The organism is Streptomyces argenteolus, from assembly GCF_042902585.1.
Classification (GTDB): Bacteria; Actinomycetota; Actinomycetes; order Streptomycetales; family Streptomycetaceae; genus Streptomyces; species Streptomyces argenteolus.
In genome coordinates this window covers 470575-517783 of sequence record NZ_JBIBEG010000005.1, presented here as the reverse complement: position 1 = coordinate 517783, position 47209 = coordinate 470575, and the positions used below count along the sequence as shown (strand labels likewise).

General features: G+C 71.3%; 37 protein-coding genes, 8 tRNA genes and 1 other RNA gene. 20 read left to right on the top strand and 26 right to left on the bottom strand.

What is annotated here, in order from left to right; genetic code table 11:
- From ACFY8O_RS21150 to ACFY8O_RS21130, 5 genes are all read right to left on the bottom strand, one after another.
- Positions 1-2028 (bottom strand): DEAD/DEAH box helicase (locus ACFY8O_RS21150; protein WP_387904485.1); only part of this gene is annotated, 2028 nt, incomplete at its 3' end.
- 209 nt (positions 2029-2237) lie between these two features.
- The gene (locus tag ACFY8O_RS21145; protein WP_387904482.1) at positions 2238-2801 is read right to left on the bottom strand and encodes a hypothetical protein; all 564 of its coding nucleotides are present in this window, start codon (positions 2799-2801) and stop codon (positions 2238-2240) included.
- Positions 2802-2919: 118 nt separating this feature from the next.
- Positions 2920-3303: a fluoride efflux transporter FluC gene (locus ACFY8O_RS21140; protein WP_387904479.1), complete on the bottom strand. Its 384-nt coding sequence runs from the start codon at positions 3301-3303 to the stop codon at positions 2920-2922.
- 142 nt (positions 3304-3445) lie between these two features.
- Positions 3446-3868 carry a fluoride efflux transporter FluC gene (locus ACFY8O_RS21135; RefSeq protein WP_387904478.1) on the bottom strand — a complete coding sequence of 141 codons (423 nt, stop codon included), beginning with the start codon at positions 3866-3868 and terminating at the stop codon, positions 3446-3448.
- 29 nt (positions 3869-3897) lie between these two features.
- A complete protein-coding gene (locus tag ACFY8O_RS21130; protein ID WP_015578045.1) occupies positions 3898-4251 on the bottom strand; it encodes a metallopeptidase family protein in 354 nt (117 codons plus the stop codon).
- A gap of 124 nt (positions 4252-4375) precedes the next feature.
- Here ACFY8O_RS21130 and ACFY8O_RS21125 point away from each other — a divergent pair, with 124 nt between their 5' ends.
- From ACFY8O_RS21125 to ACFY8O_RS21110, 4 genes are all read left to right on the top strand, one after another.
- Positions 4376-5911: a metallophosphoesterase family protein gene (locus ACFY8O_RS21125; protein WP_145807668.1), complete on the top strand. Its 1536-nt coding sequence runs from the start codon at positions 4376-4378 to the stop codon at positions 5909-5911.
- Positions 5912-5991: 80 nt separating this feature from the next.
- A tRNA-Glu gene (locus ACFY8O_RS21120) sits at positions 5992-6064 on the top strand.
- A 39-nt stretch (positions 6065-6103) separates the two neighbouring features.
- Positions 6104-6178: transfer RNA gene (locus ACFY8O_RS21115), tRNA-Asp, on the top strand.
- Between the two features lie 22 nt (positions 6179-6200).
- Positions 6201-6277, top strand: a tRNA-Phe gene (locus tag ACFY8O_RS21110).
- Between the two features lie 38 nt (positions 6278-6315).
- Here ACFY8O_RS21110 and ACFY8O_RS21105 read toward each other — a convergent pair.
- Both ACFY8O_RS21105 and ACFY8O_RS21100 read right to left on the bottom strand, forming a co-directional pair.
- On the bottom strand, positions 6316-7161 hold the full coding sequence (locus ACFY8O_RS21105) for a cytochrome c biogenesis CcdA family protein (RefSeq protein ID WP_387904474.1): 846 nt from the start codon (positions 7159-7161) through the stop codon (positions 6316-6318).
- Positions 7158-7919: a DsbA family protein gene (locus ACFY8O_RS21100; protein ID WP_387904472.1), complete on the bottom strand. Its 762-nt coding sequence runs from the start codon at positions 7917-7919 to the stop codon at positions 7158-7160. Before ACFY8O_RS21100 ends, ACFY8O_RS21105 begins: the two co-directional genes overlap by 4 nt.
- Positions 7920-8189: 270 nt before the next feature.
- On the opposite strand from ACFY8O_RS21100, the gene hrpA reads away from it, so the two are divergent.
- From hrpA to ACFY8O_RS21085, 3 genes are all read left to right on the top strand, one after another.
- Positions 8190-12122 (top strand): ATP-dependent RNA helicase HrpA, encoded by a 3933-nt coding sequence (gene hrpA / locus ACFY8O_RS21095; protein WP_387904469.1) that lies wholly within the window; start codon positions 8190-8192, stop codon positions 12120-12122.
- Between the two features lie 116 nt (positions 12123-12238).
- Positions 12239-12313 (top strand) — tRNA-Asp (locus ACFY8O_RS21090).
- Between the two features lie 140 nt (positions 12314-12453).
- Positions 12454-12813, top strand: a complete 360-nt coding sequence (locus ACFY8O_RS21085) for a DUF6274 family protein (protein ID WP_387904467.1) — start codon at positions 12454-12456, stop codon at positions 12811-12813.
- 603 nt (positions 12814-13416) lie between these two features.
- Here ACFY8O_RS21085 and bldC read toward each other — a convergent pair.
- Complete coding sequence (gene bldC, locus ACFY8O_RS21080; RefSeq protein WP_003949541.1) at positions 13417-13623, bottom strand: developmental transcriptional regulator BldC; 207 nt, start codon at positions 13621-13623, stop codon at positions 13417-13419.
- A 659-nt stretch (positions 13624-14282) separates the two neighbouring features.
- Positions 14283-15128 (bottom strand): hypothetical protein, encoded by an 846-nt coding sequence (locus tag ACFY8O_RS21075; protein WP_145807676.1) that lies wholly within the window; start codon positions 15126-15128, stop codon positions 14283-14285.
- A gap of 176 nt (positions 15129-15304) precedes the next feature.
- Between ACFY8O_RS21075 and ACFY8O_RS21070 the strand changes: the two genes are divergently transcribed.
- Positions 15305-16402, top strand: coding sequence for a Leu/Phe/Val dehydrogenase (locus tag ACFY8O_RS21070; protein WP_387904465.1), 1098 nt, complete (start codon positions 15305-15307; stop codon positions 16400-16402).
- A gap of 345 nt (positions 16403-16747) precedes the next feature.
- Entirely contained in the window at positions 16748-17005 is a 258-nt protein-coding gene (locus tag ACFY8O_RS21065; RefSeq protein ID WP_014155056.1) for a DUF3073 domain-containing protein, read from the top strand.
- A gap of 217 nt (positions 17006-17222) precedes the next feature.
- Here ACFY8O_RS21065 and purM read toward each other — a convergent pair whose 3' ends face one another.
- Positions 17223-18296 (bottom strand): phosphoribosylformylglycinamidine cyclo-ligase, encoded by a 1074-nt coding sequence (gene purM, locus ACFY8O_RS21060; protein ID WP_145807680.1) that lies wholly within the window; start codon positions 18294-18296, stop codon positions 17223-17225.
- A 57-nt stretch (positions 18297-18353) separates the two neighbouring features.
- Positions 18354-19880, bottom strand: a complete 1527-nt coding sequence (gene purF / locus ACFY8O_RS21055) for an amidophosphoribosyltransferase (protein WP_145807681.1) — start codon at positions 19878-19880, stop codon at positions 18354-18356.
- A 982-nt stretch (positions 19881-20862) separates the two neighbouring features.
- Here purF and ACFY8O_RS21050 point away from each other — a divergent pair.
- The gene (locus ACFY8O_RS21050; RefSeq protein ID WP_387904582.1) at positions 20863-20955 is read left to right on the top strand and encodes a putative leader peptide; all 93 of its coding nucleotides are present in this window, start codon (positions 20863-20865) and stop codon (positions 20953-20955) included.
- Positions 20956-21270: 315 nt separating this feature from the next.
- The gene (locus ACFY8O_RS21045; RefSeq protein ID WP_387904463.1) at positions 21271-22725 is read left to right on the top strand and encodes a sulfatase family protein; all 1455 of its coding nucleotides are present in this window, start codon (positions 21271-21273) and stop codon (positions 22723-22725) included.
- A gap of 46 nt (positions 22726-22771) precedes the next feature.
- Here ACFY8O_RS21045 and ACFY8O_RS21040 read toward each other — a convergent pair whose 3' ends face one another.
- The 8 genes from ACFY8O_RS21040 to purS all read right to left on the bottom strand — a co-directional run bounded on the left by ACFY8O_RS21040 (position 22772) and on the right by purS (position 30546).
- Positions 22772-23599 carry an META domain-containing protein gene (locus ACFY8O_RS21040; protein ID WP_387904461.1) on the bottom strand — a complete coding sequence of 276 codons (828 nt, stop codon included), beginning with the start codon at positions 23597-23599 and terminating at the stop codon, positions 22772-22774.
- Between the two features lie 37 nt (positions 23600-23636).
- Positions 23637-24434, bottom strand: a complete 798-nt coding sequence (locus tag ACFY8O_RS21035; RefSeq protein ID WP_387904460.1) for a maleylpyruvate isomerase family mycothiol-dependent enzyme — start codon at positions 24432-24434, stop codon at positions 23637-23639.
- A 108-nt stretch (positions 24435-24542) separates the two neighbouring features.
- Positions 24543-25841, bottom strand: a complete 1299-nt coding sequence (locus ACFY8O_RS21030) for a hypothetical protein (RefSeq protein ID WP_387904457.1) — start codon at positions 25839-25841, stop codon at positions 24543-24545.
- 39 nt (positions 25842-25880) lie between these two features.
- Positions 25881-26708, bottom strand: coding sequence for a M23 family metallopeptidase (locus ACFY8O_RS21025; protein ID WP_387904454.1), 828 nt, complete (start codon positions 26706-26708; stop codon positions 25881-25883).
- 32 nt (positions 26709-26740) lie between these two features.
- A complete protein-coding gene (locus ACFY8O_RS21020) occupies positions 26741-27265 on the bottom strand; it encodes an ArsR/SmtB family transcription factor (protein WP_387904451.1) in 525 nt (174 codons plus the stop codon).
- 106 nt (positions 27266-27371) lie between these two features.
- A complete protein-coding gene (gene purL / locus ACFY8O_RS21015; RefSeq protein ID WP_145807692.1) occupies positions 27372-29621 on the bottom strand; it encodes a phosphoribosylformylglycinamidine synthase subunit PurL in 2250 nt (749 codons plus the stop codon).
- Complete coding sequence (gene purQ / locus ACFY8O_RS21010) at positions 29618-30298, bottom strand: phosphoribosylformylglycinamidine synthase subunit PurQ (RefSeq protein WP_145807694.1); 681 nt, start codon at positions 30296-30298, stop codon at positions 29618-29620. The genes purL and purQ overlap by 4 nt, the downstream gene beginning before the upstream one ends.
- Positions 30295-30546, bottom strand: a complete 252-nt coding sequence (purS, locus tag ACFY8O_RS21005) for a phosphoribosylformylglycinamidine synthase subunit PurS (RefSeq protein WP_145807697.1) — start codon at positions 30544-30546, stop codon at positions 30295-30297. The genes purQ and purS overlap by 4 nt, the downstream gene beginning before the upstream one ends.
- Before the next feature lie 386 nt (positions 30547-30932).
- On the opposite strand from purS, the gene ACFY8O_RS21000 reads away from it, so the two are divergent.
- The 8 genes from ACFY8O_RS21000 (at position 30933) to ACFY8O_RS20965 (ending at position 35734) form a co-directional block, all read left to right on the top strand.
- On the top strand, positions 30933-31268 hold the full coding sequence (locus ACFY8O_RS21000) for a histone-like nucleoid-structuring protein Lsr2 (protein ID WP_387904444.1): 336 nt from the start codon (positions 30933-30935) through the stop codon (positions 31266-31268).
- Between the two features lie 153 nt (positions 31269-31421).
- Positions 31422-31493: transfer RNA gene (locus tag ACFY8O_RS20995), tRNA-Gly, on the top strand.
- 79 nt (positions 31494-31572) lie between these two features.
- A tRNA-Gly gene (locus ACFY8O_RS20990) sits at positions 31573-31645 on the top strand.
- A gap of 130 nt (positions 31646-31775) precedes the next feature.
- A complete protein-coding gene (locus ACFY8O_RS20985) occupies positions 31776-32738 on the top strand; it encodes an ABC transporter ATP-binding protein (protein ID WP_387904442.1) in 963 nt (320 codons plus the stop codon).
- Between the two features lie 44 nt (positions 32739-32782).
- Positions 32783-33553: an ABC transporter permease gene (locus ACFY8O_RS20980; protein ID WP_387904579.1), complete on the top strand. Its 771-nt coding sequence runs from the start codon at positions 32783-32785 to the stop codon at positions 33551-33553.
- A gap of 86 nt (positions 33554-33639) precedes the next feature.
- Positions 33640-35016, top strand: coding sequence for a sensor histidine kinase (locus ACFY8O_RS20975; RefSeq protein ID WP_387904440.1), 1377 nt, complete (start codon positions 33640-33642; stop codon positions 35014-35016).
- Positions 35013-35636: a response regulator gene (locus ACFY8O_RS20970; protein WP_145807705.1), complete on the top strand. Its 624-nt coding sequence runs from the start codon at positions 35013-35015 to the stop codon at positions 35634-35636. Before ACFY8O_RS20975 ends, ACFY8O_RS20970 begins: the two co-directional genes overlap by 4 nt.
- A 22-nt stretch (positions 35637-35658) precedes the next feature.
- Positions 35659-35734 (top strand) — tRNA-Gly (locus tag ACFY8O_RS20965).
- A 40-nt stretch (positions 35735-35774) separates the two neighbouring features.
- On the opposite strand, the gene ACFY8O_RS20960 is transcribed toward ACFY8O_RS20965, so the two are convergent.
- The 6 genes from ACFY8O_RS20960 to ffs form a co-directional block, all read right to left on the bottom strand.
- Positions 35775-36701 carry a phosphoribosylaminoimidazolesuccinocarboxamide synthase gene (locus ACFY8O_RS20960; protein WP_145807706.1) on the bottom strand — a complete coding sequence of 309 codons (927 nt, stop codon included), beginning with the start codon at positions 36699-36701 and terminating at the stop codon, positions 35775-35777.
- A gap of 235 nt (positions 36702-36936) precedes the next feature.
- A complete protein-coding gene (locus tag ACFY8O_RS20955; protein ID WP_387904437.1) occupies positions 36937-38400 on the bottom strand; it encodes a N,N-dimethylformamidase beta subunit family domain-containing protein in 1464 nt (487 codons plus the stop codon).
- A 483-nt stretch (positions 38401-38883) separates the two neighbouring features.
- On the bottom strand, positions 38884-40617 hold the full coding sequence (locus ACFY8O_RS20950) for a hypothetical protein (RefSeq protein ID WP_387904434.1): 1734 nt from the start codon (positions 40615-40617) through the stop codon (positions 38884-38886).
- A gap of 323 nt (positions 40618-40940) precedes the next feature.
- Positions 40941-42194 (bottom strand): phosphoribosylamine--glycine ligase, encoded by a 1254-nt coding sequence (purD, locus tag ACFY8O_RS20945; RefSeq protein WP_387904431.1) that lies wholly within the window; start codon positions 42192-42194, stop codon positions 40941-40943.
- 254 nt (positions 42195-42448) lie between these two features.
- Positions 42449-44653: a DNA polymerase III subunit gamma and tau gene (locus ACFY8O_RS20940; protein ID WP_387904428.1), complete on the bottom strand. Its 2205-nt coding sequence runs from the start codon at positions 44651-44653 to the stop codon at positions 42449-42451.
- 111 nt (positions 44654-44764) lie between these two features.
- Positions 44765-44859, bottom strand: an RNA gene (gene ffs / locus ACFY8O_RS20935) — signal recognition particle sRNA small type.
- A 132-nt stretch (positions 44860-44991) separates the two neighbouring features.
- On the opposite strand from ffs, the gene ACFY8O_RS20930 reads away from it, so the two are divergent.
- A tRNA-Ser gene (locus tag ACFY8O_RS20930) sits at positions 44992-45079 on the top strand.
- A gap of 896 nt (positions 45080-45975) precedes the next feature.
- Here the strand turns inward: ACFY8O_RS20930 and ACFY8O_RS20925 are convergent.
- On the bottom strand, positions 45976-47209 hold a 1234-nt coding region (locus ACFY8O_RS20925), incomplete at its 5' end, for a tachylectin-related carbohydrate-binding protein (protein WP_387904425.1).

Sequence of the window (47209 nt, the reverse complement as noted above, 5' to 3'; positions counted from 1 at the left end):
ACGGTCACGGTTGAACGCCGGGCGGTCGTTGTCACGACGCTCGAAGGAACGGCCACCGCGGTCGTCCCGACGGTCGCCGCCACCGGAGCGGAAGCCGCCCGAGGGGCGCTCGTCACGACGGTCACGGTTGAACGCCGGGCGGTCGTTGTCACGACGCTCGAAGGAACGGCCACCGCGGTCGTCCCGACGGTCGCCGCCACCGGAGCGGAAGCCACCGGAGGGACGGTCGTTGCTGCCGCGGAAGGACGGCCGGTCGTTGCTGCCCCGGTAGCCGGAGCCACCCGAGGGACGGCCACTGCGCTCGCCGACGCGGTCGTTGCCGCCGCGGTAGCCACCACGGTCGTCACGGCGGTCGCCACGGTCGTCACGACGGCCGAAGTTGCCCCGGTCGTCACGACGGTCGTCGCGCGCGGCCGGCTGCTCGGGGACGGACGCGGCGGCGACGAGCGCCGCCTCGGCCTCGGCGGCGACCTCGGCCACCGCCGCCTCCGGGTCGTCGCCCCGCTCGCGGGCGGCACGGGCGACCAGGCGGTCGGCCTCCTCGCGCAGCTCGACGGCACGGCGCTGCACGCGCTCCAGCTGCTTGGTGAGGTCTGCGGCCTCGCGCTCGGCCTGCTTGGCCGCGTTGTTCGCGGAGTCGGCCTGGACCTCGGTCAGCGACCGGGCACCGGTGATCTCGGCGACCTCGGGCTCGAAGACGCCCGCACCCTGCACGATGTGACGCGAGGCGTCGACGCCCGCGTCCTCCATGAGGCGGAAGATCTGACGGCGCTGGTGCGGGAGCGCCAGCGAGACGACCACACCGGACTTGCCGGCGCGGGCGGTACGGCCCGAACGGTGCAGGTAGTCCTTGTGGTCACCGGCCGGGTCCACGTTCAGCACGAGGTCGATGCCGTCGACGTGGATGCCGCGGGCGGCGACGTCGGTGGCGACCAGGGCGTTGACGTAGCCCTTCTTGAAGTCCTCGAGCACGCGGGTACGGGCGCCCTGCGTCATACCGCCGTGCAGCGCGTCGGCCTTCACACCGGACTCGATGAGCTGCTCGGCGATGCGGTCGGCACCCAGCTGGGTACGGACGAAGATGATCGTGCGGCCCTTGCGGGCGGCGATCGCGGCCGTGACGGGCGCCTTGTCCTTCGGCTTCACGACGAGGACGTGGTGCGACATGGTCGAGACGTTGCCCTGGGCACTGTCGACCTCGTGGGTGACCGGGTTGCTCAGGTAGCGCTTGACGAGCGTGCCGATCTCGTTCTCCATCGTGGCGGAGAAGAGCATGCGCTGGCCGCCGCCGGGGATCTGGTCGAGCAGCTCGGTGACCTCGGGCAGGAAGCCCAGGTCCGACATCTGGTCGGCCTCGTCGAGGACCGCGACCTGGACGTTCTCCAGGGAGCAGGCGCCACGGTTGATGATGTCGCGCAGGCGGCCCGGGGTGGCGACGAGGACGTCGACACCGCGCTCCAGCGCGTAGATCTGGTTGCCCATGGACGTACCGCCGCAGACGACCTTCATCTTCAGGCCGAGCACGTCGCCGTAGGGCTGAAGCGCGTCCGCGACCTGCATCGCGAGCTCACGGGTCGGCGTGAGGATGATCGCGCGGGGCTTCTTCTTCTCGGTGTGGCCACCGGCCAGGGAGGCCAGGGTGGGCAGACCGAAGGAGAGGGTCTTGCCGGAGCCGGTGCGGCCACGGCCCAGGATGTCCTTGCCGGCCAGGGCGTCCGGGATGGTCGCGGCCTGGATCGGGAAGGGGGAGGTGACACCGTTCTGCGCGAGCTTGCGGACGATGCCCTCGGGCAGGCCGAGCTCGGCGAAGGTGATGCCCGGCTCGGCGTCCGGGACGTCCTCGGCGACCGCGTCCTCGGAGACCGCGTCCTCGGCGGCGTCCTCGATCACGTCGGCGACGGTGACGGCGGCCTCGGCGGCAGGAGCCTGCGCGACCACGGCCTCGGCGGCCACGACCGCCTCGTTGTTCTCGACGTCGTTCTCGACGTTCTCGGGCATGAGGGTGCGGTCAGAACTGGAAATTGACATGCGAAATGCGAAACCTTCCGGAGTCTCGGCACGCGCCCGTAACTCCGTGATTCGCAATTTCGACCGCCTCAATGCGGTCCAGCCACGGCAAGGGAGAGTACGCGCCACACGGCGCTCTTCTGTGTCGGCGCCGGGCAATGGGATCAAACGATCTATAACCATACGCACCCTCCCCCGCTTCGCGCAAACCGGCTGGTCCGAGGCCCCTCTCACACCGGCGCGACCTGCGGCGACGCCCGCGGGGTGGGCCACACCTCCACCCGCCCCGGCGCACCCATGGCGTCGGTACGGAACTGCGCGGCCGGCGAGGCAGAGGGCTGCTCCGGCGGGGGCGAGGGCTCCGGCTCGGGTGAGGGCGGCGGCGGCTCCGGGGTGGCCTGCGGGGGCGGAGGCTCACCGGGGCCCGGCGCGCTGGGTTCCGGGAGGGGGAGGTGGCCGCCCGGCGTCGGCTCCTGGGTGCCCGGGCCGACGGGCTCGGGCAGGGCCTTGCCGGGGCCGGCCGAGGGCGCGGCGCCCGAGGCCCTGGAGCCCGGCCCACGGGGGGCACCCCGGTCGGACTGCGCCCCGGCGCCCCGCCCTCCGGAGCCGCCGGATCGGCCGGTGCCGGACACGGTCTCGCCTCCGGGCCGCTCGGCGGAGACCCCCTTCTCGCCCGCGGGGCGGGAGGGAGCCGGCTCCCCGGCGTCGCCGCCGACGCTCATACAGCCTGTGGACGCGGCGATCGTCAGGGCGGTGACGGCTGCCCAGCGGACGCGGACGGACATCTGGCGCACGGGGTGCACCTCCGGGACGGAGAGGGACGGCGGGAGGGGGAGCGATGTGTTCAACTCCCCTGCACCCGCCGGGGACACGCCCTGACACAACACCCGCACACCCGTGGGCTCCGCCGCCTCACCCCGCAAAGGCCCCGAAACCGCCCACGAGTTCGGCCCCCAGGAACACCGCCCCGAGCCCCACCAGCAGCGAGGCCAGCACATTGGCGCCCGCGAGGAAGCCCCGGCCCGCCTCGGCCAGCCGGAGCGTCTCGTACGAGAACGTCGAGTACGTCGTCAGGGCCCCGCAGAGGCCCGTTCCCAGCAGGGCGTACACAGGTGTGGACACCGCCGCCCCGCTCAGCAGCCCGAGCAGCAGACTGCCCGCCGCGTTCACGGTGAAGGTCCCCCAGGGGAAGACGTACGGCAGTCCCGCCCCGTGCCGCGCCTGGACGGCACGGTCGGTCAGATAGCGCAGCGGGGCGCCGACCGCACCCCCGAGAACGATCAGCAGCCAGTTCACCCTGACCTCCGCCGGCGATCCGAGGGCACCGGGCCGGCCGCCCTCGCGCGACGATCGGACGGCACCGGGCCGGCCGCCCCCACGGACCGGCCGGGAGCCTTCCCTCGGACCGCCCTCACGGGCCGGCGCGCCGGCATCCGGTTCACGCCGCCCTCCCCGGCCGGTCCACCAGCGCCCGCGTCAGCACGGTCGCCACCCAGACGGCGCCGAGCGCCGCCACCGCCGTCCCCGCCATGTAGGCCACGGCGGTCCCCACCTCCTGACGCACCAGCAGGTGCGAGGCGTCGGCGGCGTACGTCGAGAAGGTGGTGAACCCACCGAGCACCCCGACCCCGAGGAAGGGCCGCACCAGCGGACGGGTGACGACCCCGCGCTCCACGGTCAGCACCATCAGCACGCCGATGAGCGCACAGCCGACCACGTTGACGACGAACACCGTCCAGGGGAAACCCCCCTCGGCCGCGGGCCAGGCGAGGGTGGCCGCGTACCGCGCCGTCGCACCCAGCGCGCCGCCCGCGGCGATCACCGCCAGGACCGTCCGCGTGCGGGCGTGCGGTACGGGCACGGACGGGTCGGGCTCCTGCGCGGGGCGGCTCACCCGTACCCCAGCTCGTGCAGCCGTTCGTCGTCGATGCCGAAGTGGTGGGCGATCTCGTGGACCACGGTGATCTCCGTCTCGGCGACCACGTCCTCCCGGGTCTCGCACATCCGCAGCGTCGGCCCCCGGTAGATGGTGATCCGGTCCGGCAGCACCCCCGCGTACCACTCACCGCGCTCGGTGAGCGGAGTGCCCTCGTAGAGCCCGAGCAGTTCCCTGTCCTCCGGGTCCTCCGGCTCCTCCTCCACGAACACCGCGACGTTGTCCATCAGCCGCATCAGCTCAGGCGGGACACGGTCAAGAGCCAGGCTCACCAGCTCTTCGAACTCCTCGCGCGTCATCTCCAGCACTCCGCCATTGTCACGTACGCACGCCTCCGACGGGCGGGCCCCGCCGGTCCCCGCGCCCACTCGCCCGGCCCACCTCCGCCGACCCACCCGCATGTCTGCCGCCCGAACGGGGCATACGCGCCCAATGGCACGCCCGTTCCACGCCGCAGCCGTCCGACTCCGCCGTCTCCGCCGTCCCCGCTCCCGCTCCGCCGCACCGGCCGGCGGGCTCGTCCCCGCCCCGCACCCCTGGAAGCGCGCGTTCGGCCTGCTGGCCGTGGTCGTCCTGGGTGCCTGGCTGGGGCTGCTGGTCGTCGGCAGCGTCCGTACGCCCGTGGGCCCCATGGACACCACCATGACCCTGCGGCCCTCGCTGAGCGGCGGGACCAAGATCAACGTGTCGCCCCTCGGCGCCCTGGAGCTGGACTCCCACCACGCCCCCGTCCGTCTCGACGTGGACGTCGACCAGCTGGACCCGGAGCGCTCGCAGGCCCTGGTCAAACACCCCGAACGCCTCTCCGGGCTTCAGGACGAGGTGACCGGTGACGTCGCCTCCGGCACCCGCGAGCTGGCCGTGCGCTCCTGCGTGGCCGTGGTCTCGGGCGCCACGGCCCTCGGCCTGGTGGTCTACCGCAGGCCGCGTCGCGCCCTGGCCGCCGGCGGGCTCGCGCTGGCACTGCTGGCGGCCTCGGGGCTCAGCGCCTACGCCACCTGGAACCCGAAGTCCGTGCTCGAACCCAAATTCTCCGGCCTGCTCTCCAGCGCTCCCTCGGTCGTCGGCGACGCCCGCTCGATCGTGACGGAGTTCGACGTCTACCAGCAGGAGCTGGCCCGGCTCGTCACCAACGTCACCAAGCTGTACGACGCCACCTCCACGCTCCCCGTCTACCAGCCGGACCCGGCGACCATCCGGGTCCTGCACGTCTCCGACATCCATCTCAACCCGGCCGCCTGGCACATCATCGGCTCGCTCGTCGAGCAGTACGAGATCGACGTGATCATCGACTCCGGCGACACCATGGACCACGGCACGGCGGCGGAGAACGGGTTCCTGGACCCCGTGAGCGATCTGGGAGCGCCCTATGTGTGGGTGAGGGGCAACCACGACTCCAAGGAGACCCAGGCCTATCTGAAGAAGACCAGGAACGCGCACGTCCTGGACGAGGGCGGTGCGGTGGACGTGGCCGGGCTGCGGATCGCGGGTACGGGGGACCCGCAGTTCACGCCCGACCGCTCACGGCCCACGGGCGGCAAGGCGTCCGAGCAGTTCGCGGGCATGCGTCTGGCCTCGGCGCTGCGCGACCAGAAGAGGGCCGGTACCCCCGTGGACATCGCGGTGGCGCACGACCCGAACGCGGCACGGGAGACCGACGGAACGGTTCCCCTGGTCCTGGCGGGCCATGTGCACCACCGGGTCAACGAGCTGATGCCCCTGGGCACGCGGTTGAAGGTCGAGGGCTCCACCGGCGGCGGCGGCCTGCGCGCGGTGCAGAACGACAAGCCCGAGAAGGTGCGCGCCTCGGTGCTCTACCTGGACCGCACCACCCGGCATCTTCAGGCCTGGGACGAGATCACCCTCGGCGGTCTCGGCCTGACGACGGCCGAGGTCAGCCGCCATCTGCCGGAGGAGAACCTGAAGACCCCGTCACCCTCGCCGAGCGTCCCGACGCCCTCCCCGTAAACCGTTTTGGCGATACCTCCCCGCATCCCATATGCTTCTCACGTCCCCGACGCGCTGGAAAGCGCGCAGGTGGGCCCTTAGCCCTCATCGTCTAGTGGCCCAGGACGCCGCCCTTTCAAGGCGGTAGCACGGGTTCGAATCCCGTTGGGGGCACGCTTTACCGTGTGCGAGACTTGTCTCGCACATTAGCTAGGTCCTGTGGAGCAGTTTGGAGTGCTCGCCACCCTGTCAAGGTGGAGGCCGCGGGTTCAAATCCCGTCAGGACCGCTGCAGCCCTTGTGAGCTGCGTGGCTGGGTAGCTCAGTTGGTACGAGCGATCGCCTGAAAAGCGATAGGTCGCCGGTTCGATCCCGGCCCCAGCCACCACCCGAAGGCCCCGTCCACCGGACGGGGCCTTCGCCGTGTCACGCCCCTTCGCCCTCCTCGGCCGCCGCGCGACGCCGCCGGGCCCGCAGCCCCAGGGCGGACAGGGACACGAGCACCAGGGAACCCAGCAGCACCGCGTCCGGCACCCGCTCCCCCAGCCCCTGGGCCCACCGCTCGACGGCGAACGAGTCGTCCGTGTCCAGCAGTCCGGGCAGCGCGGTCGTCCCGTCGTACACGAGGAAGACCGTGCCGAGACCGATGAAGAAGAAGCCCGACAGCAGCGAGGTGCTGTGCAGCCGGAACGGGCCCAGGCGCAAGGGCCGCCCGCGCAGCCAGGCCCGGCGCCCGAGGTCGAAGCGTTCCCAGAGCAGGGCGAGCACGAACAGCGGAACGGCCATGCCCAGGGCGTAGGCGGCCAGCAGCAGCCCTCCGTAGACGGGGCTGCCGCTGACGGCCGCCACGGTGAGGACGCTGCCGAGAATCGGACCCGCGCAGAAGCCGGCCAGCCCGTAGACGGCTCCCAGGGCGTAGACGGAGAACGCGGTCGTGGGGCGGATCCGGCCGCCGGCGGCGGCGATCCGGCGGGAGGCGAAACCGAGGCCGAGGATCTGCGCGAGGCCGAGCGCGACGATCAGCCAGCCCGCACCGAGCACGACCGCGTCCCGGTGGCCGAGCAGGAGCCGCCCCGCGTAGGAGCCCGCGGCGCCGAGCGGGACGAGGGTGGTGGCGAGACCGGCGTAGAAGATGCCCGTACGGGCCAGCAGCCGTGCGGCGGAGTCGACCGAGTACGCGAAGAAGGCGGGGAGCAGCAGGGCGCTGCACGGACTGACCAGGGCGAGCAGACCGCCGAGCAGGGCGGCGAAGTAGCCGATGCCCGGGGTCACTTCGCGGGCTCCCCGGCACTGCCGACGTTCGCGGCCTCCGCCGCCGCCGATTCGATGGCCTGGACGAAGACGGCCGTCGGCTGGGCGCCGGCGAGGGGACGGCCGTTGACCAGGAAGGACGGCGTGGAGCTGGCGCCGATGCCGTAGGCCTGCTCGCGGTCCGCGCCGACCGCCTCCGCCGCCCGGGTGCTTTCGGTGTCCCGGGCGAAGCGGTCGAGGTCCTTCACGCCCGCCTGCCGGGCGAGCGCCCTCAGCCGGGCCTTGCCGAAGCCCTTCTCCTTGGCGCCCTCGGCGTAGGCGGCCCGGTGGAAGGCCCAGAAGCGGTCCTGCTGCCCGGCCGCCCAGGAGGCTCGTGCGGCCGCTTCGGACGCCTCGCCGAAGATCGGGAAGTTGCGCCATTCGATGCGCAGGGTGCCGTCCTCCACGTACCTCTTGATCAGTTCGGGTTCGGTGTCCCTGGCGAACTTCCCGCAGTAGCCGCACTGGAAGTCGGCGTACTCGATGAGGACGACGGGGGCGTCGGTGCGGCCCTGGGCGAGTTTGTCGTCCGCGTCACGCCGGGCGAGTGCCGCCAGTTCCCGGTACAGGTCCGCGTCCGGGCCGCCGGTCGTGGCGGTGACGGGGGTGCCGGAGGCCGGGCTGTCGGGTGCGGTCGCCCGGTAGGAGACGAAGCCGAGGAGCCCGGCGGCGATCACGACCGCCAGGCCGAGGAGGACGGGCTTCGTCGCGGAGGACGAGGAACGGGTGGGCGTGGGCATGCGGCGCTCCGTGCGAATGCGGGGGACGGGCGGGGAGAGGCGTGAGGTCCGCCTGCGCCCTCGGCACGGAGAGCTCGGCGGCGTCGGGTATGCCCCGGTGCATGGGACCGCCTTGCGTGGGAAACGAGTGATCGGCTGCCCGGAATAGTACGTGCTGTGACGTCGCCTGCCCGCTCCGTGACCGGGCCTGGCGGGCCGTCCGCGGAAGTGGCAGGGCCGGGTGAAATGCGTTCGCCACTCCTCACGCCCGGGTGAGATCCTGGGGTCCGTATGTCTACTTCCTTCGCCGATCTCCAGTCCCAGCTCGGGCAGCTCTCGCTCCGCGACGCGCACCGGCTCGGCCGCCGACTCGAGGGTGCCCGCCGCATCCGCAAGCCCGAGGCCCGCCAGTCCGTGCTGGACGAGATCTCCGCCGAGGCCGGAAAGGCATCCGAGCGGCTCGCCGGCCGCGCAGCGCGGATGCCCGCACTCTCGTACCCGGAGCAGCTTCCGGTCAGCCAGAAGAAGGACGAGATCCTGGAGGCGATACGCGACCACCAGGTCGTGATCGTCGCGGGCGAGACCGGCTCCGGCAAGACCACGCAGATCCCGAAGATCTGCATGGAGCTCGGACGCGGGGTCCGGGGCATGATCGGGCACACCCAGCCCCGGAGGATCGCCGCGCGGACGGTCGCCGAGCGCGTCGCGGACGAGCTGAAGACCCCGCTGGGCGAGGCGGTCGGCTGGAAGGTGCGCTTCACCGACCAGGTGAACCCGGACGCGACCTTCGTGAAGCTGATGACGGACGGCATCCTGCTGGCCGAGATCCAGACGGACCGCGAGCTCCTCGCGTACGACACGATCATCATCGACGAGGCGCACGAACGGTCGCTGAACATCGACTTCCTGCTGGGCTATCTGGCCCGGCTGCTGCCCAAGCGCCCTGACCTGAAGGTCGTGATCACCTCCGCGACCATCGACCCGGAGCGCTTCGCCAGACACTTCGGCGAGGCGCCGATCGTCGAGGTCAGCGGCAGGACCTATCCGGTCGAGGTCCGCTACCGCCCCCTCCTGGAGGAGGATTCGGAGGACTCCGACCGGGACCAGATCACCGCGATCTGCGACGCGGTGGACGAGCTGTCGGGCGAGGCCCCCGGCGACGTCCTGGTCTTCCTGTCCGGGGAGCGGGAGATCCGCGACACGGCGGACGCCCTGAGCAAGCGCAACCTCCGGCACACCGAGGTGCTCCCCCTCTACGCACGCCTTTCGCACGCCGAGCAGCACCGTGTGTTCCAGCGCCACACCGGTCGCCGGATCGTGCTGGCGACGAACGTCGCGGAGACCTCGCTGACCGTCCCCGGCATCAAGTACGTGATCGACCCGGGCAACGCCCGCATCTCCCGCTACAGCCACCGCACCAAGGTCCAGCGGCTGCCGATCGAGCGGATCTCCCAGGCCAGCGCCAACCAGCGCAAGGGCCGCTGCGGCCGTACGTCGGACGGTATCTGCATCCGGCTGTACTCCGAGGACGACTTCCTGACCCGTCCGGAGTTCACCGACCCCGAGATCCTGCGCACCAACCTCGCCTCCGTCATCCTCCAGATGACCGCGGCCGGACTCGGCGACATCGAGAAGTTCCCCTTCATCGACCCGCCGGACCACCGCAACATCCGCGACGGCGTCCAGCTGCTCCAGGAGCTCGGCGCGCTCGACCCGGCGGAGAAGGACCCGAAGAAGAGGCTGACGCCGCTGGGCCGCAAGCTCTCGCAGCTGCCCGTGGACCCGCGCCTGGCCCGGATGGTCATCGAGGCCGACAAGAACGGCTGTGCCCGCGAGGTCATGGTCATCGCAGCCGCGCTCTCCATCCAGGACCCGCGCGAGCGCCCTGCGGACAAGCAGACCCAGGCCGACCAGAACCACGCCCGCTTCAAGGACGAGACGTCGGACTTCCTGGCGTTCCTGAACCTCTGGAGCTACGTCCGGGAGCAGCAGAAGGAACGCGGCTCCTCCAGCTTCCGCCGGATGTGCAAGCAGGAGTACCTGAACTTCCTGCGCATCCGCGAGTGGCAGGACATCTACGCGCAGCTGCGCACGGTCGCCAAGCAGATGGGCATCACCGTCGAGGAGCCCAAGGGCGACGAGGGCATCCCGGAACAGGCGGTGCACACCTCACTGCTGGCGGGCCTCCTCTCGCACATCGGGCTGAAGGACACCGAGAAGAACGAGTACCTGGGCGCACGCAGCGCCAAGTTCGCGATCTTCCCGGGCTCCGCGCTGTTCAAGAAGCAGCCCCGCTTCGTCATGTCGGCCGAGCTGGTCGAGACGTCCCGGCTCTGGGCGCGGGTGAACGCGAAGGTCGAGCCGGAGTGGATCGAGCCCCTCGCCCAGCACCTGCTGAAGCGCACCTACAGCGAGCCGCACTGGGAGAAGGACCAGGCGGCGGTGATGGCGTACGAGCGGGTCACGCTCTACGGAGTGCCCATCATCGCCCAGCGCAAGGTCAATTTCGGCCGTATCGACCAGGAGGCGTCCCGCGATCTGTTCATCCGCAACGCCCTGGTCGAGGGGGACTGGCGCACCCACCACCAGTTCTTCCATGACAATCGCAAACTGCTGGGCGAGGTCGAGGAGTTGGAGCACCGCGCCCGGCGCCGCGACATCCTCGTGGACGACGAGACGCTCTTCGACTTCTACGACCGGCGGATTCCCGAGCACATCGTCTCGGGCGCGCACTTCGACTCCTGGTGGAAGCACAAGCGCCGCGACGAGCCCGACGCGCTCGACTTCGAGCGCTCGATGCTCATCAACGAGAAGGCCGGCGCGGTCAGCAAGGACGACTACCCGGACTCCTGGCGTCAGGGCAGGCTCAAGTTCCGGGTGACCTACCAGTTCGAACCGGGCGCGGACGCCGACGGTGTGACCGTCCACATCCCGCTCCAGGTCCTCAACCAGGTCACCTCCGAGGGCTTCGACTGGCAGATCCCGGGCCTGCGCGAAGAGGTGGTCACCGAGCTGATCCGCTCGCTGCCCAAGCCCATCCGCCGGCACTACGTCCCCGCGCCGAACTACGCGGACAAGTTCCTCGACCGGGCGGTCCCGCTCCAGGAACCGCTGCCGCAGACGCTGGCGCGTGAGCTCCAGCGGATGGTCGGCGTACCGGTCACGGCCGACGACTTCGACCTGACACGGATCCCGGACCATCTGAAGATCACCTTCCGGATCACCGACGAACGCCGCCGCAAGGTCGCCGAGGACAAGGACCTCGACGCCCTGAAGATCCAGCTGCGGCCCAAGGCCCGTCAGGCCCTCTCCCAGGCCGCCGCGGCCACGGCGGGACCCTCGGGCGAGTCCGTCGAGCGCTCGGGCCTCACCGACTGGACGATCGGCACCCTCGACCGCGTCTTCGAGACCCGGCGGGCCGGCCAGCCCGTGAAGGCCTATCCCGCCCTCGTCGACCAGGGCGAGAGCGTGGCCGTACGGCTCTTCGACACCGAGGCCGAGCAGCAGCAGGCGATGTGGCGGGGCACCCGGAAGCTGATCCTGCTGAACATCCCGGTGAACCCGGCGAAGTTCGCGTCGGACAAGCTCTCCAACCAGCAGAAGCTGGCCCTCTCCCGCAATCCGCACGGCTCGGTCCAGGCGCTGTTCGACGACTGCGCGACGGCTGCGGCCGACCGGCTGATCGCCGCACACGGCGGCCCGGCCTGGGACGAGGCGTCGTTCCGGAAGCTGTACGACAAGGTGCGCGCCGACCTCGTGGACCTCACCGTCCGCACGATCGGCCAGGTGCAGCAGATCCTGGCCGCCTGGCAGGCCTGCGAGCGCCGGCTGAAGGCCACGAACAGCCTGGTCCTGATCAACAACGTCACGGACGTACGGGATCACCTGGCCCGGCTCGTGCCGCCCGGCTTCGTCACCTCGACCGGGCTGCGCAGGCTGCCCGACCTGATGCGCTACCTGGTCGCCGAGGATCGCAGGCTGCAGCAGATGCCGACCAACGTCCAGCGCGACACCACGCGCATGGAGAAGGTCCACGAGATGCAGGACGAGTACGCCTGGCTGCTCGAACAGCTGCCGAACGGGCGGCCCGTCCCGCAGGAGGTCCTGGACATCCGCTGGATGATCGAGGAGCTCCGCGTGAGCTACTTCGCGCACGCGCTGGGCACCGCGCAACCCGTCTCGGACAAGCGGATCGTGAAGGCGATCGACGCGGCGGCTCCCTGAGCCGGACCCCCGCGGAGCCGTGACGGGATCCGCACGCAGAGTGAGTTCGACCTGGCCGCCGGACCTCCTGTACAGTCTTGCTTCGCAGCAGGCCGCAAGGCAGGCAGCGAAAGCAAGGTCCTGTGGAGCAGTTTGGAGTGCTCGCCACCCTGTCAAGGTGGAGGCCGCGGGTTCAAATCCCGTCAGGACCGCAGTGACGAAAGCCCGGATCCCCTGGATCCGGGCTTTCGTGCGTCTTGACGCCGGAGCCCGCCGCGGGTAACTCCGTAGGACGGAGTCCGCCCTTGTTCTCCCGACGCGGGGCGGCCGGGTCCACCGGGAGGCCGCGCGCATGTCTGCGTCCACGGAAAGGCACGAGACCCGCGCGCTCCTGCGCGCCCATCTGGCAGCGGCCTCCAGCTACGGCCATCTCACCCGGCACTGCCCGATCTGCCATCGCCTGCTGCGGCTCGCCATGGAGCCCCTGACGGCCCCACAGCCGCCGTACCCGGCACGGGAGCCCCGCCCGGCGGACGGCCCGCCGCCGGCCCCGGAGACGGCCGCCGAGGCCCCCGCAGAGGACGCCGAGGCTGCACACGGCCCGCTCCTCTCCCCGGCAGGGCCCGAAGGGTCACCCGAAGGCCGCCCGAGGGAGCACCCGGAGGGCCTTGCCGAGGACTTCGCGAGGGACGAAAGACCTCCCGCCGCGTGACCAACTGCCGCAGCCGGCAGGGGTCGCACAGTGGCAGGCTCGTACTTGGCAAGGGCACGCCGGTGTGACGGGAGTCACCGAAACAGTTTTGGGCAGTGCGTACTTTACGCACTTCCTACAAGTAGCCAATTTAATATGTGCAATTGCACTCTCGCCGGTACACATCCCGGACCGTTCCGCCCGAGCTGCCCACGACGCCAGGGACCCGGGCGAACAGGGCCGAACACGCTCACCCACGGTCGCACGCGAAGTCACCCGCAAACCGACCCGTCGGCAGGTTCGGGCGCCCCCCGGGCCGTTCGGGCGCTGTTCGGGCGCGCTCACCGCGCACGGCCCCCGACGCCGCACCCTCCGGCCGGAGCCCTCATGGCCCAGGCCGGCCACTGCGCGCCGCACACCCCAGGGCATCCGCACAGCCTCCCCGCAGGGCACAAAAAAATCGCGCTGGACCCGGCGGAGTCCAGCGCGATCGACGACGTGCCCGCATGTCACAGGTACGGCGCCCGTTGGGGCGGGCGCCCGTCGTATGGAGCTATGAGCAGGAACACCGGGGGGTTGGGGGACCCTTCAGCGCCCTGTTGTGGCTGCGGCGACAGGGGTGTGTCAGGCCTCGCTGCGCTGCTGCGGAATACCCGCAAGCAGTGCGCGGACCTCTGCCTCGCGGTACCGGCGATGTCCGCCGAGCGTGCGGATGGACGTGAGCTTGCCAGCCTTCGCCCAACGGGTGACCGTCTTCGGGTCCACGCGGAACATCGTGGCGACCTCAGCCGGGGTCAGCAGCGGCTCGGCATCAGGGGTGCGAGCGGTCATGAGCGGCCTCCTCGGGAGAACCGAACCTTCTCGGTTCTTTCCTCTAAATTCTGCACCTTGACCCGCGTTGCCCGAAATGGCGGACGCGGGCCGAGTCGGTTATAGGACGAACGGCTTGTCCTCGGCACTACAACTACACCATCCGTCCAGCCACGTCGGCCAAACCGATGGAATTGCCCTCCCAGGTGTTCATCAGCGACGGAAGCCGATGGACCATGCCATAGCGGACAGTCACGCCCTAGTAACGATCAGTCACAGGACAACCAGGAGTCACCAGAAGTCGTCAGACCCCCCATAGCGTGCAATGCTGAGCATTCCGCCCATAGTTGGACGGACAGAGTCCTCCCTGGACTCCTTGTCCTATTTTGGCATGAGGAGTAGGGAAGGGCGCAAGGGCCCCGTTAGTGCTATCCGTCACCCTTGAGGCAAAGGCCCGGTTCAGGACGTAGGTCCCGTGCCTCGTGAGCCACTTCACGCCTCACCTGTCGCACGCGTCACATCCGGCGCTGGTTCACGGCCCGTCAGATCTCCTCAGGACATCTCCGCTCACCTCCGCCGCACTCCCTCGGTGCCCGCAGATGTCGGACACCTCACACGGTGTCCCTTCCCTGGCGAAAGCACCTCTATGCGGAGTTGCGGCCAATTCGCACGTCTTCAGCCTAGTTGGAGGACTGCAGGTCGCGTACGGCCCGCCAGCGGTCGGCCAGGCGTCCGTACGCCGCGCCCGCCGCGTCGCTGTCCCCGTCGCGCAACGCCGCGATGCCCTCGGCCACATCGGCGGCCGACCGGTCCGCCGCGAGGTGGTCACCGCTGAGCGCGTGCACCAGACCGCCGTAGTCCAGCTCGACCAAGGCGCGCGGATGGAACTCCTCCAGCCAGCGCCCCACCTCCACGAGCCCCTCGGTGAGCGGCCCTTCGTCGACGGTCTCCCGCAGGGTCCGCAGCGCCCTGGCCAGCCGGCGCCGGGCCTGGACCATCGGGGTCCGGTAGCGCAGGAGCGGTCTGCCGCCCCCGGCCTCACCGGCCACGTACTCCCGCTCCTCGTCGTCGAAGAGGACGAACCAGCGCACCGGCACGTGCCACACCGTGGTCCTGATCCAGGGACGGGCGTCCGGGTTCCTCTCGGCCCAGCGCTCGTGGTCGGCGGCCGCCTGGCCCCGCACCACCGGAGGCAGCACGGCGTCCAGCACCGTGGCCGGAAACAGACCCCCCAGTTCACCCAGGGCCAGCCAGCTCCGCATCCGGGTCCGCCACGGACAGACGCATAGCACCCCGTCGAGCACGGCGACGAAGGCGTCGTCGCTCTCGTGAACCGGTACGGGCACCGGCGGCGTGGGAACGAGGTCGGCCAGTGAGCGCCGCAGCTCGTCCTGCGCCGTGGGCAGCTCCGCCCGCTGCGCGTAGCGCGTCCAGTGACTCCGCTCCGGCTCTCCGAAAGCGGCCAGCGGCTCGTACACCCGCAGGTAGGACGTGTAGGGAACGAGCACCGAAGACACCACCGACATGCGGTAAATCGTGTCACGCCGGTACGCCACAGGGAGGTGATCCACGGCAGTGAACGGATCCACGTGTCCCGAGGACTTACGCTCTTGCCCAGTCGGACCGGCCGGAACCGGTCGGTCCTGGCCCTCCCCACCTTCAGGAGGGCCGTTCCGCCGCTTCGTACTTGGGAGTCACCACAGTGACCGATGTGACCGGCGTGCCAGCCCCCGTCGACGTCCTGCGCACCTTGTTCCACTCGGATCAGGGCGGCCACGAGCAGGTCGTGATCTGCCAGGACCGCGCCAGCGGTCTCAAGGCCGTCATCGCCATCCACTCCACCGCCCTGGGCCCGGCCCTCGGCGGCACCCGCTTCTACCCGTACGCCTCCGAGGAGGAGGCCGTCGCGGACGCGCTGAACCTGTCGCGCGGAATGTCGTACAAGAACGCCATGGCCGGCCTCGACCACGGCGGGGGCAAGGCCGTCATCATCGGCGACCCCGAGCGGATCAAGTCCGAGGAACTGCTCCTCGCCTACGGCCGGTTCGTCGCATCGCTCGGCGGGCGCTACGTGACCGCCTGTGACGTCGGCACGTACGTCGCCGACATGGACATCGTCGCCAGGGAGTGCCGGTGGACCACCGGCCGCTCCCCCGAGAACGGTGGCGCCGGCGACTCCTCCGTGCTCACCGCGTTCGGCGTCTTCCAGGGCATGCGGGCCTCCGCCCAGCACCTCTGGGGCGACCCCACACTGCGCGGGCGCAAGGTCGGCGTCGCGGGCGTCGGCAAGGTGGGCCGCCACCTGGTCGAGCACCTCCTGAGCGACGGCGCGGAGGTCGTCGTGACCGACGTGCGCGAGGAGTCCGTCCGCCGTATCACCGACCTGCACCCCGAGGTCATGGTCGCCGCCGACACGGACGCGCTGATCCGCACGGAGGGCCTGGACATCTACGCCCCGTGCGCACTCGGCGGCGCCCTGAACGACGAGAGTGTCCCCGTGCTCACGGCGAAGGTGGTGTGCGGAGCGGCCAACAACCAGCTCGCGCACCCGGGTGTGGAGAAGGACCTTGCCGACCGCTCGGTCCTGTACGCGCCCGACTACGTGGTGAACGCCGGTGGCGTGATCCAGGTCGCCGACGAGCTCGTCGGTTTCGATTTCGACCGGTGCAAGGCGAAGGCCGCGAAGATCTTCGACACCACGCTGGCCATATTCGCACGTGCGAAGGCTGACGGAATTCCGCCGGCCGCGGCGGCCGACCGGCTGGCCGAACAGCGGATGGCGGAAGCGCGTCGTCACTGACGCGTGACCGCAGCGTCGGACGCCCGTCATCGGACCGTGGGACCGGCCCGGTGACGGCCGGTCCGGCGGGCCTGCGGGGCCGACGCGCCGACCCGGGGAGACAAGACTCACTCCGGTCGGCGGGTCGGCCGTCCACAAGAGGTTAAAATCGGGCTTGACCAGCGAGGACGGGCTCCTCTGCGGTCCTGCACGGAGGCACGTGATGCGGGCGGCGTACCGTATGGCCGAGGAAGCAGGTACCGTTAAAGCCACGGGCGCGGTCTCTCAGCCGAGAGTCCGTCCTGAAACATGAACGCGTGTCAAGACTCTGGGGCCGTCGAGCCCCGTCACCGAGGGGGTCGAGCCATGGGGCGCGGCCGGGCAAAGGCCAAGCAGACAAAGGTCGCCCGCCAGCTGAAGTACAGCAGCGGCGGGACTGACCTGTCGCGTCTGGCCAATGAGCTGGGCGCATCGCCTTCGAGTCAACCACCGAACGCCGAGCCGTTCGAGGACGACGACGAGGAAGATGACCCGTACGCACAGTACGCGGATCTGTACAACGACGACGAGGACGCGGACGAGGACGACCAGTCCGGTCCGTCGTCACAGCGCCGCGGCGCTTGACCTCGCGCTGACACATCAACCCGGTCCGGGCCTGCCCGGACCGGGTTCTGTGCTGTCCCGGTCCGGAGCGGTGCTGTGCCCGTCAGGAGCGGGGGTTCGCATCCGCCTCAAGGCTGTGCCCGTCAGGAGCGGGGGGATCGCATCCGCCTCAAGGCTCCTGCGGGCGTCCGGCCGCCGCCGGGACCGGTGGTGCGACCGGGCCCGGCGTGACGGGGTCCTACCGTGCGTAGCTGCCGGTCAGCGCGGCGCCCGTAGCGTGGTCGCCGCGGTCCGTGATCTCGCCGGCGACCCAGGAGTCGACACCCCGGTCGGCCAGCGTGGTCAGCGCCACGTCCACCGAGTCGGCCGGGACGATCGCGATCATGCCGACGCCCATGTTGAGCGTCTTCTCGAGCTCCAGCTGCTCGACCTGACCTGCCGTGCCGACGAGGTCGAAGACCGCGCCGGGCGTCCAGGTGGCACGGTCGACGGTGGCGTGCAGCCCGTCCGGGATCACCCGGGCCAGGTTGTTGGCCAGACCGCCGCCGGTGACGTGGCTGAAGCCGTGGACCTCGGTGGTACGGGTGAGCGCGAGGCAGTCCAGGGAGTAGATCCTGGTGGGCTCCAGGAGCTCCTCGCCGAGCGTCCTGCCGAACTCCTCGACCTGGCGGTCCAGGGTCCATCCGGCGCGGTCGAAGACCACGTGGCGGACGAGCGAGTACCCGTTGGAGTGAAGACCCGACGACGCCATCGCGATCACGGCGTCACCCTTACGGATACGGTCCGGGCCCAGGAGGCGGTCGGCCTCGACCACACCGGTACCGGCGCCCGCGACGTCGAAGTCGTCCGGACCCAGCAGGCCCGGGTGTTCGGCCGTCTCGCCGCCGACCAGGGCGCAGCCTGCCAGGACACAGCCCTCGGCGATGCCCTTCACGATGGCCGCGACACGCTCGGGATGCACCTTGCCGACGCAGATGTAGTCGGTCATGAAGAGCGGCTCCGCGCCGCAGACGACCAGGTCGTCCACGACCATGCCGACCAGGTCGTGCCCGATGGTGTCGTACACGCCCATCTGCCGGGCCAGGTCGACCTTGGTGCCGACGCCGTCGGTGGCGGAGGCGAGCAGCGGACGCTCGTAACGCTTGAGCGCCGAGGCGTCGAAGAGGCCGGCGAATCCGCCGAGGCCGCCGAGGCCCGCGACCTCGGGGCGCTGCGTCTTCTTCACCCACTCCTTCATCAGCTCGACGGCGCGGTCACCGGCTTCGATGTCGACGCCCGCCGCAGCGTAGGAAGCACCTGTTGTCTCAGACATGGCCCGGGATCTTTCGTGTGGGAATACGGGGCTGGTGGGGAATCCGGCCGGTCCGGATCACGGACGACGCAGCGCGTCGGCCGCCGCGGTGGCGGCGGGGCCGGCCGCCAGCTCGGTCTCCAGCAGCTGCTTGCCGAGCAGCTCCGGGTCCGGCAGCTCCATCGGGTATTCACCGTCGAAGCAGGCACGGCACAGGTTCGGCTTGGCGATCGTCGTCGCCTCGACCATCGCGTCGAGCGAGATGTACGCGAGCGAGTCGGCACCCATGGACGTGGCGATCTCGTCGACGGACATGCCGTTGGCGATCAGCTCGGCACGGGTCGCGAAGTCGATCCCGAAGAAGCAGGGCCACTTCACCGGCGGGGAGGAGATCCGGATGTGGATCTCGGCAGCGCCCGCCTCGCGGAGCATCCGGACCAGGGCGCGCTGGGTGTTGCCGCGGACGATCGAGTCGTCCACCACGACCAGGCGCTTGCCCTTGATGACTTCCTTGAGCGGATTCAGCTTGAGGCGGATGCCCAGCTGACGGATGGTCTGTGAAGGCTGGATGAAGGTCCGGCCGACGTAGGCGTTCTTGACCAGTCCGGCCCCGAACGGAATTCCGCTCGCCTCGGCGTAACCGATGGCCGCGGGGGTTCCCGATTCCGGCGTCGCTATGACCAGATCGGCCTCGACGGGAGCCTCGGCCGCCAGCTTCCGGCCCATCTCGACCCGGGAGAGGTAGACGTTGCGCCCGGCGATGTCGGTGTCGGGGCGGGCCAGGTAGACGTACTCGAAGACACAGCCCTTGGGCTTCGCTTCTGCGAAGCGAGAGGTGCGGAGGCCGTTCTCGTCGATGGCGACGAGCTCGCCGGGCTCGATCTCCCGGACGTAACTGGCACCGCAGATGTCGAGGGCGGCGGACTCCGACGCCACCACCCAGCCGCGCTCCAGCCGGCCGAGGACCAGCGGGCGGATGCCCTGCGGGTCACGGGCGGCGTAGAGGGTGTGCTCGTCCATGAAGACGAGCGAGAAGGCGCCCTTGACCTCGGGGAGCACCTTTGCGGCGGCCTCCTCGATGGTGAGCGGCTTGTCGTTCTCGTCCCGCTGGCCGGCGAGCAGCGCGGTCACCAGGTCGGTGTCGTTGGTCGCCGCGACCTGGGTGGCGCGGCCGTCCTTGCGCGGAAGGTCGGCGACCATCTCCGCGAGCTGGGCCGTGTTGACCAGGTTGCCGTTGTGACCGAGGGCGATCGAGCCGTGCGCGGTGGCACGGAACGTCGGCTGCGCGTTCTCCCACACCGAGGCACCGGTGGTGGAGTAGCGGGCATGACCGACCGCGATATGGCCCTGGAGCGATCCCAGAGACGTTTCGTCGAAGACCTGCGAGACCAGTCCCATGTCCTTGAAGACCAGGATCTGGGACCCGTTGCTCACTGCGATGCCCGCGGACTCCTGTCCACGGTGCTGCAGGGCATACAGTCCGAAATAGGTGAGCTTGGCGACCTCTTCGCCCGGAGCCCAGACACCGTAGACGCCGCAAGCGTCCTGGGGGCCCTTCTCTCCGGGGAGCAGGTCGTGGTTGAGTCGTCCATCACCACGAGGCACGGCACCGAGTGTAGGCGAGATCGACCACCGGTCCGAATTGGGTGACCGCCTCGCGGGGGTGGGGGGACCGGTGCGACCCGGCCTGTGAGGCGCCTCTCGCGGGCGCCCGGGGTGGCGTCGCGCCATCACTGCGCGTGATCATGGCTGATTCCCCTCCACGGCCCCGGACCCCTCACAAGGCGTTCGATGCCGGGATGCGGGGCGGTTACCGGCCGGTCCGGGCCATCGGCGGGATCGGCCCCCCGCGGGGTCCTCTCGTGGCACTCGGTGAGCCGGAGCGGGAGACGTCACGGATGCTGGCCGAACGCTCGTTTCGTGGCGAGCCTCACACCGGGAGGGCCGTGAGCGAGGGCTCCGCGGGCCCTCTCGGGCCTCCGGAAGCCGGTGCCGGACCACGGCGGGGCGGGTGCGGGACGGTCGGGCGACCGGTGCGGGTCGGGGGCGGGCGCCCGACGGCCGCGCGACCGGTGCGGGAGGTCCCGGGGGGACGGCCGTTCGCGGTAGCTGCCGGGCGGCCGTTCAGCGGTGCGGGACGACCGGGTGCGGACAGCGGCGCAGCCGGTGCCGCGCGACGGCCGAACTCCGGTGGGCAGAAGCTCCGGTGCCGCGCGGTCCGCGACCCGATGCCGACGGGCCGTGCACGTGTTCCTGACCCCACCCGCAGCAACGCCGGGCAGCCGTACGGCCGCGTACGACCGTCCTCCGGGAAACGGTCGGCGCCCCGGCGCCCCGGTTCCGGACAGCGGCGAGCAGGTGCCGACGCGCTGGAACGCCGGTGCCAGGGAGCCGGACGCGTGGCGCCGGAGGGCCCGGAGCAGCGGAGTGCCGAGGGCCCGTGGCCGGAGCACCCGTGACCGGAGGCCCGTGACGCCGAGGGTCCGGCCGTGCAGGGACGGGCGGGCCGCCAAGCGCCGGGCGCTCTCTGTCCGCAGTGCGAGACCGGCGTTGACAGGCCCAGGGCCTGTTGGCAAGCTCCTCCCTCATGCAGCCCCTCGGTGATCATTCGGTCACGCTCGTGGAGCGCCGCCACGTCGATCTGGGACGTGTCGCGAGCGCCATCTGTCGCCACGCCTGAGCCTGCCGCACCCCTGGAGCCTCGGTCCGTTTCGTAGGCCTCCGGTCGAGGGTCCGTCCCACAGAGTTTCCGCAGGACGTGCCCGGAGCCTCTGCCGGATCCCCGTGGCGTGCCACCCACCCGCGCCTCTGTCTCCCGTGAGCCTCCGCCTTCCGGTCCAGGGACTCCGCTCCACCCCTCCCGCTCGCCACCCCTGTGTCCGGGCGCGCCTTCGCGCGTGACCGTGCCCTGCGGTTCCGTCTCGTTCCCCTCTTCTCGTACGCCTTTTCTCGTACGCCGTCCCGAGCGGCGTCCGAGTCCTGCCCAGGAGACCTCATGCCCAGCAATTCGAGCACCAGTGCGAATGAACCCTCCGGCGCCGCTCTGAGCCGCCGCGCCTTCACCACCGCCGTCGGTGCGACCGCCGCCGGTGCGGCCGTAGGCATACAGGCCGCCGCCCCGGCTGTCGCGGCGGTGTCCGAGGACGTGCCACGGGAGCGGCCGTTCCGCGCCGCACGCGGCAAGCACGCGCGGCGGCCCAACATCCTGTTCATCCTCGGCGACGACCTGGGCTGGGCGGATCTCTCCTCGTACGGGGCCCCGCACATCCGCACCCCGCACCTGGACGCCCTCGCGCGCCAGGGGGTCCGCTTCACGGACGCCTACTCGGGGTCCGCGACCTGCTCCCCCACCCGCTTCAGCCTCTACACCGGGCGCTTCCCGGGGCGCACGAAGGGCGGCCTCGCCGAGCCCATCGCCGACAGGTCGGTGGGACTCGAACCGACCCACCCCACGCTGGCCTCCCTGCTGCGCGGCGCCGGCTACTCGACCGCCCTGATCGGCAAGTGGCACTGCGGTTACCTGCCGGACTACAGCCCCACCAAGTCGGGCTGGGACGAGTTCTTCGGGAACTTCGGCGGGGCCCTGGAGTACTACTCGAAGCTCGGTCTCAACGGCGAGTACGACCTGTACGAGGGCGATGCCGCATACAAGGACCTCCGCTACTACACCCGGGTCCTGACGGAACGGGCGAGCGAGTACGTCCAGCGCGACCACGAGAAGCCCTGGCTGCTCAATCTGAACTTCACCACCCCGCACTGGCCCTGGATCGCCGACGGGGACACGGAGGCCTCGGCCGAGATCGTTCGCCGCATCAAGGCCGGCGACCGCTCCGCGCTCCGGAACGCCGACGGCGGCTCGGTCGAGAAGTACACGGAGATGGTCGAGGACCTGGACCGCTCGATCGGGCAGGTGCTCAAGGCGCTGAAGCGGTCGGGCCAGGAGGAGGACACCCTCGTCTTCTTCGCCAGCGACAACGGCGGTGAGCGCTTCTCCTACAACTGGCCCCTGTCCGGCAACAAGAGCTCGCTCCAGGAGGGCGGCATCCGGGTCCCGTCGGTGCTGCGCTGGCCCGCCCGTATCGACGGCCACCAGGTCAGCGACCTCCCCGTGTTCTCGCCCGACTGGACGGCGACCCTGCTGGAACTGGGCGGCGCGCGCCCGGACCCTGCCTATCCCCTGGACGGCGTCAGCCTCGCCGGATACCTCCTGCGGGACGAGGAGCCGAAGGAGCGCGACCTGTTCTGGCGCGTCCGCGGCGAGCGCGCGCTGCGGCGCGGTGACTGGAAGTACTACAGGGGGAGGAGCGGGACCGACCAGCTCTTCCAGCTGTCCGAGGACCAGCGCGAGCAGGCCGACCGGGCCTCCGCCGAACCGGAACTGCTCGCCGAGCTGAAGGCCGCCTGGGAGAAGACCGACGCCGGCCTGCTCCGGTATCCGACGGGTTCCTGAGCCCCGGCCCCCGGGGCCCCGCGCTCACGCGCTCACGTCCCGGCGGTCAGTTCCTGGCCGCCGGGGCCGACGCGTGAAGCCCCGCCCCGCTCTTCGCGGTGAGCGAGAGGGAGCGGTGGCCGATCGTGTACGTGGTGCTGCCCTCCAGTACGCCGAGCAGCGCGCGTTCCAGCTTCATCCGCGGGCCCGGGCACATCTTCCGGGTGGAGGAGAGCGGTCCGAAGGTGAGGGTGGAACCGGCGGCCTCCGCCTTTCCGTGGAACGAGTTGCAGCCGAGACTGCCCTCGACCGTGCCGTCCTCGCCGAAGGTGAGATGCGCCGTGTCCTCCGTGCCGGCGGGCAGAGACGTGGCGACGCCGTCCGAGGCCAGGCCGGTGACCTTCCAGGCCGTGCCGGTGAGGGGGGCCGGGGGCTCGGAGGTGAGCGCGATGGAGTCGCCCCGCGCCGTGGTCAGCGTCAGCGTCCTCGCGTCACCGCTGCCCGCCACGGCTGCCTCGAGCTTCCCGCTGAAGGCGCTCCCGAGCGCCTTCTCGAACTGCTGGACATCCTTCTCGCACCCCATCTCCGTGGTCGTACCCGGTCCTACGGTGACCGTGTCGCCGTCGACCTCCACGTCTGCGGTGAAACGGTTGCAGCCCAGGTTTCCGGTGGCCTTCCCCGTGGAGTCGATCGCGACGTGCGCCGCGGAGGGGGCCTCGGTCGTCCTCCCGCCGACGGTCAGGGAGGAGACGTTCCAGTGGACACCGGTCACGGGCACCTCGTCCCGCACGGCGCCGCTGCCGTCCCCGGAGCCCGCTCCGGAGCCCGGATCCGTACCGCAGGCGGCAAGGGTGAGGAGGGCCAGGACACTGACAGCCATACGTTGTTCGCGCATGGCCATGGGACGGAGCGAGCGGCCGATCCGGTTCCCCTCAGCCCATCAGCGGGAGCAGATGGGCCAGTTCCGCCCGCTCACCGCTCGCCCTGACCTGCGCGGCTTCGAGCGCCTGCGTCCACCCCGTACGCCCGGTGGCGAGCCGGATCCAGGTGAGCGGATCCGTCTCCACCACGTTGGGCGGCGTGCCCCGGGTGTGCTTGGGGCCGCCGATGCACTGGACCACGGCGAAAGGCGGGACGCGCACCTCGACCGAGCCGCCGGGCGCCTTGTCCGCGAGCGCGTCGGCGAGGAGCCGGGTGCAGGCCGCGAGCGCCTGACGGTCGTACGGGATGTCGAGGCCGGTCGCCCGGTGGAGGTCGTCGGTGTGGACGACGAGCTCGACGGTGCGGGTCACCAGGAAGTCACCCAGCCGCATCGTCCCCGCCCGGGTCGTCACCAGCCGGTCGGGGCCGTCGACGGGCACCAGCTCCGCGAACCGGGCCGCGGTCTCCTCGTACAGGGCGTCGAGATCGGGCCGGTCCGCGGCGAGCGTCCTGGTGAAGTCGGAGATGCCCGCGGCGTTCCCCGCGGTGGAGAACGGCCAGGCGAGCAGGGCGATCTCCGGCTTGGGGCCACGCGGGGCCGGGAGTTCCATGGACCGGCTGACCCGCTCCAGGGCCATGGTCAGGTGTGCCGCGAGCTCCCGCACGGTCCACTCCCCCAGTCCCGGCAGCGCGAGCTGTTCGGGCGTCAGGGCGCGGACGGCGTCCCGCACATGGGCGAACTGGGCCAGGACGGCGGTCCGGGTTCTGGCGAGGTCGTAGGCACGGGAGCGCTTCTTGGCCGGTGGCATGGTGGCGAGACTAACCGGTACCTCCGACAGCCCGGCCGCACCTCCGGCCGCCCGGACCGCACCTCAGGCCGGCCCGGGCGGGAGCCCGCCGCCGTCCCGCACCGGCGCTCAGCTCCTGGCGAAGTCCTTCGCGCCGGGAAGGACGACATCGGTGCAGCCCCGGCGCTCGGTCACGTCGTCGACGTACGCCCGGAACAGCGGTTCCAGCCGGTCGGCGGCTATGCGGTCGTACGGATAGGCCACCCACAGCACGTGCACGGCCGGCCGGCCGTCGCAGACGGAGGACGCCCACCAGGTCCGGTCGGAGTCCGTGCCCGCCGTGCCCGGGGTGAGCTCGGTCTTCTGCTCGAAGTCCTCGGCCCGCAGCCCTCGCGTCCCATCGCCGACGTACGTCTCGGTCTTCACCCACCAGGGGAGGTACTTCAGGACGTCGTCCAGTGTCTGCGGGTAGTCCGAGGTCTTCACGAAGCCCGGGTAGATCCTGCGGGTCTCCTTCTCCCCGACCGCCAGCACACACGCGTCATGGGCACTCGCCCTTCCCGCCGGAGCGCCCAGGGCCCGGTCCGGAAGGCTGCCACGCTCCTCCGTGGTCAGGAAGCGCCGGTACCAGTCGCAGGTGCCCCCGGTGCGCGCCGCGGAACCGAACTCCGTCCCCGGCTCGGCGAGCGTGGCCGGGAGCTCGGGGAGGTCCGCCAGGCAGCCCGTGCGGTCCGCGGCACGGTCCGCCCCCTGGCGGGCCAGACCGGCCAGCGTGCGCCGGTCCTCGGCCGTGACCGGCTCGTCGTACTGGGCGACGGCCGAGACCTCTATGGAGGAGACCTTGCCGCCCTTCGCGCAGACCGCCCGCGCCGTCACCTTGTACTCGTCGTACTCGCCCAGCGCGCCGTCGCCGAGCGGGTGCGGGAGGGCATGGCGCACCACGGGACCGGGCGAGCTCTTCTCGTCGCCGTACGGACGGCGGAAGGGCTCGTCGCTGTCCTCGTCGATCGTGGTCTCGTCCTCGGCGGTCTCCTCCGCGTCCGGCTCGGCCGAACGCCGGAGTACGGCCAGGGAGAAGTGCCCGTACGTCGTCCCCGGGTCACCGACCCGGTAGACGAGGCAGCCGCTGGAGCGCTCACCGAGGTCGGTCTCGTGCTCGTCGGAGAGCTTGACCCGGTCGATCCCGCCGCCGTTCAGCCCGAGGACCGGGTCGGGATCGACGAGACCACCGCACGCCTCGGTGATGCGCTCACGGCTCTCGGACCGGGCGCGGAGATCGACGACCTCCTGCACGAAGGCCCACAGACTCAGGCCGATGCCGGCCACGGCGAGCACGCACAGCAGCTTGTTCACCGCGTCGCGCCGTCGCCCTCGCTCCGGCAACAGGCCTGGTGCCCGGTCCGGTTGCGCCTCGCGCAGATCGTCCATCGTCGTCCCCCCGTACACACCGCACGCAACGGTCCCAAGCTAACAGCCGGTACCGACAGCCTCCCCGGCGGTGAACGTCTCGCCTCCGGCGGGCACGCCGATGCCCCGCCAGGTGAAGGGGATTCCCCGGGCGGTGTCGAGGTCCGGGTGGTCCATCAGCTGGAAGTGCACGTGCGGTTCGGTGGAGTTGCCCGAGTTCCCGCACCGGGCGATCTGCTGGCCCGCCCGGACGGAATCTCCCGCCCGCACCAGGAGGGAGCCGCGCCGGACGTGGGCGTACGCGGCGTACGTCCCGTCGCCCAGGTCGAGCACGATCCGGTTGCCGAAGATCGTGCCCGCCCCGGCCAGCTCGCGGACGGCCGCCTCGATCAGCATGAGATAGGCGAGCGCGGGGCCCGAGTTCCGGCTGAGGTGGTCGCGCCGGCCGTCGCTCGCGTGGACGACGGTGGCGTCCGCCACCGCGAGGAGCGGGGCGCCGAAGGCCGGGAAGTCGCGGTTGGGGCGGACGACGGGCCACAGCGACCGGAAGGGCGGACGGCTCTCCCCCTCCGGTTCGGCGACGACGTCGATCGCGTAGGACTGCCCGTAGGCGTGCGTGCCATGGCTGGGCACCTTGTCGGCGGGGCTGTTCAGCGCGGTCCAGCGGCCCGCCACCGGCGGTCCCACCTCCACGGCGGGCCTGGGACGTGCCCCGGCCGCACCGGCGGAACGGCTCGCCACGAAACCGATGACGAGCGCCGCCCCCGCCGGCAGGAAGACCAGGCCGAAGGGGTCCAGCGGCCCCGTGAAGGACGTCACGACCACCAGCGCCACGAAGACGATCCAGCAGCAGCGGTACAGGACCATCGCGACTTTGCGTGCGGACATGACGTCCCCCTCTTCCGTGTCCGTCGTGGTTCTCAGGGCCGGGCGGCCGTGAGGACCACCAGCAGGGGCACCACCCGGGTGCCGGGCACCTCGTAGCGCCCGCGCCCGGTCGTGTGCAGCCAGCCCGCGCCGGTCAGCAGGCGCAGATGGTGGTAGATCTGGCCGGTCGTGCCCGTCTCGTCCAGCTCGGCCAGCTCGGCCGCCGTGCGGCGGCCAACGAGGATCTCGCGGAGCAGCCGCAGCCGGACCGAATGCCCGAGCGCGGCGAGTGGCTCGGCGGCCTCCGCCCAGTCGGGCCGCTCCCCGTCCTGGCCGAGGAGCCCGGCGGTCAGCGCGCCGTACTGCCATTCGTACCGCTCGCCTGCCGGCAGCCGCACCGCGCCCGTGAACAGCACTCCGCCGTCGGCAGCGGCCTCCCCGACCTGTCCGAGCTGGTCCTTCAGCCCGTCCAGGGCCCAGAAGTCCCCGTCGCCCAGGCTCGGCGGCCGACCGTCCGACGCCCGCTCCAGCACCGCCAGCCGGCGTTCCAGCTCTGCGACACGTTCCTCGAGTTCCACAGAACACAACCTTACGTAATTACGTAACATGCATCAACAGTTTCCGGTGAGAACGCCGAAGCCCCCGCCCGGTCGACCCGGACGGGGGCTTCGGAACAGGCGGAAATCAGGCGAACAGACCCTCCAGGGTCCCCTCGTGCGCCTCGCGCAGCTCGCTCAGCGGGATGCTGAACTCGCCCTGGATCTCGATCTCCTCGCCGTCCACGACACCGATCCGGGCGACGGGCAGACCCCGTGCGCCGCACATGTCGTTGAAGCGGAGCTCCTCGCTGCGCGGAATCGAGACGACCGCACGGCCGGCCGACTCCGAGAAGAGGAAGGTGAACGCGTCCAGACCGTCCGGGACGACCAGCCGGGCACCCTTGCCGCCCCGAAGGCAGGACTCGGTGACCGCCTGGATCAGACCGCCGTCGGAGAGGTCGTGCGCCGCGTCGATCATGCCGTCGCGGGAGGCCGAGATCAGGATCTCGCCGAGCAGCTTCTCGCGGCCCAGGTCGACCTTGGGCGGCATGCCGCCCAGGTGCTGGTGGACGACCTCGGACCAGGCCGAACCGCCGAACTCCTCGTGGGTGTCGCCCAGGAGGTAGAGCAGCTGGCCCTCCTCCGCGAACGCGACCGGCGTGCGCCGGGTGACGTCGTCGATCACTCCGAGCACGGCCACGACCGGCGTCGGGTGGATCGCCGTCTCACCGGTCTGGTTGTACAGCGACACGTTGCCGCCGGTGACCGGGGTGCCCAGCTCCAGGCAGCCGTCCGCCAGACCACGCGTGGCCTCGGCGAACTGCCACATGACGTCGGGGTCCTCGGGCGAACCGAAGTTCAGGCAGTCCGAGATCGCGAGCGGCTTGGCCCCGGAGGCGGCGACGTTGCGGTACGACTCCGCCAGCGCGAGCTGCGCGCCGGTGTACGGGTCGAGCTTGGCGTAGCGGCCGTTGCCGTCGGTCGCCATCGCCACGCCCAGGTTCGACTCCTCGTCGATCCGGACCATGCCGGCGTCCTCGGGCATCGCGAGCACGGTGTTGCCCTGCACGAAGCGGTCGTACTGGTCGGTGATCCAGGACTTGGAGGCCTGGTTCGGCGAGCCGACCAGCTTGAGGACCTGCTCGCGCAGCTCCGCGCCGTTCGCCGGGCGGGCCAGCCTGCCGGCGTCGTCGGCCTGGAGGGCGTCCTGCCAGGACGGCCGGGCGAACGGGCGGTGGTAGGTCGGGCCCTCGTGGGCGACGGACCGCGGCGGTACGTCCACGATCTGCTCGCCGTGCCAGAAGATCTCCAGCTGCGAGCCCTCGGTCACCTCACCGATGACGGTGGCGATGACGTCCCACTTCTCGCAGATCTCCATGAAGCGGTCCACGTGCTGCGGCTCGACGATCGCGCACATGCGCTCCTGCGACTCGCTCATGAGGATTTCCTCGGGCGAGAGGGAGGAGTCACGCAGCGGCACGGTGTCCAGCTCGACGCGCATACCGCCGGAGCCCGCGGAGGCCAGCTCGCTCGTGGCGCAGGAGAGCCCCGCGCCGCCGAGGTCCTGGATGCCCGCGACGAGCTTCTCCTTGAAGATCTCCAGGGTGCACTCGATGAGGAGCTTCTCCTGGAACGGGTCGCCGACCTGGACGGCGGGGCGCTTGGTGGGCTTGGTGTCGTCGAAGGTCTCCGAGGCCAGCACGGAGACGCCGCCGATGCCGTCGCCGCCGGTGCGGGCGCCGTAGAGGATCACCTTGTTGCCGGGGCCGGACGCCTGGGCGAGGTGGATGTCCTCGTGCTTCATCACGCCGATGCAGCCGGCGTTGACGAGCGGGTTGCCCTGGTAGCAGGCGTCGAAGACGACCTCGCCGCCGATGTTCGGCAGGCCGAGGCAGTTCCCGTAGCCGCCGATGCCCGCGACGATGCCGGGCAGGACCCGGCGGGTGTCGGGGTGGTCGGCCGCACCGAAGCGCAGCGGGTCGACGACCGCGATCGGACGGGCACCCATGGCCAGGATGTCGCGGACGATGCCGCCGACTCCGGTGGCCGCGCCCTGGTAGGGCTCGATGTACGAGGGGTGGTTGTGCGACTCGACCTTGAAGGTGACCGCGTAACCCTGGCCGACGTCGACCACACCGGCGTTCTCGCCGATGCCGACGAGCATCGCGTCGTTGGCGGGGACCTTCTCGCCGAACTGCTTGAGGTGGACCTTGCTGCTCTTGTAGGAGCAGTGCTCGGACCACATCACGGAGTACATGGCGAGCTCGGCGCCGGTGGGACGGCGGCCCAGGATCTCGCGGATCCGGGCGTACTCGTCCTCCTTGAGGCCGAGTTCCTTCCAGGGCTGTCCGGCGTCCGGGGTTTCGGCCGCGTGCTTGACCGTGTCCAGGCTCATGCGTTGACCAGCTTCTTGATGATCGAGGTGAAGAAACCCAGGCCGTCGGTGCGACCGGTGCCGATCAGCGGCTCGACGGCGTGCTCCGGGTGCGGCATCAGACCGACGATGTTGCCCGCGGCGTTGGTGATGCCGGCGATGTCGCGCAGCGAGCCGTTCGGGTTGACGTCGGCGTAACGGAAGGCGACGCGGCCCTCGGCCTCCAGCTCGTCGAGCGTGCGCTCGTCGGCGGTGTACCGGCCGTCCACGTTCTTCAGCGGTACGGAGATCTCCTGGCCCGCCGTGTAGTCGGAGGTCCAGGCGGTCCCCGCGTTCTCCACCCGCAGCTTCTGGTCGCGGCAGATGAAGTGGAGGTGGTTGTTGCGCAGCATGGCGCCGGGCAGCAGGTGCGCCTCGGTCAGGATCTGGAATCCGTTGCAGATGCCGAGGACCGGCATGCCGGCCTTCGCCTGCTCGATGACGGTCTCCATCACGGGCGAGAAACGCGAGATGGCGCCGGCGCGCAGATAGTCGCCGTAACTGAATCCGCCCGCCAGGATCACCGCGTCGACCTGGTGGAGGTCCTTGTCACGGTGCCAGAGCGATACGGGTTCGGCGCCCGCGATCCGTACGGCCCTCAGGCTGTCCTGGTCGTCGAGCGTGCCGGGAAAAGTGACGACGCCGATACGGGTGGTCACTTCTCCTCCTCCACCGTGACGGTGAAGTCCTCGATGACGGTGTTGGCGAGGAAGGTCTCGGCCAACTCGTTAATACGGGCGAGGGCGGCATCGTCGACCGGCCCCTCGACCTCGAGCTCGAAACGCTTTCCCTGACGAACGTCCGCGATTCCGTCGAAGCCGAGACGAGGCAGTGCGCGCTGCACAGCCTGTCCCTGCGGGTCGAGGATCTCCGGCTTGAGCATGACGTCGACTACGACGCGTGCCACTGGCACTCCCGGTGGTGTGGTGCGGCTGTGTCTCCGAGGGGTTCCCCAGATCCCCGCGGGTCCTATCAGCGTACCTGGCCAGAAATTCTACGCGGGTAGATATAGGATGGACCTGATCACGCCGTGATAACGGAGCCGGACTACGCGCAGGGAAAGTTCAGGGAAAGAATCTTCGGCCGTATTGCGCTCGGGCACGCGGAGGCAACACGCTGACGTAATTGACCGGGCTTCACAATGCGGCTCCTGCCGCTGTACAAATGAATACCGGGGAAAGCACGATTGCCCCGGAACAGTCGACGCCAGTCGATCCGTATCCGCCCAGCCGCCGGAAGGCCGGCATCAGCGCATGTCAGACGCGACGGTGCCGCAGGAAAGGACCGATATCCGTGGCTCAGCGCGTAGTGGTCACGCTCTCCGACGACATCGACGGGGGAGAAGCGGCGGAAACGGTCACCTTCGCCCTGGACGGGAAGTCGTACGAGATCGACCTCAATCCCGCCAACGCAAAGAAACTGCGCAAGACGCTGGCCCCGTACGTGGCCGCCGGCCGAAAGCAGACAAATGCCGGCAAGCGCGGCAGGGCCCCCGTCTCGTACCACCACACCTCGGTCGCACCGGACCCCGCCGCCGTGCGCGCCTGGGCCCGCTCGCACCGGATGGACGTGCCCGCCCGCGGCCGCATCCCCAAGAAGGTCTACGAGGCGTTCCAGGCCGCGAGTTGAGGGCAACGCCCGGAATGCACCCTTCCGGTTACCCCTCCGCACGACCCCTCGGGGGACGCCCCGGGGAGCCGACTTGCACAACACCCCTGCAGGTCGGCTAGAGTCTGGAGCACGCCGAAGGGCAAGGCCGAAAAGCCGGGTCCGACGCAGCGTGCGGGTGTAGTTCAGTAGTAGAACATCCCCCTTCCAGGGGGAAGGCGCAGTGTGCAATTCCTGTCACCCGCTCTGCACCGCCTTACCGATCCACTCAGTGGATCAGGTAGAGTGGTGAGCGCTCCACCGGTGAAAGCCGAGTGGCAGCAATGCGGACGTAGCTCAGTTGGTAGAGCGCAACCTTGCCAAGGTTGAGGTCGCCAGTTCGAACCTGGTCGTCCGCTCTTGATTCAAAGGCCCCGGTCGATATCGATCGGGGCCTTTGGCGTTTCTCCGCCGGTCCATGACGTTTGTCATGCGCGGTGATGACAGGGAGCACTGCCCCCGGCCACGCTCCGGCGGAAGTCTGGGGACATGACCAGCGACGACATTCCGACCGCGAGCACCGCCGACCCCGACGCCGCCGTCGAGGCCGCATCCGTCCGTCGGCGATACACGGGCGGCTTCGAGGCGGTGAGAGGGATCTCGTTCTCGGTGGCGCGTGGTGAGCTCTTCGCCCTGCTCGGCACGAACGGCGCCGGGAAGACATCCACCGTGGAACTCCTGGAGGGACTGGCACGTCCGGACGGCGGTACGGTGCGCGTCCTCGGCCACGATCCGTACCGCGAGCGGGCGGCCGTCCGTCCCAGGACCGGGGTGATGCTCCAGGAGGGCGGCTTCCCGTCCGACCTGACGGTCACCGAGACCCTGCGGATGTGGGCGGGGTGCACGAGCGGGGCGAGGCCGCCCGGCGAGGCCCTCGACCTGGTCGGGCTCACACCGAGGGCGCGGGTCCGGGTCAAGCAGCTCTCCGGAGGTGAGCGCCGCCGCCTCGACCTGGCACTGGCCCTGCTCGGCCGTCCCGAGGTCCTCTTCCTGGACGAGCCCACGACGGGGCTCGACGCCGAGGGAAGGCGCGACACCTGGCGGCTGGTGCGGGAGCTGCGGGAGAGCGGCACCACCGTCCTGCTGACGACGCACTACCTGGAGGAGGCGGAGGCGCTCGCCGACCGGCTGGCGATCATGCACCAGGGCCGCATCGTCACCTCGGGCACCATCGCCGACGTCACCGCGGCGCGGCCCGCCCGCATCCGCTTCGACCTGCCCGACGGGGTGCCGCCGGCCCGGCTCCCCCTGTCCCTGAAGGCGGCGGCCGACGGCCGGCGGATCGACATCCGCACCCACCGGCTCCAGGAATCCCTCCACGAACTGCTCTGCTGGGCGAAGGAGTCACAGGTGGACCTGCACAAGCTCGATGCCCGCTCCGCCTCGCTGGAAGAGGCGTTCCTCGACATCGCACAGAACCGGGCCACGGAGCCGAAGGGGGCGACGGCATGACGGACACCGCGGCTGCGACCACCGGCGGGAAGGGCGGGGACGGCATGACGGGCACCACGGCCACGGGCAGGCTGACGGCCCTCGGACGGGCTGAGTTGACCCTCCTCGTACGCAACAGGACAGCGGTGTTCGTCGCCCTGCTGATGCCTCTGTTGATGATCGTCGCGATGAAGTCCTCCCTCGAACAGGTCGACCTCGGCGGTACAGGGCTCTCCGTCGGCGGTCTCGCCCTGACGGGAGGCCTCGGCATCGTGCTCCTCCAGGTCGTCTACATGAACCTGGTGGCCTCATACGTGGCGCGCCGCGAGGAACTCGTACTCAAGCGGCTCCGCACGGGAGAGGTCTCCGACCGCGAGATCCTCACCGGGACCGCTCTCCCCTCCGTGCTGCTGGCGTTCGCCCAGTGCGCGCTGATGGTCGCCGTCGGCGGACTCGCCTTCGACCTGGGGGCGCCCGAGCGGCCCGAACTGCTCCTGGGGGGACTGGTGCTCGGGGCCGTACTGATGTCGGCGCTCGCGGCGGCCACGTCCGCGCTGACCCGCTCGGTGCAGACCGCCCAGCTCACCACGCTGCCGCTGTTCATGGTCTCGCTGCTGGGTTCCGGGCTCTTCCTGCCCCTGGAGATCTTCCCCGACCTGGCCGCGTCGCTGTGCGAACTGCTGCCGCTGACCGGCGTGATGACGCTCGTACGGGCCGGCTGGCTCGGCCCCGGAGCCGGTGACGACGTCCTGGGGGCCGCCCTGACGGCGCTGGCCTGGACGGTGCTCGCGGTGTTTGCTGTCCAGCGGTGGTTCCGGTGGGATCCCCGACGCTGAGGGCGGACTCCCCGGCGGGGCACCGGACCGCCGGAGGCAGCCGGAACAGGACCAGGACATCGGACCGAGGGAAGACGGGGGACGCCGTGACGGAGGCGAGGACGGACGGCCCGCGGAAGGCGCCCCGGTGGCTGCGGCCGGAGAGCCTTCGGGGGACGCGGCCCGCCAGGAGCGACACCGCGAAGGTCGAGCTGTACACGCGCGCCAGCTTCCAGGCGATGGCGGGCCTCGAATTCGGTGGCCTCGCCGTGCCGCCGCTCCTGCACGGCCGGCAGCCCTGGGGCGCCTGGCTGTGCCTGCTCTTCCTCATCCACTCCGTCATGAGCGCCGTGCTGTCCTCCAGGGCCCTCGACTGGCGGCTCGGGCACCGGGAACGCCCGGTCCGGCTGACGGTGGCGTCCGCCGCGCTGACAGGCGTCTTCCTCCTGGCGCTCGTCCTGCTCCTCGACACCGGGGCCGTCTCCGAGGAGGACGACTTCGGTCTGCTGCTGATGGGCGTGTCCGCGTTCGGACTGGGATCGCTCTCCCTCGGTCTGCGCGCCACCCGCGAGCGGGTGTGGCTGGTGATCGGCACGGCGGCGGCCACCGCCCTGGCGACGGCGGCCCTGGGCCTGGGGTGGCATCAGACCTGGCTCGACTTCGCCGGCGTCGCCTGCTCGGGCGGGCTGTTCGTCGTCACGTACGTCTTCTCCGCCTGGCTGGCCGGCGTCGTGCGGCAACTGGACGCCGCCCGCGAACTCGAGACCAGGGTCGCGGTGGCGGAGGAGCGGTTGCGGTTCGGGCGTGACATGCACGACGTGATGGGGCGCAACCTCGCGGTGATGGCCCTGAAGAGCGAGCTCGCCGTCCAACTCGCCGAGCGGGGACGGCCGGAGGCCGTGTCGCAGATGGCCGAGGTGCAGCGGATCGCGCAGGAGTCGCAGCGCGAGATCCGCGACATCGTCCGCGGATACCGGGAGGCGAGCCTGCGCACCGAACTGGAGGGCGCGCTGAGCGTCCTGAAGGCCGCCGGGATCGACTGTGCGGTCCACGGCCTCGACGACGGCGCCCCGGCACTGCCCGCCGAGCTCCAGTCGGCGCTGGCGTGGGTGGTGCGGGAGGCGACGACGAACGTCCTGCGGCACGGCGATCCCCGCAGCTGTGTCATCCGAGTCTCGACGGCCGGCCGGTCCGCCGGGGTGGCGAAGCGCGGGGACGCGCGGCAGGAAGAGGTGGTCCTCATGGTGCAGAACGACGGCGTGCCCGAACCGGCGGGCGGGGCTCCGGACCGGAGGGGCGGCTCGCACTCCCCACCGGGAACCGGTCTGGCCGGGCTGCGGGAGCGGCTGGCCGCGCACGGCGGCACCCTCGAAGCGGGCCAGGACCCCTCCGAGGGCTGCTTCCGGCTGACGGCGCGGCTCCCGCTGCCGGGCCAGGATCGCGCCTCCGGCCGCCCCGCCGACGAAGAGGAGACGGCCGCATGAGCGCAGGACAGGAACCCGTGCGGGTCCTCCTCGCCGACGACGAGCACCTGATCCGGGGCGCGCTCGCCGCGCTGCTCGCCCTGGAGGACGACATCGTGCTGGTCGCCGAGGCGGCCACCGGGCCGGAGGCCCTCGCCATGGCCCTGGCGCACCGGCCGGACGTGGCGGTCCTCGACCTGGAGATGCCCGGCGCGGACGGTGTGAAGGTCGCCACATCCCTGAGGACCGGGCTGCCCGGCTGCCGGACCATGATCGTGACGAGCCACGGCAGGCCCGGCCATCTCAAGCGCGCGCTCGCGGCGGGCGTCCGGGCCTTCGTGCCGAAGACGGTCAGCGCCCGCCGGCTGGCGGAGATCATCCGTACCGTGCACGCGGGAAACCGTTATGTGGATCCGGAGTTGGCGGCCGACGCGATCTCCGCCGGGGACTCCCCCCTGACGGCGCGGGAGGCCGAGGTGCTGGAGCTGGCAGCCGACGGGGCCCCGGTGGCCGAGATCGCCGAGCGGGCATCGCTGTCGCAGGGCACGGTGCGCAACTACCTGTCGGCGGCGGTCTCCAAGCTCGGTGCCGAGAACCGTCATGCGGCGGTGCGTCTCGCACGGGAGAGAGGTTGGGTATAGTAGGCAGCGCGCTGCGGCGCATGCGAACGTAGCTCAGCTGGTAGAGCGCAACCTTGCCAAGGTTGAGGTCGCGAGTTCGAACCTCGTCGTTCGCTCCACACAGAAGGCCCCGGTCCTCAGGACCGGGGCCTTCTTCCGTCACATCCCCTGGGCCGGCCAGCTCAGACCCGTCAGAAGCTCGTACGCCTCAAGGTACTTGGCCCGGGTCGCGTCGACGATCTCCTGCGGCAGCGCCGGGGGCGGCTGCTCGCCGTGGCGGTCCCAGCCGGAGGCCGGGGAGGTCAGCCAGTCCCGCACGAACTGCTTGTCGTACGAAGGCTGTGCCTTGCCCGGCTCCCAGCTCTCGGCCGGCCAGAAGCGCGAGGAGTCCGGGGTCAGCACCTCGTCCGCGAGGATCAGCTCCTCGCCGCCGTCCGCGGTCGGCGCGAAGCCGAACTCGAACTTCGTGTCGGCGAGGATGATCCCGCGCTCACGGGCGATGTCCCTGGCCCGGCCGTAGACGTCGAGCGTCGTCCTGCGCAGCAGGGCCGCCGTCTCGGCGCCGACCTCGCGGGCGACCTCCTCGTACGACACGTTCTCGTCGTGGTCGCCCACCGCCGCCTTGGTGGCCGGGGTGAAGATCGGCCCGGGGAGCTCGGAGCCGTCGACGAGGCCCTCGGGAAGGCCGAGACCGCAGACCGTACGGGTCGCCTCGTACTCGGTCAGGCCGGAACCCGTGAGATAGCCGCGCGCCACGCACTCGACCTGGACCATCCGCAGCGAGCGGCAGACCAGGGTGCGGCCCGCCCAGTCGGCGGGCGCCCCGGCGGGGAGCTCCGTCGACAGCACGTGGTTGGGGACGAGCTCGGCGAGCTGGTCGAACCACCACAGCGACAGCTGGGTGAGCACGCGGCCCTTGTCCGGGATCTCGGTGGGCAGGACCCAGTCGTACGCGGAGATACGGTCGCTGGCGACCATGACCAGGTCGCCCGCCTCGTTCCTGTACAGGTCGCGCACCTTGCCGGTGTGCAGATGGGTGAGCCCCGGCACCTGCACAGGCTCGGGCTTTTCTACGAAACCGGACACGCTGCCTCCGCGTAGGTTGATCCAGGAGTCGTTCCGATTGTCCCGCATGCGGGGCGAGCGCGCCGACAGGGGTCGCCAGGTGGACCGGGCCGGAGCTGCTGTAGGGCGGCGCCCAAGCGGGTGAGCGCGCGGACGCCATGGACCGACCCTCGGGCGCGGGCTCGTTCCGCTTCCCGGCCCTGGGCCGTGTCGCCACCCGTGCACCGGCCCGTGTCCCGGGTTCCGGCCGTGCGCCTCAGTCTCGCTTGCAGATCCTGTCGAGCAGATTGGCCGTGGCCCGCTGGACCCTGGCGTCGACATGGCCGGGCCGGTCCAGGGCGGGGGACCAGGCGAAGGTGCCCGAGGCGAAGACGAGCGCTCCCGAGGGCGCGCGGTAGAGCGAGGTCTCCTGGTGCCGGGTGGCCCCCTCGCTGTCGCTGTACGGGGAGTGCGCGAGCAGCATGCGGTTCTCGTGCTCCGGCAGCGACGTACGCGGGAAGTAGCGGTCGGCCTCACCGGCGACCAGACCGTCGATCTCGTCGCCCTCGTGCGCCCCGGTGGCCTCCCAGAGCCAGTGCCCCGCGTTCCGCACGACCAGGGGGTGGGGTTCGGGGACCCGGCCCGCGTACTGGATGCCCAGCAACTGCTGTTCGGCCCGGTCGACCTCGCGCCACAGAGCGGGCTTGCCGGGGCCGCGGCGCTTGCGGCAGGTGAGCAGGCGGTCGGGGACTCCGGAGGCGGAGGGGCCGAGGCCGACCTGCCAGTACATGGTGTTGGCCGAGAGGAAGACCAGTGACGTACCGGTGTCCCGGGCGAGCTCGGCCGTACGGCGCATGGGCACGGACCAGTACTCGTCATGGCCGGGGAAGACCAGGCCGCGGTACCGGCTGGGGTCCACGCGGCCGGCGTGCAGGTCGCGTGCGTCGGCGTACGCCAGGTCGTAGCCGTAGCGCTCGGCCCAGCGGATGAAGTCGTAGGCGTGGCCGACGTGCAGCGGCAGACCGGCGCCCGCGTAGGGGCGGTCGAAGGAGATGGTGACGGCGGCGTCCTCCTCCCCCAGCAGCCGGCCCTGCTCGTCCCAGGCGTGGTACAGGCTCGCGCCCGTACGGCCGTCCTCCGGGTACAGGTTGTACGCCTGCCAGGTGATGTCCGGGAGCAGGAGCAGGAGATCGGCCGGGTGGTCGTCGCGGACCGTGAAGGGGACGTGCGAGCGGTACCCGTCCGCGGTGGTGAGGACGGCCACATACGCGCCGACCGACCAGTAGCTGGGGATCTGCAGCCGCCAGGAGAGCCACCAGTGGTGGCAGGACACCGTGCGCTCGGCGGTCAGCGGCGGCGGCTGGACGATGCCCGAGAGCCGCGGGCTCGTGGTGATCTTGGCGGCGCCGTCACCCCCGTAGTGCCCGATGCGGTAGACGTCGACGGAGAACTGCTGGGGCGGGTCCACCGTGATGTGGAAGTCGATCGCCTCGCCGGGGGCCGCTGCCCCGGGCGACGCGAACCCCTTGATCTGCCGGTGCACGTCGTCGGCGGTACGCGTACCACCCCCGGTTCCGCTGCGGCCGAGGTCCGGGGCGGCGTACCAGGGGACGACCTGACCCGTGTCGTCGTAGTAGTTCTCACTGCCACGGAGCCAGGGCAGCGGGCCCTGGCCGAAAGGGTCGCTCACGGCATGCGCGAGGGCACCCGATTCCCATCGCCGGATCTGCTCCGCCCCCATCCCGCACCCCTCCCTCGTCCCCCGAAAGCTGTGGGGCGCCGGACGCCGACGCCGTTCACAGCACATCACATAACGCACGCACTCCGTCACCGTTCGTCGCGAATTGACGTGAGCGGAGCGCAAACTTCCGGGTATGGGACGCGCATTCAGGACATTTAGGCGCCTGTGTGGACGCACGGTCGTGCGACGGGCCTTCCCGGGACGGAACGCGGGGGTGATCTCGCGGAGGTGCTTCACGGAGGTGCCCCACGGAGGTGCCCCGGGGAGGAAACGGGACGGGAGCGCGCCTGTGCGACGCGGGTGTACGACGGGAAGGGCGGGAGCGCGCCCGGGCGTCGGGAGGGGACGGGAGCGCGACGGTGTGGCGTGAGGGATCCGGGCGCGCCCGTCACGGGCCGTGGGCGGGACGTCGTGGCACGGGCGTGCCCTGGGCCCCGCGCGCGGATCGCGCGCCCTGGGCCACGCGCGGACGCGGTGCGGGACTCAGCCCAGGCGCACCGGTTTGTCGGTCCGTACGCCCACCGTCGTGAGCCACGTGCGCAGCGGCTCCGCGTCCCCGTCCTCGACGAGGCTGAGCACGGGGGCGCCCAGGTCGGATCGGCGGCCACCGTCGACCAGCAGCGCGGGACCGTCCAGCCAGTCGAGTCCGGGGGCCGCACCCGCCGTGTCCACGGCGGCACAGCAGACCATGGCCACGACGTGGTCGGCGAGCAGCTCGGTGCCCGTACGCGGCGGCTGGAGGGGGAAGAGCGGGAGGGGGAAGGGGCCCCAGAGGTCGAGGGGGGCCTGGTCCGTCGCGGCGAGCGCTGCGGCCTCCGGAGCACCGGGGCCGGCTCCGGGCCGCGCGGTCCCCGCCGCCTCGTCACGGGCGACGGCGGCACCGATCCCGGCCGCCAGTGCCTCGCTGTCGGCGCCGGGGGTCGCGAGGTGGTCGATGACGCGCGCCAGTGTGGGCACGGCCGCGCCGTCGGCACCGCGCGCGCCGGGCCCTCCCACGGAGACGCTCGTGGCCACGCCCAGGGCGTCGAGCACCCGGTGCAGGCGGGCGGCCTCGGCACGCCACTTCCGGTCCACGACCTCCTCCGGATACTGCTGCCAGTCGACCGGGGACCAGTCGGGACCGGCTTCCGCCGGGCCGCCGTGGAAGAGCCGCGCGGCCAGCAGCGATGCCGCCTCGTCGGCCACGCCGGGCTCCTCGATCAGATCGCAGGCGGGGCGCTCCCCCAGCCGCGACGCGAAGCCCTCGGCCAGCCGGTCGCGCCGGGAGAGTTCCGTGAGCGCGGAGACGACTCCGGCGTCGAGCTGCGAAGGCCAGCGGCCCATGCGCCAGGCGGGCAGGGCGACCCGGGTCAGCAGCCGGTCCCAGCCCGCGTAGGCCAGGCCGACCTGCTCCTGGGCGACGATCCGCAGGCCGTAGTCCACGCCCTGGGCGCGCCCCGACGCGGCGGCGGCGACGCACCGCTCCATCTCGGCCGCATGGTTGCGGCAGCCGCGCAGCATCAGCCTGGCGATCCATCCCACGAAGACCGTGCACCTCCTGCGCACCCATCCCCCGCCCGGCTGTGCGGCGTCGGCCACCGCGGCGTCCAGCCCACGGACGAAACGGCGGGCGGCGGCTATGTCGGGGTGCGCGGACGGCCCCGTGCCCGCGACGACGGGGGCGAGGACCGCGCGCAGCTCGGCGACCCGCATCCACCACAGGAAGGGGGACCCGATGACGAGCACGGGAGCGGCCGGGACGCGACGGCCGCGCCGGGCACCCGTCAGCCCTTTGGCGAGGCCCTTCGCGTGCGGCTGGGCCGCGGGATGCGTACGGTCCTCCAGCCAGCTGTCGCAGTCCGGCGTCAGCGCTATGGCGGACGGGGCCGGGACGTCGAGACGGTCGGCCAGGTCACGGACCAGCCGGTAGAGATCGGGGGCCGCCGCCTCCGTGAGGGGCACGGTCGGGCTGACGGCGGGCCTCGCCCGCGCCACGGCGAGGGCGACCGCGGCGGCGATCAGCAGCACCGCGACGGCGCAGCCCGTCACGGTCCAGCTCACCGTCGCCCACACGTCACCCTCGATGCGCCCCTGGGCGCCCGCGACGAGCAGCACGACGGCCGCGCCCGCCGGCAGGATCGCCAGGGCAGTCGCTCTGCCGCGGATGCGCAGCAGTGCCATGGCTCTGGCCCGCGCCGCGTGCGCACCCAACTCCTCAACCGAACCGGAACCGGACACGGCTGGACGTCACCCCCTCTGCCCCCGCGACGGTGTTGGTCACTCCCCCACTGTGGCACCCGTCACCGACATCGCAATGCCGGTGGGCCAAGTGCCGGAATGCCTGCGCCGCACCCTAGTTGGGGCCTCGGCGGGCGTCATCCGGATGGCCGAGTCGTCACCCGATGGAATGGCTTTGGGTAAAGCTGCTGACGCGCCGGTGCACAGGGGTTCGGTGATACGCCGACGCTTCTGGAGCCCGGCGGCACCGGCCCTCCCCCGGACATGCCGGTGCCCGGCACCTCCGGGGGAGGGCCGGGCACGGCGCGGAACGGTCGGAGGCCTCAGGCCTCCTCGGCCGCCTTGCGGGCGATGTCCGTACGGTGCTGGGAGCCGTCGAGCCGGATGCGGCCGACCGCGGTGTAGGCACGGTCCCTGGCCTCGGTGAGGTCCTTGCCGGTCGCGGTGACCGAGAGCACGCGCCCTCCGGCGCTGACGACGGCGTCGCCGTCCTGCCGGGTGCCGGCGTGCAGGACGAACGCATGGGGTCCATCCTTCGCCGCCACGTCGGCCAGGCCCTCGATCGGGTCCCCCGTGCGAGGCGTCCCCGGGTAGTTGTGCGAGGCGATGACGACGGTGACGGCCGCGTCGTCGCGCCAGCTCAGCGTGGGTACGACGTCCAGGGTGCCGTTGGCGGCGCCGAGCAGGACCCCGGCCAGCGGAGTCCTCAGGCGGGCCAGGACCACCTGCGTCTCGGGGTCCCCGAAGCGGGCGTTGAACTCGATCACCCGCACACCGCGCGAGGTGATGGCGAGGCCCGCGTACAGCAGCCCGGAGAACGGGGTGCCCCGGCGCCGGAGCTCGTCGACGGTCGGCTGCAGGACGGTCTGCATGACCTCCTCGACCAGCTTCGGGTCGGCCCACGGCAGTGGGGAGTACGCCCCCATGCCGCCGGTGTTGGGCCCCTCGTCGCCGTCCAGGGCGCGCTTGAAGTCCTGCGCAGGCTGGAGGGGGAGCACCGTGGTGCCGTCGGTGATCGCGAAGAGGCTCACCTCGGGGCCGTCGAGGAACTCCTCGATGACCACACGGTCACAGGCCAGGGCGTGGGCGCGGGCGGCTTCGAGGTCGTCCGTGACGACGACGCCCTTTCCGGCCGCGAGACCGTCGTCCTTGACGACGTACGGAGCGCCGAAGGCGTCGAGTGCCTCGTCGATCTCGGCGGGCGTCGTGCAGACGTAGCTGCGGGCCGTGGGGACGTTCGCACCGGCCATGACGTCCTTGGCGAACGCCTTGGAGCCCTCGAGCTGGGCGGCCTCACGCGAGGGGCCGAAGCAGGGGATGCCGGCCGCGCGCACGGCGTCGGCGACGCCGGCGACGAGCGGTGCCTCCGGGCCGACGACCACCAGCTCGGCGCCCAGTTCGGTGGCGAGGCGCGCGACGGCGTCACCGTCGAGCGCGTCGACCGGGTGCAGTTCGGCCACCTCTGCGATTCCGGCGTTGCCGGGGGCGCAGTACAGAGAGGTGACATCGGGGTCGAGGGAGAGAGAGCGGCACAGGGCGTGTTCGCGGGCGCCGCCGCCGATGACGAGGACCTTCACGGGGTGCAGCCTAGCCGCCGGGGACCGGGAGCCTCGACGGGCGCCGGTCCGTGGACAGCTCAGGGCTGCGGGAGGGAGGGCCAGGGGGCGGACGCGCGAGCCGCAGGAAGGGCGCGGCGGGAGGCGGCCAGCGGCTCGGGGGTGAACGGAGTCTGCGGACACCGCGCGAGGCACGAGGTCAGGGGTGGGCACGGACGGCTCGGGGGCCGTCGGGAGGACAGACCGGGGCGGCGGGGCGGCGGGGCGGCCAACCCTTACTCGTTGGTGAACTCCTCGACGACCGTGGCGCCCAGCTCGCGGACGATCAGCTCGTGACCGGACAGCGCGGAGTCGACCAGATCGGGGTCGTCCGCCTCCGCGGTGTCGTCCTCGGGAGCGACCGCTCGCGGCGGCTCCGGCGCGGCTCGGTCGTACGAGGACTGCTCGGGCCGGGCGGGCTGCTGCGGCGCGCTCTGCTGCGCGGGCGGCGGAGCGGGCTGGGCCTGCGCGGGCCGGGAGTCGTACGACGGAGCCTGCGGGGCCGGGGCGGGCTGGTACGGGGCGGCCGGCGGCCTGCCACCGCCGCCGCCACCCGTCTGCGCCGGCTGTCCGCCACCGCCCGAGGGGTCGACCACCGCGTCCACCCGCCAGCTGGCGTTGAACTGCTCGGCGAGGGCCTGCTTCAGCACCTCTTCGCTGCCGCTGCTCGCGAAGGTGTCCCGGGCCCCGGCATTGAGGAAGCCGAGCTGCAGGGTGCTGCCGTCGAAGCCGGTGACCTGGGCGTTCTGGCTGAGGAGGATCCAGGTGAAGCGGCGACGGTTCTTCACGGCCTCCAGGATGTCGGGCCACATGTTCCGCACCTGGGCCGCGCCCTGGGCCATGTTCTGCCCGCCGGGCGCGGGAGCCTGCGGGGCAGGGGCCTGGGCGGCGGCCTGCACGGGAGCGGAGGTGGGCGCCTGGACCTGCGGTGCGCTGCCGGGCGCGGAAGCGGTGGGCCAGCCACCGGGACGCCGCGCGGGCTCGGCGCCACTGCCCGCTCCGGCCGCCGTCGGCCACGCCCCGGGGCGCTGACCGGCCGGTGCGGCCTGCTGGGCGGCCGGGGGCGCTTCCTGAGGCGCGGCGGGTGGCGCGAACGCCTCGGCGGCCACAGGCGCCGCCGGAGGGACCTCGGCGGGAGCCGGGGGCGGGGGCGCGTCCCCCCGGGCCGCGGCACGGGCGGCGGCCGGACCTCCGGCGGGCAGGCCCGCACCGGCCGCGTGAGCCTGGGCCTCCGGCCCGGGTACGTACCCCAGGGCGGGGGCCGGGCCGGCCGTGGCGAAGGAGGCGCCGCGCTCGAGCCGGTCGAGCCGGGCCTGGAGCGACCGCTCGTCGTCGAACGCGGCGGGCAGCAGCACCCGGGCGCAGATCAGCTCGACCTGGAGCCGCGGAGAGGTCGCCCCGCGCATCTCGGTGAGTCCCTCGTTGACCAGGTCGGCGGCACGGCTGAGCTCCGCGGCGCCGAAGACGGCCGCCTGGGCCTGCATCCGCTCCACCACATCGGCGGGCGCGTCGATGAGCCCCTTGTCCCCGGCGTCCGGCACGGCGGCCAGGATCACCAGGTCACGCAGGCGCTCCAGCAGGTCGGCGACGAAGCGCCGCGGGTCGTTGCCGCCCTCGATCACCTGGTCCACGACCTCGAAGGCCGCGGCTCCGTCGCCCGCTGCGAAGGCGTCCACGATCGAGTCCAGCAGGGACCCGTCCGTGTAGCCGAGGAGCGAGGTCGCCATGGCGTATGTCACACCGTCGTCGCCCGCTCCGGCGAGCAGCTGGTCCATGACGGACATCGAGTCACGCACGGAACCCGCGCCGGCCCGCACCACGAGCGGCAGCACGCCGTCCTCGACGAAGCTGTTCTCCTTGCCGCAGACCTCGGCGAGGTAACCACGCAGCGTCCCGGGCGGCACCAGCCGGAAGGGGTAGTGGTGCGTACGCGACCTGATCGTGCCGATGACCTTCTCGGGCTCGGTGGTCGCGAAGATGAACTTGAGGTGCTCCGGCGGCTCCTCGACCACCTTCAGCAGGGCGTTGAACCCTGCCGGGGTGACCATGTGCGCCTCGTCGATGATGTAGATCTTGTACCGGCTGGACGCGGGCCCGAAGAACGCCTTCTCCCGCAGGTCACGGGCATCGTCGACGCCACCGTGCGACGCGGCGTCGATCTCGATGACGTCGATCGAACCCGGCCCGTTGCGCGCCAGGTCCCGGCACGACTGGCACTCCCCGCAGGGGGTCGGCGTGGGCCCCTGCTCACAGTTCAGACAGCGGGCGAGGATGCGCGCACTGGTCGTCTTTCCACAGCCACGCGGCCCGCTGAACAGGTACGCGTGGTTGACCCGGTTGTTCCGCAACGCCTGCTGCAGCGGGTCAGTGACATGCTCCTGACCGATGACCTCGGCGAAGGACTCGGGGCGATAGCGGCGGTAGAGCGCAAGGGACGACACACATACGAGGTTATCGGGGCGGACTGACAAACCGTCCCGCCCCGGAACGCGGCACCCGCGAACCGCCTCCCCCGAGGGCGCACCATCCGGCGGACACCTCACCCCGGACACGCAAGGGCCCCCCACGCACCCGCCAGAGCCAACCTACCCTTGCTGCCTTCCGGCCCTGGGGGAGTTCAGTCAGATAGCGCCACGTGAGGGGCTGACGCCCACCTTAACCGATCCGAACCCCCCGCCGTCCACCCGCTCCCGGTCCCGGGCCTCCCGGAGGACGATCCGGAACGATCTTTGGGGAACGTGTTCGCGAGCACCCTCCAACGTCTTGTATTGTTTGCGGCGGAGGATTCGCCTAGTGGCCTAGGGCGCACGCTTGGAAAGCGTGTTGGGGGCAACCCCTCACGAGTTCGAATCTCGTATCCTCCGCCATTGCTCTCACCGGGCAATACGTTGAAGGGCCCCACCGTTCGCGGTGGGGCCCTTCGACGTTGTCCGTCCCAGTTCGTTTGCGGAGCTTCCGAAGAGCGCCGCCGACTCGCTGGGCGACCTCGCGGAGCATGGTCCCCGTCGCATGTATGTGCCGAGCCTGCTCACGGCTCGCTCCGCCAGGCTCCCCAGCCATGATCGAGTCGATCACGACGTCTGGGCCGCCGAGGATCGGCAGGACGGCCGCGGCGGTCTGGCGAGCGTCAGGGAGACGGAAGACCCGGGCGCCTACGTCCCGCAGAATCGGCTTCCCGACGTGGGTGTCGGTGTTGGCGGTCCGCCGGCCGCAGAGGCGCAGACGTACCCCTTGCCCTCCCAGTCGGCACCGGCCGCGATCCGTGTCCGCTCCTGGGCTTTCCGATGCCGGCGGCGGAGAATCTTGATCAGCGGGTCGGCCGGCCCGATGGCGCACCGTCTGGCTCGGGACGTGGTGCACCCGTGTTCACGGCGGGTCCACTCCTTCTGTGGGCGCTCACCCATCTCCGGCCTCGAGGGTTGGCACCGCAGCCGTGCGCGCACGTGGGGCGGAGCCGCGGTCCAAGAGGTTGCCGGTGTGGCGCTGGGAGTTCAGGGGCAGCCGCAGGGCGCTGTCGTCCTCCTTCGTCCCAGGACCATGGCCCGATTCGGCGCCGACGCGTACTGCTGGCTCTTGCAGATCGCGCCCCTGATCTGCTCGGCAGCGCCCCGAGCCGCCCCCGCTCTCATCGGACGCGACGTCACATGGACGATGAGGGCCGGACTCCGCGAGCGTCCACCATCGGGACCGCCCCCGGGCGGCGACCCCCGGCTTGAGCCAGGGCCCGGAGAGAGCAGTCAGCCGGCCAGCCGAGATTGGCGCCTCACCTGTCAAAAAGCACCTGCCCGGGCGGTGCATGCTTTTTCGGGTCTCCCCACTCGTCTCGCGTCACCGTGTGCTTGTCGTCCTCGTCCTCGTCGTCCCCGAAGATGCCGGCGATGCTTTCGACTACCTGGCCGACCGCCCTGACCGCGTCCGTGCCGACACCGGCGATGTCGCTGATCGCCTGCTCCGCGGTCCTTACCGGGTCTCGGGCGAGGTCGTTTATGGCGCCCACAGCGAACGATGTCACCCCAGCCAGTGGATTCGGGCCACTGATCGTGATGAGAGGCAGCTTGATCGTGCTTGTCGCCGCCCAGTGCAGACCCAGCTCTGCTTTGAGCCCGATCTCACCGCCGACACCGAAAGGCTGGCCTCCGATCGTTATACCGAGCTGTCCGCCGACCTCGCCCGCGGACAGGCCGATCTCCCCACCCACTCCATCCGGGCCGGCCTCCCCGGACATATGGGCATTGGGCCCCACGGCATGTCCGGTAGCGCTCCCCCCAGCACCTGGAGCACCGAACGAGGCAGATCCGTCAACCCTGACCGTGACCACTTCGGCGTAACCCTTCGCGGTGAGGTTCTCCCCGTCGACCGAGCCTTCGAGTTTCACGATGCCGATCTGCAGGCGTGAGTCAGCCGTCACCGTTATGTCTCCGGCACGCGCTCTCAGCGCTCCGGACTCGTCGACGAAGGTGTGCCTGTAGGAGAAGCTCTCCCGAGGGATGTGCAGGGGGCCGATCGGCACAGGCGTATCGGGTCCGGCCGCGATCTTCCCCTCCTCCACGACCAGAACTCCAGCCGCGTCGAAGACGCTTCGCCTGTAGATGATTTCCCCGGTCGGCACCGCTGCCGCAGGCAGACGTATCTTGCCGAGCCGTTTGGCACCACCACTGCGGACGAATGCCCCGAGAAGACCGCCCGAGGCCGCATGAGGTGGGGAGGGAGCGGGCGCGGCGACGGGTGGGGGGGCCGGGGGCTCGGAAGCGGATTGAGCGGTATCGCTGAACACGGTGCTGTAGATGTTCCAGCCGGCACTGACGTTGTTACCGCCTCCCCCTGCCGTCCAGCGGTTGGTGCCGTCCGTATATCCGTCATGGCGATACCACTGCAACGCACCCTCGGGCGTGATGCCGTAGATGACGCCGTTACCGCCACTGAACACAGTGCTGTAGATGTTCCAACCAGCACTGACGTTGTTACCGCCCCCTCCAGCGATCCACCGGTTGGTGCCG

Excerpts from the sequence above, each read along its gene's own strand:
- ACFY8O_RS20955 (WP_387904437.1), bottom strand. The coding sequence starts at position 38,400 with ATGGGGGCGGAGCAGATCCGGCGATGGGAATCGGGTGCCCTCGCGCAT.
- ACFY8O_RS21040 (WP_387904461.1), bottom strand. The coding sequence starts at position 23,599 with ATGCGCGAACAACGTATGGCTGTCAGTGTCCTGGCCCTCCTCACCCTT.
- ACFY8O_RS21100 (WP_387904472.1), bottom strand. The coding sequence starts at position 7,919 with ATGCCCACGCCCACCCGTTCCTCGTCCTCCGCGACGAAGCCCGTCCTC.
- ACFY8O_RS20985 (WP_387904442.1), top strand. The coding sequence starts at position 31,776 with ATGACCAGCGACGACATTCCGACCGCGAGCACCGCCGACCCCGACGCC.
- hrpA (WP_387904469.1), top strand. The coding sequence starts at position 8,190 with ATGTCTACTTCCTTCGCCGATCTCCAGTCCCAGCTCGGGCAGCTCTCG.
- ACFY8O_RS21085 (WP_387904467.1), top strand. The coding sequence starts at position 12,454 with ATGTCTGCGTCCACGGAAAGGCACGAGACCCGCGCGCTCCTGCGCGCC.
- ACFY8O_RS21065 (WP_014155056.1), top strand. The coding sequence starts at position 16,748 with ATGGGGCGCGGCCGGGCAAAGGCCAAGCAGACAAAGGTCGCCCGCCAG.
- purM (WP_145807680.1), bottom strand. The coding sequence starts at position 18,296 with ATGTCTGAGACAACAGGTGCTTCCTACGCTGCGGCGGGCGTCGACATC.
- ACFY8O_RS21035 (WP_387904460.1), bottom strand. The coding sequence starts at position 24,434 with ATGCCACCGGCCAAGAAGCGCTCCCGTGCCTACGACCTCGCCAGAACC.
- ACFY8O_RS20980 (WP_387904579.1), top strand. The coding sequence starts at position 32,783 with ATGACGGGCACCACGGCCACGGGCAGGCTGACGGCCCTCGGACGGGCT.
- ACFY8O_RS21025 (WP_387904454.1), bottom strand. The coding sequence starts at position 26,708 with ATGTCCGCACGCAAAGTCGCGATGGTCCTGTACCGCTGCTGCTGGATC.
- bldC (WP_003949541.1), bottom strand. The coding sequence starts at position 13,623 with ATGACCGCTCGCACCCCTGATGCCGAGCCGCTGCTGACCCCGGCTGAG.
- ACFY8O_RS21125 (WP_145807668.1), top strand. The coding sequence starts at position 4,376 with ATGGCACGCCCGTTCCACGCCGCAGCCGTCCGACTCCGCCGTCTCCGC.
- ACFY8O_RS21030 (WP_387904457.1), bottom strand. The coding sequence starts at position 25,841 with ATGGACGATCTGCGCGAGGCGCAACCGGACCGGGCACCAGGCCTGTTG.
- ACFY8O_RS21045 (WP_387904463.1), top strand. The coding sequence starts at position 21,271 with ATGCCCAGCAATTCGAGCACCAGTGCGAATGAACCCTCCGGCGCCGCT.
- purL (WP_145807692.1), bottom strand. The coding sequence starts at position 29,621 with ATGAGCCTGGACACGGTCAAGCACGCGGCCGAAACCCCGGACGCCGGA.
- ACFY8O_RS21075 (WP_145807676.1), bottom strand. The coding sequence starts at position 15,128 with ATGTCGGTGGTGTCTTCGGTGCTCGTTCCCTACACGTCCTACCTGCGG.
- ACFY8O_RS21050 (WP_387904582.1), top strand. The coding sequence starts at position 20,863 with ATGCAGCCCCTCGGTGATCATTCGGTCACGCTCGTGGAGCGCCGCCAC.
- ACFY8O_RS20970 (WP_145807705.1), top strand. The coding sequence starts at position 35,013 with ATGAGCGCAGGACAGGAACCCGTGCGGGTCCTCCTCGCCGACGACGAG.